This window comes from Mesorhizobium jarvisii (assembly GCF_003601985.1).
In the GTDB taxonomy this organism is placed as follows: domain Bacteria; phylum Pseudomonadota; class Alphaproteobacteria; order Rhizobiales; family Rhizobiaceae; genus Mesorhizobium; species Mesorhizobium jarvisii.
The window spans coordinates 56,728-111,333 of record NZ_QZXA01000003.1 but is presented as its reverse complement, the minus strand read 5'-3'; the positions used below and the strand labels follow the sequence as shown (position 1 = coordinate 111,333).

Here is a 54,606-nt window from a genome sequence, read left to right as displayed (position 1 = left end):
TAGACGGCAAAGACGAAGCCGCCGGAAGCGCCGAGGCTCTTGAAGGTGGCGATGACGCCGCGCTTGCCGTCGAGATAGGCACGCACCGCATTGGCGACGCCGACGCCGCCGACCACCAGCGCCGTCAGCCCGACCAGCGTCAGGAATTGCGAGAAGCGTTCGATGTTGGACGACAGCGCCGGCGCCGCATTGTCGCGCGTGCGGATCGACCAGCCGGCCTCGGGAAAGTCTTTCGCCGCCTTATCCTGAATGGCCTTGAGCCGCGCCGCGCCGGCGTTGGCGGGCAGCCGGATCTTGTAGGCGTTTTCGACCAGGCTGCCCGGCTGCACCAGCCCGGTGGCGGCCAGGCCTTCCATCGAGATCATCAGCCTCGGCGCGAAGCCGAAACCGTCGGACACGGCATCCGGCTCGGTGATCAGTCTGGCGCGCAGTTCGAAGGTGGCGGTGCCGAGCTTCAGCCGGTCGCCGGGCTTGAGGTGCAGCCGTTCGAACAGCAGATCAGGGGCGGCCGCGCCAAAGACGCCGAATTCTTCGCCGAACAGCTCCTGCCTCGACAGCTTCGGTTCGGTTTCCAGCGCGCCATAGAGCGGATAGGCGTCGTCGACCGCCTTGGCCTCGACCAGCGCCTGGTCCGAGCCGTCGGCCAGCCGCGCCATCGAGCGCATGCTGGCGGTGCGCGAAACGGTGCCAAGCCCGTCGAGGAAGCCGCGCTCGGCCTGGCTGGCGTCGCGTTGGTTGATCTGGAAGCGAAGGTCGCCGCCGAGCAGCGTCTGGCCCTGATCGGCGACGCCGGCGCTGATCGAGCGCGCAACCGAATTGACGCCGCCGATCGCCGCGACGCCGAGCGCGATGCAGGCAAGGAAGACCAGGAAGCCGGACAGGCCGCCGCGCATTTCGCGCAGCGAGAAGCGGACCGCGAGCTTCAGCGTCTGTGCCAGCGGCATCAGGCTGTGACCTTCAGGGGCGCCGGTGTTTCAATCCGGCCCGAACGCATCGAAACCTGGCGCGAGCAGCGCGCCGCAAGCGCCGGATCGTGGGTGACCAGCACCAGCGTCATGCCGCGCTCGGCCGCCTTGGCGAACAAAAGGTCGGCGACCTGCCGCCCCGTCGCCTGGTCGAGATTGCCGGTCGGCTCGTCGGCGATGAGGATGCGCGGCGACGGCGCCAGGGCGCGGGCGATCGCCACGCGCTGCTGCTCGCCGCCGGAGAGTTCGCCGGGATAATGGGTGACGCGGTCGCTCAGGCCCACCGCCGCCAGTTCGCGCGCCGCCACCGAAAACGGATCGGCATGGCCGGCCAGTTCCAGCGGCACCGCGACATTCTCGAGCGCCGTCATATTGGGGATGAGGTGGAAGGACTGGAAGACGATGCCAATGTTTCGGCCACGAAACGAAGCAATCTGGTCCTCGCTTTTGCCGTTGAGCAGCTCGCCGGCGATTCGTACCGTACCCGAATCGACCCTTTCCAGGCCTGCCAGCACCATCAGCAGTGTCGACTTGCCGGACCCCGAAGGGCCGACGATGCCGGTCGCCTCGCCGCGCGCCACCTCGAGGCTGACGCCCTTGAGCACATGGACCGACGAAGCGCCCTCGCCGAGCGTCAGGGATACGTCTTTCAGCGCGATGACGGCTTCTGTCAAAATGAAAGTGTCCTATATGGAGCGTGAAGGCTGTGTTTGCCGGAAGCCGTCGCCCGGAAGAATCCTTTGGTCATATGGGGCTTGCCTTATGTCTTTCAAACGCCAGATAGCCGCAGGCTTGATCCTTTTCCTCGCTCTTTGCGGCGCCATTTCGTCGGCGCGGGCGGAGCCCTTCAAGATCGTCGGCTTCGGTGACAGCCTGATGGCGGGTTACGGTCTCGGGCCCGGCGAGGGTTTTACCGACAAGCTCCAGGCCGCCCTGCGCGCCAAGGGCCGTGACGTGGCCGTCGCCAATGCCGGTGTTTCCGGCGACACCACCAGCGGTGGCCTGGCGCGGCTCGACTGGTCGGTGCCGGACGGAACCCAGCTGGTCATCCTCGAACTCGGCGCCAACGACATGCTGCGCGGCGTTTTGCCCGATATTCCCAGGAAGAACCTCGACGAGATGCTGGCCAAGCTCAAGCAGCGCAAGATCGCCGTGCTTCTGGCCGGCATGCGCGCCGCGCCCAATCTCGGCGCCGACTATCAGACCGCCTTCGACGCCATCTTTCCGGAGTTGGCGAAAAAATACGATGTCCCGCTCTACCCGTTCTTCCTCGACGGCGTCGCCGGGCAGCCCGGCATGCAGCTCGAGGATGGCCTGCATCCGAGCGCCAAGGGGGTCGACCTGATGGTCGAGCGCATCCTCCCGACGGTCGAGAAAGCCATTGCCGCGGTGCCCGGAGGCGCGTGAGGCCGGCCGGAACCGCTTTCCGTTAGGGAAATTTTTAGCAAAGACTGTGACCAATAAACCTCTTGCTCCGTTCGACTATCGATGATTCGCTATGGGTGACAGTTCGATTCGAGGAAGGGAGGCTCTTCATGCCGCGTCTTTTCACCGCCCTCGAAATTCCGCGTGATGCTGCCCTGTCGCTGTCCCTGCTCCGGGGCGGCCTGCCCGGGGCCCGCTGGATCGATGTCGAAAACTACCATTTGACGCTGCGCTTCATCGGCGATGTCGAAGGCCATGTCGCCGACGAGATCGCCAACGCGCTGGACCGCGTCCACCGCCCCTCCTTCTCGCTGACCCTGTCCGGTGTCGGCGCTTTCGGCCAGAAAAAGCCGCATGCGGTATGGGCCGGGGCGTCCGCCTCGCCCGATCTGGCCGCGCTTCAGGGCGAGATCGAGCGCATCTGCCAGCGGCTCGGCATCCCCGCCGATCCGCGCAAGTTCATGCCGCACGTCACACTGGCGCGGCTGCGCAATTCGAGCCCGCTGGATGTCGCGCAATACCTGTCGGCACGCGGCAATTTCTCGACGCTACCCTTCCGCATCGGCCGCTTCGTCCTGATGTCGTCGCGCGATTCGGTCGGCGGCGGCCCCTATATCGTCGAGGAAGCCTGGCCGCTGTCCGGCAACGATGCCCGCGCCGCCAGCCGCGTCGCCAGCGCCTCCGACGCTTCGCGGATCATGCGGTAGACTTCGGTAAAGGCCTCCGGCCCGTCATAATAGGATCGGGCACGTCACGCGCCTGTCCGTGCGCGAACTCCAAAAACAGGTGCACCCGGTCCCGCGCGGGCGCCAGCGCCTTGAGATCGGCGACATTCGAGCGGTCCATGCCGAGGATCAGGTCGAAACGGGAGAAATCCTCACGCCGGACCTTGCGTGCCCGCTGTCCGGAAATGTCGATGCCGTGACGCATCGCGACCGCGATCGAGCGTGGATCGGGGGCCGAGCCGACCTCCCAGCCGCTGGTGGCGGCCGAATCGAGCAGCATGTCGCGGCCCCGGCCACGCTCGGCCCAGACGGCGCGAAAGACGCCCTCGGCCAGTGGCGAACGGCAGATGTTGCCGAGGCAGACGAACAGAATGGAATTTATCGGCTTTAAGCTCATTCGATATGCGCCGTTTGTGCATTTGGAACCCCAAAACCGCGAAGCACTCCGGGGCAACTTGCACTATGGTGAGGGTCAAATTCGAAATAGCACGGGAAAACATCATGACGAGAGAAAAACTCAGCAAGGACGCTATCACCGCTGCCCTTGCCGAACTCGGCGACTGGTCGCTGGCCCCGGACGGCGGCTCGATCAAGCGCAGCTTCGTTTTCAGGAATTTTTCCGAAGCCTTCGCCTTCATGACCCGCGTCGCGCTGGCTGCCGAGAAGATGGACCATCACCCCGACTGGTCGAATGTCTACAAGACCGTCGACGTGACGCTGAACACCCATGACGCCGGCGGCGTCACGGCGCTCGACATCGCGCTGGCCAAGAAGATGAACCACTATTTCGGCGGCTGAATGCACGCTTGGCCGTGAGCGGCGAGCCCAAATCGGCGCCGGCATCTTGCAGCCGGGTCCGGCTTTCACCACATTTTCCCCCGCGAGGCATGCGCCAGGACGCGCATGAGCCCGCAAGGAGTGATTGATGGCGCGAGAATCCGGTTTTGATTTCTTCGGCTTTGGCGACAGGCTGGGCGGCGAGGGCGAAGTGCGCGAGAAATTCTGGCGCACGGCCAAGAAGGCCGCGCGGCAGATCCCGTTCATGGAAGAGGTCGTTGCCGCCTACTACTGCGCCATGGACAAGAACACACCGCTGCGCGCCAAGGGCATATTGGTGGCCGCGCTCGGTTACTTCGTCCTGCCGGTGGACCTCATCCCCGACTTCGTCGTCGGCCTCGGTTTCACCGACGACATCGCCGTGCTGACCGCCGCGATCACCGCCGTCAGCGCCCACATCACGCCGGCACATCGCCAGGCCGCCAAGGACGCCATCGCCGACAGGAGCTGAGCACCTTCACGTGGCGCGCGCCCTGTGGACAGAGGCGTTTGGAGCCCTGCTGAAAAGTCAAACTCTTGCCGCTTTCGTGGCCTCCAAGTCGCCGAAGGGACGTCGCGCCGGCCGCTGACAAGGCGGCGGCGCGGGAATGGCGGCGGTTTCCTGGGGTGAGCGTCCTTTTCTTGAGGGAAATTCACCGTTTGGTAACCCAGATTAAATCAAAATGAAGCGACGGCAGGACGCCATGCGGCCCGCCCCCGCACCATTTGGAATACGGGAAAGACGATGCGCGGATTGATAGCACTAGTTTCGAGTCTGGTCCTGGTGGCCTCGGCAGCGCCCGTTCTGGCGCAGCAGGCGACCAAGATCGGCCAGCACAATGCCTGGGGCACCTACAGCTACCAGGCATCGGGCGGCAAGGTCTGCTACGTGCTCACCGTGCCGACCGACAAGCAGCCGCCGACGCTAGACCATGGCGACATGTTCTTCTTCGTCAGCCAGCGTCCCGGCCAGCAGGTGTCCTACGAGCCGCAATTCATCGCCGGCTACAATTTCCAGGAAGGCTCCAAGGCCACCGTCACCATCGACAAGAAGTCCTTCTCGATGTTCACGCGCGGCAAGTCGGCCTGGGTCGAGAACGCCGCCGAGGAGCCGGTGCTGATCGCCGCCATGAAGACCGGCACCGACATGAAGGTGACGGCGAAGTCCGGGCGCGGCAACCCCACCTCCTATGTCTTCTCGCTGAAGGGCATTTCGGCGGCGCTGTCGTCGATCGCCAAGTGCAAATAGGCTGCTGCCAACCCCGATGACAAATCGCGACATCGACGCCACGATTATGCAAATGGTCGTGGAGCGGTGGCAGAAGACCGCCATGATCATAGCGAAGTCAGAAGAAGCACTTCGCAAAGCCGGCGTGGAAGCGTCCTGGGAAGAAATCGCCGAGCGAATAGCCGTTCTTGCCTCCCAGGGCGACATCGAAAATCAGGGCGATCTTTCCCTGTGGCGCAACAGTGAGGTTCGCCTCCCGCAGGCACCTGAGGGCCCGCCATAGGGGTTCTCGTTCAGCCCTGACCTGGTTCCGGCACGGTCTCCGCCCGCCGCCGCCGGATCGCCTCGGCGATGAAGACGCGCGACAGCGCATGATAGAGCGGCTCGTGCGAGATCATGCGCGCCGTGCCGTAGCCCAACATCGAGGCCAGCATCAGCGCGATGACATTGTCGTGATTGCCGGTCATCTCCAGGATGATGACGAAGGCCGTCATCGGCGCCTGCACGACGCCGGCGAAATAGCCGGCCATGCCGAGCAGCGCGGCAGCCCCCGCGCTGGCGCCGAACAGCAGCCCAAGCGAACTGCCGATGCCGGCGCCGACCGCCAGCGACGGCGCGAAGATGCCGCCGGGAATGCCCGAGACCATCGACAGCAGCCCGGCCAGGAATTTCTCGGCAAAGAAGAACCATGGCAGCGGCGCGCCTTCGACAGCGCCGCGCGCCTGCGCGTAGCCGGTGCCGAAGGTCAGCCCGCCCGAGGCGATGCCGATCACCGCCACGCCGAGCCCGCAGACAGCCGCCACCAGCAAGGCGCGCCGCAAAGGCTGCTGCGTGTGCCAGCGGCGGATCCGCCGCGTGATCTTCAGCGCCAGCAGCGAGAACAGCGCGCCGAAGCCGCCGCCGATGATGCCGCAACCAAGCACCAGCGGCCAGTCGGCGGCAAACGCGATCGTCTCCTTCGAGACGCCGAAATAGGTGTAATTGCCGAGCAGGCCGAGCGAGGCGAGGCCGGCCAGGATCACCGCCGTCAGCACCAGCCCGTTGGTGCGCGCCTCATAGGTGCGGCCCATCTCCTCGATGGCGAAGACGATGCCGGCCAGCGGCGTGTTGAAGGCGGCGGCAATGCCTGCGGCCGAGCCGGCCAGGATCAGGCCGCGCGCCTGCGCCATGCCGCCCCAGCGCGCCGCCTGCAGCATCAGCGACGCGCCGACCTGCACGGTCGGGCCCTCGCGGCCGATGGAAGCCCCGCAGAACAGGCCGACGACGGTGAGCGCGATCTTGCCCGCCGCCAGCCGCAGCGACAGAAGGTGGTTGCGATCGTCGTCTTCACGCAAATGGCGCGCGGCGATCGCCTGTGGAATGCCGCTGCCTTGCGAACCCGGGAAGAAGGCGTGGGCGAGCCAGGCGCACAGGACAAAGCCGAGCGGCGTGATCGCAAGCGGCAGATAGAAGCGCCGGCCGCCACCATCGCCGATCATCATATGGAACAGCGCCTGCGCCTTGTCGGCCAACACCGCGAACAGCACGCTGATGACGCCGATCGAGACCGCGCCGGCCCAGAACACCAGCCGCGGCTGCCACACACGCCGCGAGCCCCACATCGCCCGCGAGCGCCGCAGCATTGGATGCTTTCGCGATGTTCCGGCCATGTCTGTCCTCGCGGTGAATGCCCAGCCCTAGCACAGGCATGAGGTCGATCAAGCCTGCGAGGTCAGGCCGCCGTCACACGCGAGCTAAATGACGGGGAGCGGGAAACGAAGTCCGGCGAAGTTGGGACTCGTATCAAAATGACCCGCCGGCGTGTGCGCCGGCGAGTCTCGATCGTGACAGGTCCAGTCTTACATGGCCATTTTTTCACATTCGGCCTGAGCCTTCTTGGTCGACGTATCGATCATGAAGGCTTTGCCCTTGGCGTCGGTCATCATCATCATGCAGTGCTTGATCGGCTTTGCCATCTTCATCATCTCGGCACCCATCTTCGCATCCGGCATCATGGTGCCCATGTGTCCGTCCGGCATGATCGCCATCACTTCTCCGCCCTTCATCATGGTCATCGTGCCCATTGCGTCTTCAGCAAATGCCTGCGAGGCGGAAAGGCCGAAGAGGCCGGCAATGACGGCGAACTTGATAGAGTTCATTCTGCATACTCCCATTTTGTAGAGGCATGGTTGCCCCGTTCAGACTTCGAAGGCGCGATGGGAATCGTTACGCGAACACGACCATGTGATCTCTCCTTTGCAGCGGGAAGATAGGGCAAAGCTGTCAGATAGTCGGAGCGGGCTGTCAGCCGAAGTGCGTATGGTTGCGTTCGCTCCGCATGACTCTGCTCGCAACCTGTGCTATGCGCCGCGCTTCAGTTCCCGGCACGATGGATGAAATCGGCCGCAAACCGCTTATATCAGTGCGACCATGACCCTTTCCTTCGACCTCACCACTGAAGGTGCCCGTGACGCGTTGCGCGCCCGCGCCGCGCCCGAGAAGCCGTCGCTGATCGGCCTGACGCGCGCCGAGCTTGGCGAGGCGCTGGTCGCGTCCGGCATCGTGCCGGAGCGCCAGGCCAAGATGCGCGCCCAGCAGCTCTGGCACTGGATGTATGTGCGCGGCGTTTCCGACTTCGCCGGCATGTTCAACATCTCCAAGGACCTGCGCGCCGAGCTCGACAAGCATTTCACCGTCGCGCGTCCCGAGATTGTCGAGGAGCAGATTTCTTCCGACGGCACCCGCAAATGGCTGTTCCGTTTTCCGCCGCGCGGCGCCGGCCGGCCGGTCGAGATCGAGACCGTCTATATTCCCGAGGAAGGCCGTGGCACGCTCTGCATCTCCTCGCAGGTCGGCTGCACGCTGACCTGCTCCTTCTGCCACACCGGCACGCAGAAGCTGGTGCGCAATTTGACGGCGGAAGAGATTCTCGCCCAGTTGCTCACCGCGCGCGACCGGCTCGGCGACTTCCCCGACCGCGACACGCCGGACGGCGCCATCGTGCCGGCCGAGGGCCGCAAGGTGTCTAACATCGTCATGATGGGCATGGGCGAGCCGCTCTACAATTTCGAGGCGGTGAAGAAGGCGCTGCTGATCGCTTCCGACGGCGACGGGCTTTCCCTGTCGAAGCGCCGCATCACGCTGTCGACCTCCGGCGTCGTGCCCGAGATTTTCCGCACCGGCGAGGAGATCGGCGTCATGCTGGCGATCTCGCTGCATGCCACCAATGACGATCTGCGCGACCTCTTGGTGCCGATCAACAAGAAATATCCGCTGAAGGAACTGATCGCCGCCTGCCGCGCCTATCCCGGCCTGTCGAACGCCAAGCGCATCACCTTCGAATATGTGATGCTGAAGGACGTCAACGATTCCATCGAGGACGCCAAGGGCCTGATCAAGCTGCTCAAGGGCATTCCGGCCAAGATCAACCTGATCCCGTTCAACCCGTGGCCGGGCACCAACTACCAGTGCTCGGACTGGGAGACGATCGAGAAATTCGCCGACTACATCAACAATGCCGGCTATGCCTCGCCGATCCGCACGCCGCGCGGCCGCGACATCCTCGCCGCCTGCGGCCAGCTGAAATCGGAATCCGAGCGCATGCGAAAAGTGGACCGGCTGGCGCTGGAAGCCATGATGATCGCGGGGCATGGGGAGGCGTGAGCCGTCTCGTCGCCGGGCTCAAACGCATCGCCATCATAGCCGTCGGTTACATCGCCGGTGTGCTGACCTCGATCCTGGTGCCGGTGCTGCTGATCACGCTGCTGGAAGGCATCGAATATGGCAACTGGTCGCTGGTTTTCACCTTCGACTGGCTCGGGTCCTTCCCGCTCGCCGTGCTGACCGTGGCGGTCTGCGCTCTGCTGATCGTTGGCCCCGCGATCCTGGTCGCCGAATGGCTGTCGCTGCGGGGATGGTTCTATTTCGCGGTCACGGGCGCGATCACCTCCATCGCCTTTGGCGTTCTTGTCCCTGGCTCGGCCGGAGGCTTTGTCTTCAATCCGGGCTTTCTCGGCTTCCTAGCCACGGCCGGCACCGTCGCCGGTTCGGTCTACTGGCTCCTGGCCGGGCGCAGGTCCGGCCGTCTGATGCCGCGAGATCCCGGATGACCCGTCTCGTCGCCTATCTCGTTCGCTTTGCCATGATCCTGTTCGGCTATGCCGTCGCCTCGCTGGCGGCAAGCGCCTTCCTCAACGTTCTGTTCCTGGCCTCGCTCGGCTACACGCCTGACCACACGCACCCGACGGCGACGGCTTCGCTGTATTTCTCGATCCCCTTCGTCGCTCTGTTCGTCGCCTATTTCGCCTTCCTGCCGGCGGTGATCGTCATCCTGCTTGCCGAAATCCTCGGCCGGCGCGACTGGCTGTACTATGCGCTGGCGGGTGCGGTGGTGGCGGCCGTCTTCCTCGGCCTGGTCGACCACTCCCAAGAGTCCACCTTCGCGATCACCGACACCAGCGCCATCATGGCGGTGATCGGCGGCGGCATGGTCGGCGGCATCTTCTACTGGCTGAGCGCCGGGCGCTGGGCCGGAAGCTGGTGGAAGGACGACAACGTCTCTACTTCGCCTGGGCCGTCAGGATCTTGAGCGCGAAGGCCGAGAACACGCCAGCGAAAAGATAATCGACCACCCGCGTGACGCGCGGGCTGGCCTTCATCGCCGCGGAAAATTTCTCCGCCGCCAGCACCATCGGCGCTGTCACCGGGATCGACAGCACGATGAACATCGAGCCCAGGAAGAACAGCTTGCCCGGCGCGTTCGGATCATGCGCGGAGACGAACTGCGGCAGGAAGGTCATGAAGAACAGGATGATCTTCGGGTTGAGCAAATTGACGCCGAGCCCGGCCGCCCAGCTGCGCAACAGCGAGATTTGCGGGCCTGTCTTCTTCTCCGGCGAAAAGGCCGAGCCCTTGGCGATGGCCTGCCAGGCCAGGAAGACGAGATAGCCGGCGCCAAAGATCTTCAGCACGAAAAAGGCCATCGGCGAGGCGACGATCAGCGCCGACACGCCCACCACCACCAGCGTGGTGTGGATCAGCGTGCCGCACAGCGCGCCGGCCATCGAGGCAAAGCCGGTGGCGCGCCCCTGGCTCAGCGTGCGCGAGACGAACAGGGTCATGTCAGGCCCGGGCGTGATCGCCAGGATCACGGTGGCGATGGCGAACTGGATCAGTGTGGCGGTGTCGGGAATGAAGGACATGGCAGGCCCCAGGGAACGTGTAGGCCTATACAGGATGCGTCACGCCGGCGCCAGATAAAGCGTTGATCCAGCATGGCAATCGCTTCGGTAACTGCAGTTTCCAGCCTATGGCGGCGAGCGCCAGCCGGCGGCAGCCCGCATCCTGGCAGGCGCCTCGAAGGCGGGCGGGCCGTCCTGGCCATCAGGCCCGCCGATGAGCACGATCTGATCGATCGGCTTGGGGCGGCCGAGGAAATAGCCCTGCGCCTCGTTGCAGCCCTCGACCTGCAGGATGGTGAGCTGGACATGGGTCTCGACGCCTTCGGCAAGCACGGGAATGTCGAGGCTGCGCCCCAGCGTCAGCACGGCGCGGATGATCGCCTTGGCCTGCGGGCTGCGCTCGACATCGGCCATGAAGGAGCGGTCGAGCTTGATCTTGTCGAACGGGAACGAGCGCAGCGTGTCGAGCGAGGAATAGCCGGTGCCGAAATCGTCGATCGCGATCGTCACGCCCAGCGCCTTGATCTGGCGCAGCACGTGCAGCGTGCGCACCTTGTCGGCGACGATCGTCGATTCAGTCAGCTCGAGCTCGAGACGCTTCGGCGACAGGCCGGTCTCGACCAGGATCTGGTGGACGAGCGTGGCGAGATTGGCATGGGCGAACTGCACCGGCGACAGATTGACCGCGATCTTGTGGCCATTGTCCCAGGAGGCTGCCTGGCGGCAAGCGGTGCGCAGCACCCATTCGCCGATCGACAGAATGGAACCGTTCTCCTCGGCGATCGGAATGAATTCGGCGGGCGGGACCATGCCGTGCACGGGGTGCGTCCAGCGCAGCAACGCCTCGTAGCCGCACGTGGCGCCGGTTTGCACCGAAGTCTGCACCTGATAGTGCAGCGAGAGCTCGCCCCGGTCGATTGCCTGGCGAAGATCGGTGGCCAGCGCCCGGCGCGCCCGCGCCGTCTCGTCCATCGCCGATTCGTAGAAGCAGACGGCCCGCGTCACGTCGTTCTTGGCCCGGTACATGGCCAGATCCGCATTGCTGACCAGCCTCTCCCGGTCGGCCCCGTCGCGCGGATAGACGGCAACGCCGATGCTGGCGCCGGTGACGGTCTCGAAATCGTCGATCCGCAACGGCTCGAACAGTGACTTCTCCAGCCGCGACACCAGGCCGAGCAGGTCGTTCTGGTCCTTGAAGCGCTTGATGGCGGCAAATTCGTCGCCGCCCAGCCGGGCGACGAACTCGCCGTCGCCGGCCAGCTTTGCCAGCCTGCGGGCAATGATCTTGAGCGCCTGGTCGCCGGCGGCGTGTCCCCGGAGGTCGTTGATTTCCTTGAACCGGTCGAGGTCGATGACGATTACGGCGGTCATCGTGCCCTGATCCTCGCGCGCCCGCTCGATCTCATGGTCGAGGCGGTCGTTGAAGGAGACCCGGTTGGCAAGGCCGGTGAGCGCATCGTTGAGGGCAAGATGCTGCAGCCGCTCGAAGCTTTCGAGCCGACCGCGTTCGTCGATCAGATAGCTGGCGAAGCCGGTGGCGGCGACGATCAGACCGACCACGGCGACCGCGACGGCCATCGCTTCCAGGATATCGGGATTGGTGCCCGTGGTGATGAAGGAAAGCGGCGTCACCGCCACCGCCGCCATCGCCGTGAAATGCAGGCCGACGATCGCCAGCACCAGAAGGCCGATGCCGACATAGTGCGACCAGCGGTACGGCCGGCGCGTCGCATGGCCGACCGCCACGGAGGAGAATGCCATCGCGATCAGCACGGAAGCGATGACGTAGAAGGCGTCCCATTCGACGATGCCGGCCACGTGATAGGCCATCATGCCGGTATAGTGCATGGCCGAGATCGCCAGGCCGACGGCACACCCGCCCCATTCCGGCGCCAGGCCGCGGCCTTTGCCGAGCGCAAGGCCGAAGCCCGCCCCGGTTCCGACCATGGCGATGACCAGGGAGATCATGGTGAGCGCCGGATCGAAGGTGATCGGCGCGCCGGGCTGATAGGCCAGCATGGCGATGAAATGCGTGCACCAGACCGAGGAACCGGCCGCGACCGCGGTCAGGAAGAGCCATCCCCGCATCTGCACGCCGACGGTTTTCCTGGCGCGGTCCAGGAGGCCGATCGTCACCCAGCAGCCGGTAACGCACATCAGCGCCGCCAGCAGGACGAGCCACAGATTATGCTCCGTGACGATGCATGATATGACGCGCATCAGGAATGGTCCAAGCCCGAGACTCCCGCAATGAGCAGGCAAAAGCCGCTTCGCCACCCTTGCGTGGCCAGGGCAATTCTGTGTCGCTGGTTTAGCGGCAGGACGTGAAAACTTGCTTAAATCCCGGGCATAAATGCAGCCCATGATTGTAGCAGGTTGTTTTCCCAGGCGCTTTATCGCAACCGGGGACCGCGCCAGCGAAAAGCCTGATGCCGTTCTATGCCCTCGCCGCGCGCTGGATCAGCAGTCTGGCGCCGCGCCTGCTTGCTCGCTTTGCCGTTCCTGCTAAAAGGCGCTCCGACAATGCGTGACGCCCTTGCCCAGGCGTCCGCCACCGACGGAGCAGAAATGTCCAAGACCAAAGACGTCAAGAAAGTCGTGCTCGCCTATTCCGGCGGCCTCGACACATCCATCATCCTGAAATGGCTGCAGACCGAACTCGGCGCCGAGGTCGTCACCTTCACCGCCGATCTCGGCCAGGGCGGCGAGCTGGAGCCGGCACGCAAGAAGGCCGAGATGATGGGCATCAAGGACATTCGCATCGTCGATGTGCGCGAGGAATTCGTCGCCGACTTCGTCTTCCCGATGTTCCGCGCCAACACCGTCTATGAAGGCACCTATCTGCTCGGCACCTCGATCGCGCGGCCGCTGATCTCCAAGCACCTTGTCGAGATCGCCAGGGAGACCGGCGCCGATGCGATCGCGCATGGCGCCACCGGCAAGGGCAATGACCAGGTTCGCTTCGAGCTGTCGGCCTACGCGCTGAACCCCGACATCAAGGTCATCGCGCCGTGGCGCGACTGGTCGTTCAAGTCGCGCACCGACCTGATCAACTTCGCCGAGCAGCACCAGATCCCGGTGGCCAAGGACAAAAGGGGCGAGGCGCCTTTCTCGGTCGACGCCAACCTGCTGCACTCCTCTTCCGAGGGCAAGGTGCTGGAAGATCCCTGGAGCGAGCCGCCGGAATTCGTCCACCAGCGCACCGTCTCGCCGATGGACGCGCCGGACAAGGTCACCGAGATCGAGATCGAATTCCTGAAGGGCGATCCCGTAGCGCTCAACGGCAAGAAGCTGTCGCCGGCGACCATGCTGGCCGCCCTCAACGATCTTGGCCGCGACAATGGCATCGGCCGGCTCGACCTGGTCGAGAACCGCTTCGTCGGCATGAAGTCGCGCGGCGTTTACGAGACGCCCGGCGGCGCCATCCTGATCGTGGCCCACCGCGCCATCGAATCGATCACGCTCGACCGTGGCGCCGCGCACCTCAAGGACGAGTTCATGCCGCGCTACGCCGAGCTCATCTACAACGGCTTCTGGTTCTCGCCCGAGCGCCTGATGCTGCAGGCGATGATCGACAAGAGCCAGGAAGACGTCGAAGGCACGGTGCGGCTGAAGCTCTACAAGGGCAATGTCATGGTCACCGGCCGCAAGTCGAAGAAGACGCTCTATTCCGACGCGCTGGTCACCTTCGAGGACGATCGCGGCGCCTACGACCAGAAGGACGCCGCCGGCTTCATCCGCCTCAATGCGCTCAGGCTGCGCACGCTTGCCGCACGCAACCGCAAGGGCTGATACCCAAACAACGGCCTGGCGCTATCAATCATGTCCAAGAAACCCGGCGGAGACGCCGGGTTTTTATTTTGTACCGCTAATATAACGAAAATGAAGCCACCTGCAGTCGGTTCTTGTTTGACCTTTTGACAGCTTCATCTAAGTTCATTTACGGGTTTTGGGGGTTTTGACCGTGAAAAAAAGCATTCCTCTTCTGCTTGGCGCGGTCGTCATCTTGGCAGTATGCCAGCCCTCGCAGGTCAGCGCCAAGCGCGACCCGAAGGCGGGTGCGGCCGGGTGCATCGATGTCGTCCATTCATGGAACACCACCGCCAAACACGATATGGCTTCGTTCATGGGTGTGTCGCTCGAGCGCTTGCCGGCTTTGTTCTGCCAGCGTCTTTACGATGGTATCCACAGCGGCCGGATCAGCTATTCAGACATAAACCGCCTGCAGCTCGACCAGCCGACCGAAATCTGGATGGTCCTCAAGGGCAAGCCAAAGCCGGCTGCGCCCACGCGATCCCAAGCGCCGCGGTCATCCAACTTCCGCAACTGCAGCGGTGTCGACGGCGCCTTTCAGGTTCCCATTTCCCAGAAATGCCCGCTGAGCGGCTGGGCGCATTATTGAAAGTGATGCGCTCAGGCGCTGGGATCTTACTTTTTCTTACGGGGCTAGGGGAGGTTTTACAGTGAAAAACGGAATTTTTCTTCTGCTTGCAGTGGTCGCCGTCTTTGCCGGATGCCAATCAACGCAGGCGGCGCAGACATCCAAGTTCCGTACCTGCAAAAGTTTTGATGGTCCGTTTCAGATTCCCGCCTCCCAGCAATGCCCACTGAGCGGTTATGCGCAGGGTTCCGGAGTCCCGACGGTCATCGAGGGCAAGCCAAAGGCGGCGGCTCCGGCGCGGCGAAACCCCAATTTCCGTACCTGCAGAAGTTTCGACGGCCCCTTCCAGATTCCCGTTTCGCAGCCATGCCCGCTGAGCGGTTACGCGCAGGGTTCCGGCGTCCCGACGGTCATCGAGGGCAAGCGAAAGGCGGCTACCCCGGCCCGGCAGAACCGCTACTTCCGCAACTGCAACGGTATTGACGGCACTTTCCAGGTCCCCATCTCCCAGAAATGCCCGCTGAGCGGTTACGCGAACCATTGAGAGTGATGTGATCACGCGCCTTGCCACGCCTGGAACCGGTTTCCTGCTGGCCTTGGCTGTCCTGGCGAGTTTGGCTGTTGCCAAAGCCGACGACTATGACCCCGCCTCTCTCGACCTCGCCGCGCTGATCGAATGCCGCGCCGACGTGTCCGCTTATACTGGCTACGCCCTTTGGCTGGCCGGTGACCCCGGCGCGGCGAGCACGCTCGGCTGGAAAGAGGTGCCGTCAGGCAATGCCTTCCTGCGGCAGTATCGACTGCCCGCCCGACCCGTGTCTTCGGGCGCGAGACGGCGACAATCGTGTTTACCGCATCAGGGCCGATGGCTGTGCTTGACGGCATTGCAGCAGCGGATCTCGCTCGGCAGCTCGACGTCCCGGCAATGGTCTCGTCGCCGGACAAGTTCCTTGGCGAGAAGGTCGTTGCCGAAAGCACAGACAACACCGGCGGCGTCAGCCTTTCCACGCGCATCACGCTCAACGTCTCGACCGTCACTTCCCATCCCGGCAAGACACTGGCCGGCTGCTCCTACGTGCTTGATGTGGAATAGAAAATCCGGGTGAAATACGCCCCCGGCTCAGGGATTTGACCGCGCATCGGCGACGACCCCGCTGCCGGGAACGCCATCGCTTCGTTATCCACGGGCGGAGCAAGGAGCGCAGCGACGCAGCGCAGACCCGAGGATGACGAAGTTGGATGCTTCGGCCATTCCCGGATCTCCGTGATCGTCCACGCAACAAAAAAAGCCCGGCGCATGGCCGGGCTCTTGTCGGATAGGGACTTCAATCAGTCGCCGTCGATCGCCGTGGCGATGCGCACGATGGCCTGCTGGTAGACGTTGGCGTCATTCCAGCCGGCAATGGCGCCGATATTGTCCGCCGCGCTCGCGCCCCGCCGCCAGCCATGGGCTTTCAGGAAGTTGGCGGTGGAAGCCAGTGCGGTGGCCTTGTCGCGCAAATTGCCGCTGCCCACGCCATATTTCAGGACATTCCCGGGCAGGAACTGCGTATGGCCGATCTCGCCGTGCGCGGCGCCGACCGACGAGGCGCTCAGGGCGCCGCGATCGACCAGCTTGAGCGCCGCAATGGCATGCGGGTGAAAGAATTCCGGACGGCGGCAATCATAGGCAAGCGTCAAAATGGCCGAGACCGTGTTCTGGTTGCCCATGGATGAACCGAAGCCGGTCTCCATGCCCCAGATGGCCAGCAGCACGCCGGGCGACACGCCGTAATTGCTTTCGATCTGGCTGAACAGCGCCGCGTTCGCCTTTTTCAGCGAACGGCCCTTGGAAATAATCGCCGCGCCGCCACGGCGCTTCATGAAGGCATCCACCGAGCCGCTGAACGCCTTGTGAATGCCCCGGTCGACAGAAATTGTCTTTGTCGCGTAAGTGGCGCCGGCCAACGCGGCCAGACCCTTGGCGCCGACCCCTTCGGACTTGGCCTCTGCGGCGAACCCCGGCTTCCAGGCATCGAAACCCGCACCGTTGCTGCCACAGCTGGCCGCCGCCTGTGCGCCCGTCGCCAGCCCAAGTACGGCCACCACCGCGGCCGCTAAAATCCTACCCTTGGCAAGAAATGCCATATTGTTCTCCTGGTTGCCTGATTCACGTCCCATCTGCGAATTTGCCAGCGAAACGAGCATTTGTCACCGTCCGCCGCACGATGCTGGCGAATGCCGGGGAATTTGCTTACGATCAAGTGATTATTGTGGCGGGGTCGAAATAGCCATGGAAGACGTTGATATCACGTCGGCGGCCGCGCCTGGACCAGCGCCCGGCATGTCGGTGTGCCTTTCGACATAGGCGGCGTGATCATCGGCGGCGCGGCGGGGCTTGCCGCGGCTGGCACCCTGCAGGCGATGGGCCGCATGCGGCGAAATAGCGTCGACACATGCGGAACGGCGGCCGGCGCTCGGCGTTGGGCACCTGCCGCCCGCTGGGCTCTGAGGTTTTGAGGCCGACATGAAACTGTTCGACTGCCCGCATTGCGGCCATCGTCTCTACTTCGAGAACGCGCAGTGCCTGAACTGTTCGAGCCTCGTGCTCTACGATCCCGAGCACGCCCGCTTCGCCTTGTCGGGCGCCGACGGCATCTTCCAGTGCACCAATGCCGATGAATGCGCCTGCAACTGGATGGCCGAACCGGGACAGGGGTTTTGCCGCGCCTGCGCGCTGAACCAGCTGATCCCCGATCTCTCCGTCGACGGCAACCGCCGCCGCTGGATCCGGGTCGAGGCGGCGAAGAAGCGCGCCATCTATTCGCTGCTCGCTTTCGGCCTGCCGGTGGCGCCAAAACAGGCGCCCGCCGACGAGGTGGGCCTCGCCTTCGACTTTCTCGCCGATCCGATCGGCGGCGGACCCGGCGGCGAACGCATCCTGACCGGCCATGACAATGGCCTGATCACGCTCAACGTCGCCGAGGCCGATTCAGCCGAGCGCGAGAAGCGCCGCGTCGAGATGGGCGAGAATTACCGGACGCTGCTCGGCCATTTCCGCCATGAACTCGGCCATTATTACTGGGACCGCCTGATCCGCGACGATGCGCAAAGGCTGGACGCTTTCCGCGCTTTGTTCGGCGACGATCGCGCCGATTACGAACAGGCGCTGAAAGCCTACTACGCCAATGGTGCCGCGCCCGACTGGCAGCAAAACCACATCTCGGCTTACGCCACCTCGCATCCCTGGGAGGACTGGGCCGAGACCTGGGCCCACCATCTGCACATCACCGACACGCTGGAGATGGTCCACGCGCTGAACTTCCCGCTCGGCCGGCTGGAGACGGTGGAGGCCAATGATCTGCCTCGCGGCGACACCGGCGGCGAACTGCAGGCGGCCCCTTCGGAACCTGCCAACGCGCCCGAGCCCTTCAAAAAGATCCTTGCCCGCTGGCTGGTGCTGTCGGAAGCCTCCAATTCGATCAACCGCTGCATGGGTCTGCCCGACCTCTATCCCTTCGTCATTTCGGACGTGACGGCGCGAAAACTGGCCTTTGTTCACGAGCTTTTGACCGGCCTGCCGAAAGACGCGGGAACAAATCGTGAGTTGGCGCGGGCGTTTTAGCCGGAACGCATGCGCCGCTGCCCCGTTTTCACCGCCGAGGGACCATGAAAACGGAGTGAGACCATGAAATCCGTCTTGTTGCCCGCAATCGCCGGGATGATGACCGTGATGTCGGGCGCCGCCTTTGCCGACACCGCCGTCTCGGCCGTCACCGATCTCAACGTGCGCGCCGGCCCCGGTCCGCAATATCCGGTCATCGGCGTTCTCGCGTCCGGCCAGTCGGCGACGCTCAATGGCTGCATCGAAAACAGCAAATGGTGCACCATCGCCGAAGCCGGCGGCCAGGGCTGGGTCTATTCCGACTATGTGACGGCCGATTTCAGCGGCAGCCGGGTGATCCTGACGCAGCGTCCGCACGGCTCCAGTGTGGCAATCGTCTCGCCGCCGGAAGACATCGGCAATTATTCGACCGACTATACCGGTGCCATCGTCGCCGGCCAGCCGGCCGAGGACGCCTTTCCGCCGCCTCCGGCCGAGGTCCGCACCTATGTCGATACGCATCGTCTCGACCCCGTCTATCTCGACGGTGAGGTTGTGACCGGCGCGACCCTGCCCGACACGGTCGAGCTGCGCGAAATTCCCGACTACAACTACCGCTATGTCTATGTGAACGGTCAGCCAGCGCTGATCGACCCGCAGACACGGCGCATCATGTACGTGGTGCGTTGACAGAAATCGGCGGTCGCCAAGGCGGCAACAGGTTGCCTGTATTGGGAAGCGCCACCCTTTGCGAAGGCGTCCTTCTCCCCGTCACTATACGGGGAGAAGATGCCGGCAGGCAGATGAGGGGCGGTGTCGAGCTTCCTGATGCCACGATCATGGCCCGGTCAGGACTTGGAGACTGTCGCCGCCCGGCCCTTGTCTTGACTCTTCGGCCGATTTCCTGTCTACACGCCTCGAATTCCGCGACGAGTATCCCTCCGAGCAAGCCGACCAGGACGCCGAAGCCTCTATGAGGCCGTGCTGTAAATAGATCCTGGAGGCCAACACCCGGCAGCGCAATGCGCCCCCGGGTGCTTTTTGGTTTTGGGCTTTGCTTTTGCTTGGACAGTTGGCGCGAACGCATTACCTCTCGGGTCGAATGAACCGAGATCGAAGGACGCAAGATGTTTGAATCGCTGCAGGAGCGTCTTGGCTCCATCCTGAACGGCCTCACCGGCCGCGGCGCGCTTTCCGAGGCTGATGTCTCGGCGGCGCTGCGCGAGGTGCGCCGTGCGCTGCTCGAGGCCGACGTGGCGCTCGAAGTGGTGCGGTCCTTCACCGACAAGGTGCGCGAGAAGGCCGTCGGCGCCGCGGTGCTGAAGTCGATCAAGCCCGGACAGATGGTCGTCAAGATCGTCCATGACGAGCTGGTCGATATGCTGGGCGCCGAGGGCGTCGCCATCGACCTCAATGCGCCGGCCCCGGTCGTTATCATGATGGTCGGCCTGCAGGGCTCCGGCAAGACGACCACGTCGGCCAAGATCGCCAAGCGGCTGACCGAGCGCCAGAACAAGAAGGTTCTGATGGCCTCGCTCGACACGCGGCGGCCCGCCGCGCAGGAGCAGTTGCGCCAGCTCGGCGAGCAGACCAAGGTCGCGACGCTGCCGATCATTGCTGGCCAGAACCCGGTCGACATCGCCAAGCGCGCCGTGCAGGCGGCCAAGCTCGGCGGCCATGACGTCGTCATCCTCGACACCGCCGGCCGCACCCATATCGACGAGCCGCTGATGGTCGAGATGGCCGACATCAAGAAGGTGTCGAGCCCGCACGAGATCCTGCTGGTCGCGGATTCGCTGACCGGCCAGGACGCCGTCAACCTGGCCAAAAGCTTCGACGAGCGCGTCGGCATCACTGGCCTTGTGCTGACCCGCATGGACGGCGACGGCCGCGGCGGTGCCGCCCTTTCCATGCGCGCCGTCACCGGCAAGCCGATCAAGCTGATCGGCACCGGCGAAAAGATGGATGGTCTGGAGGAATTCCACCCCAAGCGCATCGCCGACCGCATCCTCGGCATGGGCGATATCGTCTCGCTGGTCGAGAAGGCCGCCGAGAACATCGACGCCGAGCAGGCGGCGGCGATGGCCAAGAAGATGCAGTCGGGCAAGTTCGACCTGAACGATCTCGCCCAGCAGCTTCAGCAGATGTCGAAAATGGGCGGCATGGGCGGCATCATGGGCATGATGCCCGGCATGGGCAAGATGAAGGACCAGATGGCCGCCGCCGGCCTCGACGACAAGATGTTCGGCCGCCAGCTCGCCATCATCTCCTCGATGACCAAGGCAGAGCGCGCCAATCCCGATATTCTGAAACACTCGCGCAAGAAGCGCATCGCCGCCGGTTCCGGCACCGATGCCGCCGAGATCAACAAGCTGTTGAAGATGCATCGCGGCATGGCCGACATGATGAAGGCGATGGGCGGCAAGGGCAAAGGCGGCGGCCTGATGCGCGGCATGATGGGCGGCCTTGCCTCCAAGATGGGTCTCGGCGGCATGATGCCCGGCGGCATGGGCGGCATGGGCGGCATGCCCGATTTGTCGAAGATGGACCCAAAGCAGCTCGAAGCCTTGCAGAAGCAGGCGCAGGCCGCCGGTCTCGGCGGCATGAAGGGCCTGCCCGCCCCCGGCGGCGGGCTGCCTGGCCTGCCCGGCGGCATGAAACTTCCGGGGCTTCCCGGCCTCGGCGGAGGCGGACTGCCGGGCCTTGGCAAGAAGAAGTGAGAATACGGATGAACGAAGAAAAGGACATGGCCGACGCCCGCACCATCCTGGCAGGCTACCGCGCTTCGATCGACAACATCGACGCCGCCCTCATCCACATGCTGGCCGAGCGCTTCCGCTGCACCAAGGCGGTCGGCGTGCTGAAGGCCGAGCATGGCCTGCCGCCGGCCGACCCGGCGCGCGAGCAGCAGCAGATCGCCCGTCTGCGCCAGCTGGCCAAGGACGCGCATCTCGACCCCGATTTCGCGGAGAAATTCCTCAACTTCGTCGTCCGCGAAGTGATCCGCCACCACGAACAGATCGCCGCTGCCAACGGCGTGACGAAAACCGGCTGAAACCAAAGATTTAGCCGAAACCATATCAACGAAATCAGAGCTTTTAGGAGATAAGAAATGGCACTGAAGATCAGACTGGCCCGTGCGGGCTCGAAGAAGCGTCCTTACTACCACGTCGTCGTCGCCGACGCCCGTTCGCCGCGCGACGGCCGGTTCATCGAGTCGCTCGGCTCGTGGAACCCGCTGCTGCCGAAGGACGGCGAGCGCGTCAAGGTCGACGCCGACCGCGTCAAGCACTGGCTGTCGCACGGCGCCCAGCCGACCGACCGCGTGCTGCGCTTCCTCGACGAGGCCGGCCTTGCCAAGCGCGACGCCCGCTCCAACCCGAAGAAGGCCGAGCCGGGCAAGAAGGCGCAGGAACGCGCTTCCCTTTTGAAGAAGGCGCAGGAAGACGCTGCCGCTGCTGTCGCGGCCGCGTCCGCGGCACCGGCCGAGGCGGAAGCCGCCACCGCCGAATAAATATCGCTTCATCGCATCGAGAAAACGGCGGGCCTGTGCCCGCCGTTTTGCTGTTTGGTCCTATCTCGCCCCGGCACCGCTGCGTCCCACTTGACGAAGCACCGCGACGTTGATTTTCTTCCGGCTTCAGAGAGGTGTGAGTCTTGAAATCAGTTCTGGTTCTGGCCATCGCGGCCCTGGCGGCGCTAACCCTTGACATGCCAGCCCAAGCGGCCGGTTTCGACAACATCGTCGTTTCAGCGACGAAGGGAGGCGAGGCCCAGAGCGAGTTCCCCGCGGACACACCGGTCGTCTATTTATCGGCTGACCTGGTGGACATCCCGGCCACGTCGACGATCACATTCTCCTGGATTTCGATCGATTCTCATGGCGTTGCGCCGGCCAACTACACGATCGACAAGGTTGACCTCAATGTCGGAGAGAACACCGAGGCGGATTCGCAACTCAGCAAGCCGACGGCGGGGTGGCCAGTTGGCACCTATCGCGTTGATCTGTCTATCGACGGTACGGTTGCGGACTCGGCGCCCTTCAGCATTCGATGATTTGGCTGGCCGTAGCACGGTTCTGTGCGAATAGGTCCCGGCCGACCACGCCTCGCTGAGGCGCCGACGGATCGGATGGACGAACGGCCAGTCACGGAAGAAATCATGTCCGGCGGCGTTGCCGGAACGCTGCTGCGATGCGCTGACGCCACGACGGGTGTCGTGGTGCTGGGCGGATCCAGCGGCCGTGTCGACGTCGCCCGCGCACGGCTGTTTGCCGGCGAGGGCGCGTCCGCCCTGGCGCTCCGGTGGTTCGGCGGCGAAGGCCAGATTCCCGGCATCTGCGAAATCCCGCTCGAGACTTTTTTCGCCGCGACCGACCATCTTGTCGGACAGGGCTGCCGGCGCATCGTCTATGTCGGCACGTCCAAGGGCGCCGAGGCGGCCTTGCTCGCGGCGGTTCACGACCCACGCATCGATGCCGTGGCCGCGATCAGCCCGACATCGGTGGTCTGGGGCAATATCGGGCCCGGCGACGACGGCATCAGTTGGCCCGAGCGATCGTCATGGACGCTGAAGGGGATCCCGCTCCCGTTCGTTCCGACCGAGCCGAACTGGCGCACGAGCCACGTCGATGGCCTTGTGTCCTACAGGGGGCTGTTCGAGCATTGCCTGGCAAGCTTCGAGCAGGAGGCCGACAAGGCCGCCATTCGCGTCGAGACTATCTCGGCGAAGCTTGTGCTGGTCGCGGGCGGCGACGACGCGCTGTGGCCATCCCTCGATTTCGCCCGGTCGATCGTTCGGCGTCGGGAAGATGCCGGAAAGGCCACCCGCCTCGTTTCGAGCCTTGGAGCCGGTCACCGCATTCTCTTGCCGGGTGAAACCACCCCACGGTCCGCATTGCAAGCCCATGGCGGCAATGACCAAGCCGATGCGCGTCTCGGCCGCGACGCCTGGGAATTCATCCGGGACCTACTGTAGGGCGTTTTCAGACGAAAACGGCGAGCCAGTGCCCGCCGTTTTGCTGTCTTCAGTGCTGGTCTCTGCTCAATAGCCGCTGGGGCAGCGGTCGACATAGACACGACCATGACGGTCGCGGTAGCGGCACTGGCCACTTTCGCTGGCGTGGCCAATCAAGGCACCCGCCACGGCGCCAACCGCGCCTCCGACGACGGCGCCCTGGACCGGATCACCGGCCACGGCCGCGCCGACCGCGGCACCACCAAGGCCGCCTATTGCAGCGCCTTTTTCCGTCTGCGAGCACGCGCCCAACGCCATCGTCAGTACCAGAATGGTCATGATTTTCTTCATTTTAGTTCCTCTCACAGGGGGATCGCCATCGCTCCGCCAAGTGCTTAACTCGCAGACGGCTAATTTGATCCAAGAGAGAATGAAGATCGTGGTGCCGCTCGCCCGGGCGACTTCCCGCGAACGGCCGTGCCCGTTCGCATCATGCCTCGGCGTTGCGCTTCAGATTGGCGAGGCCGACCTCGAAATCCCGGCCGATCAGCGTGTCGAAATTCATGAACAGGCCCATCAACTTGGCGATGAAGGGCCGGCTGCCCCGCATCGCCCAGGAGACGGCGGTGGTTTCGCCCGATGGCGTCAAGGTGAAGTCGACGCTGTTGTTGGCGCGGAACGGCTTCTCGAAATCGAGCTTGAGCGCGACCTGCGACGACGGCACCGAATTGACGATCTCCATGCGTCCCTTGCCGGCCTTGCCATTGCCTTCCCAGGCATAGACGGCGCCCTTGCCGCTTGGCGCGCCGGAGAGCGTGCGCTTCATGTTCGGGTCGAGCTTCTCGTAGGGCGACCATGTCGGCCAGCGGCCGAAATCGTTGATCAGAGGGAAGATCGCCTCTGGCGGCGCCTTGATGCTGGCCGTGCGGGTGACGACGAAATCGTTCGGCCGTGTCGCGGCATAGATGAGGACCGCGGCGATGATGACGACCAGGATGATGAGGATGGTGCTGAACATTTTTCTCTCCCTGAAAAATACCGGAAAAACTATCGGCTGAACGGGATCAGTGCGCGCACCTTGGGGTCGCGCAGATAGAGGCCGCCCCACAGGATGACACCGAGGTAGACGCCGAACAGCGTGTGCGAGAACAGCGGATTGCCGATCCGGGCATTGGTGGCGATAGCGCCGCCCATATAGGCGGTGAGCAGGATGGCGCCGAGCACCGATGTGCGCGGCAGCGCGTAGAGCGCGGTCGCGATGAGGCCGATGACGCCGAGCAGGCGCGCGACATTGGCGTCGGCCGGCCAGCCGAGCGGCACCATCGTCTGGGTGACGACATCGAGCGGCGGCAGCTTGATGGCGCCGTCGAAGATCATGAACAGGATGATGATGCCGCTGAGCACACGGCCGGTCCACAAGGCGCCGGACGAGACAGGCGCGGTTTCGGAAATGCTCATCGGTGTTCCCTCCTGATGGTTCGAACCCCTTTCGCCGGGGTCGAACCAAGGACGCGGCACGAGGCGGCAATCCTACAGGGGGCTGGGTTTTTTCGATCCGTCCTTTGGCCGTCAGGCAGGCCGGTCCAGATTCTACGAAAAATAAAACTTCTCGGCTGGCAGCATCTTCGGCGGTGCCTCCCCCAGCGCCTCGAAGACCGAGATCTCGCAAACGCGGCACAGGCCGTCGAGCGCGAGGTCGTTGGCTTCGGTGCCGAACGGGTCTTCGAGCTCCTCCGAAAGCGCATCGAGGCCGAAGAAGGTGTAGGCGATCAGCGCCGTAAACAGCGGCGTCGCCCAGCCGGTGGTCGAGATCAGCCCGATGGGCAGAAGCAGGCAGACAATATAGGCCGTGCGGTGCACAAGCAGCGTATAGGCGAAAGGCAAGGGCGTGCCAGCGATCCGCTCGCAGCCGGCCTGGATGGCTGATATCGACGCCAGCCTTTCGTCAAGGATGCGGAAGCCGATCGGATCGACGTCGCCCGACCGGCGCTGCGCATTGGCGCGCCGCCCCATGCGCCGGACCATCTCGTCGGCCGGATTGGCAAAGGCTGCGACCCTCTCCGCCTCGGCGTCGATGAAGGCGCGGGCGTCCTTGATGCTGTCGATCTTGCGCAACTGGCCGCGCAGGAAATGGCAGAAGGCCAGCGCCTCCATCAGCAAGGCGCGCTGTTCGGCCGGATCGGGAATGAGGCTGGTCGTGGCGCGCGCCAGATTGCGGATCTCGAAGACCAGCGTGCCCCACAGCTTGCGCGCTTCCCACCAGCGGTCATAGGCGGCGTTGTTGCGGAACGACAGATAGATGGACAGCGTCACGCCCACCAGCCCGAACGGCGTGATGTTGAAGACGCCGAGATCGAGCTCGAACCATCGCGCCAGGGCCAGGATGACCGCCGAATAGACGGCGAACCCAAAGATCTGCGGCAGGATGCGCGGCACCACGGAGCCGCGCATGATGAAGAACAGCTGCAGGAAGTTGGGGCGCGGGCGAACGATCATGGACGGCCTTTCACGGACCGGCATCGGCCCTCAGCTGCTCTATTGTGCGATGCGACAGATCCGCAAGCCCGGCCGCCAGCGACATCGCCATGTCGTGCGCGCGGACTATCGGCGTGTGCGGGATGCCGATATTGAGAAGCCTGTGCCCGTTCCTTTTCAGGCGAGAGAAATGACCGGCGAGACCGACCTGAAGACATTGTTGGCATCGATGACACCGGAACTGCTCGACGGCATCCATGTCTTCGCCATGCTGGCGCCTGGGGTTCCCCAGCCGGAGGACCTCGACCCGGTGATGGTGTTTCGCGAGCGCGAGGGCACGACGCTGATCGTGACCGAGGACGCGGCGAAGGCCGCCGGACTGAGCGCCTCGTTCCGCTGCCGGATGATCACGCTGAACATCCACTCATCGCTGGAAGCCGTCGGCTTCCTCGCCGCCATCACCACGCGGCTGGCTAGCGCCGGCATGGGCGTCAATCCGGTCTCGGCTTTCTATCACGACCATCTGTTCGTGCCGGCGGAACGGGCCGAGGAGGCGATGATCTTGCTGCGTGGACTGGCGATAGAGAACGGACGGGTGGAGTAAGGCGTCAGCGCCTGCGGACATACAGAATATCCGGCAGGCCTTCCTCATTGGTCATGCCGTCGCCAAACGACTCGGCGCGGAACCCGTGGCGCTCGTAAAAACGCCGGGCGCCGGTGTTGGCCTGGAAGCAATGGAGTTTGGTGACCGGCAGGGCAGCGGTGGCGTCCGTCAGCAACCGGCTGCCGATGCCTTGCCCCGTCCAGGCCGGGTCGAGGTAGAGCTGCTCCACCCAATCGCCGCTGACGGCAATGAAACCGGCAATCACCTTGCCGGCCTCAGCGACCGTCACCTGCTGCCGTGGCAGCACGATATCGCGGATGAAGAAAAGGTCTTCCTCCGGCGTATGCAGCACCGGCATCCAGTCGAAGGAGCTGAGCGCCGCCCGCATCATGGTCGCGATGGCGGCTGCGTCCGAGCCGATGGCCGGACGCAGGATGGTATCTACGGGCTGAGCGCTAGTCATGAAGGGAACCCCAACGTCTCACTCCGCTGGAACCCCCCATCCGTCTCGGCGCTTCGCGCCGATCCACCTTCTCCCACAGGGGGAGAAGGAAGAAGCGCCCCGGCCGAAGGCCGAGCCCGCGACCGCGGGCCGCCGGTCGTCCGGCGCCCTCGCGGAGGGCCCGCCGCGGCAGCGGCGATACGGCCCGTGAGCGGTAAACTACGCCGCCTTCTTCTTCGGCTGGATCAGGCCGCGCTCGACCAGAAGCTCGGCGATCTGCACCGCGTTGAGCGCGGCGCCCTTGCGCAGATTGTCGGAGACGACCCACATCGACAGGCCGTTGTCGACGGTCGAATCCTCGCGGATGCGCGAGATGAAGGTGGCGTCCTCGCCGGCCGATTCCAGCGGCGTGATGTAGCCGCCGTCCTCGCGCTTGTCCAAGACCTGGCAGCCGGGAGCATCACGCAGGATGTCGCGCGCCTCGTCGGCGGTGATCGGCTTCTCGAACTCGATGTTGACCGCTTCCGAATGGCCGATGAACACCGGCACGCGCACGCAGGTCGCCGTCAGCTTGATCTTGGGATCGAGCATCTTCTTGGTCTCGGCGACCATCTTCCACTCTTCCTTGGTGAAGCCGTCGTCGAGGAAGACATCAATATGCGGAATGACGTTGAAGGCGATGCGCTTGGTGAACTTCTTGACGTCGACCTGGTCGGCGACGAACACCGCGCGGGTCTGCGTGAACAGCTCGTCCATGCCTTCCTTGCCGGCGCCCGACACCGACTGGTAGGTGGCAACCACGACGCGCTTGATGGTGGCGAAATCGTGCAGCGGCTTCAGCGCCACGACCAGCTGCGCGGTCGAGCAATTCGGGTTGGCAATGATGTTCTTGCGCGTGAACAGCGAGATCGCGTCCGGGTTCACCTCCGGCACGATCAGCGGCACGTCCTGGTCGTAGCGGAAGGCCGACGAATTATCGATGACGACGCAACCCTGCTTGCCGATCTTCGGCGACCATTCCTTGGAGACATTGCCGCCGGCCGACATGACGCAGATGTCGGTGTCGGAAAAATCATACTGGTCGAGCGCCTTGACCTTCAGCGTGCGGTCGCCGAACGACACTTCCGTGCCCTGGCTGCGCCGCGACGCCAGCGCCACCACTTCGCTTACCGGAAAGCCGCGCTCTTCCAGTATGTTGAGCATTTCCCGGCCCACATTGCCCGTGGCGCCGACGACTGCAACCTTGAAACTCATAAAGATCTCCTGTCCCTCTCCGCTTGGTTTTTGGAGAAAACCCGCCGGCCAATGCGGGTTCCGTCCCCCGGGCCGAACCCGGGAGAGGGTGGTTAGGCCAAGGGAATCACACCGTTTTGGTGGTGGTTTTTTTGGCCGTGGTTTTGCTGGAACGAGGAGACGCGCCGAGGCGCCCGGCCCAATGGTTCGCATTGAGGCTGGGGGCATCGAATGCCAGAAGAGCCATCGAAAGGCCGCGCATCGAAAAACGATCCCGTTCGAAGCGGGCTTTTACGCGGTTTGCGGCAGGAGTCAATGCGCGGCGCGTCGCATGGCCTTCATGGCGCGCCCTGTACAAGAGCGGCGGCAGGAAGTACGAACGGCCAAGATTGTTTGGCTGGCGCGGCGCCGGCCCCGGCTCGTGCTCCATGATGAGCGCAGACCCCTGAATTCCGAAAGAGCGAGATGTCCAACTTTGAAGGTATCGTCCCGGCGCTGGCACAGGCGCTGGAAAAACGCGGCTATTCCGCACTGACACCGGTGCAGAAGGCGGTGCTGGAACTTGGGTCCGCCGATGCTCTGGTATCGGCGCAGACCGGCTCCGGCAAGACCGTGGCCTTCGGCCTTGCCATGGCGCCGACGCTTCTCGACGGCGCCGAGCGCTTTGGCCATGCGACAGCGCCGCTGGCGCTGGCGGTGGCGCCGACGCGCGAACTGGCGCTGCAGGTGACGCGTGAACTCGAATGGCTTTACGAGCCGACCGGCGCCACGGTGGCGTCCTGCGTCGGCGGCATGGACATGCGCACCGAGCGGCGCGCGCTGGAGCGCGGCGCCCATATCGTCGTCGGCACGCCCGGGCGGCTGCGCGACCACATCACACGGCAATCGCTCGACATGTCGGCGCTGAAAGCGGTGGTGCTCGACGAGGCCGACGAGATGCTCGATCTCGGTTTTCGCGAGGATCTCGAGTTCATACTCGACGCCGCGCCGGCCGAACGCCGCACGCTGATGTTCTCTGCCACCGTGCCGCGCTCGATCGCCACGCTGGCGCAAGGCTACCAGCGCGATGCCGTGCGCATCTCCGCCGCCGGCGAGGAAAAGCAGCATCTCGACATCGAATACCGCGCGCTCAACGTCGCCCAGGCCGACCGCGAGAACGCCATCATCAACGTGCTGCGTTTCTATGAGGCGAAGAACGCGCTGGTGTTCTGCAACACACGCGCCGCCGTCAATCATTTGACCGCGCGCTTCAACAACCGCAATTTTTCCGTCGTGGCACTTTCGGGCGAACTCAGCCAGAACGAGCGCAGCCATGCGCTGCAGGCGATGCGCGACGGCCGTGCGAAAGTCTGCATCGCCACCGATGTCGCGGCGCGCGGCATCGACCTGCCTAACCTCGAACTGGTCATCCACGCCGATCTGCCGACCAATCCCGAGACGCTGCTGCATCGCAGCGGCCGCACCGGCCGCGCCGGGCGCAAGGGCGTCAGCGCACTGATCGTGCCGGGCAGCGCCCGCAGGCGCACCGAGCGCCTGTTGCAGAACGCCGGCCTCAAGGCGACATGGGCGAGTCCGCCCTCCGCCGACGACGTGATCCGCCGCGACGACGAGCGCATCCTCGCCGATCCGGCCTTCGACGAGCCGGTGAAGGACGATGAGCGCGCTTTCATCGACGCGCTTCTCAGCCGGCATGGCGCCGAACAGGTGGCGGCCGCCTTCGTGCGCCAGTGCCGCGCCAGCCGCTCGGCGCCCGAGGATCTCTTGGACGTAGCACCCTTCACGCCTTCACGCGAAAGACCGGCCGGCGAAAAATTCGCGCAGCGCGACGAGGCGCCGAGCCGCCGCGACGATTTCGGCGCCAGCGTGTGGTTCTCGCTGTCGGTCGGCCGCCGGCAGAATGCCGAGCCGCGTTGGCTGATCCCGATGCTGTGCCGCACCGGCAGCATCTCCAAGCGCGAGATCGGCGCCATCAAGATGCAGCCGGAAGAAACCTTCGTGCAGATCGCCGCGGACTGGGCCGACCGTTTTCTCGCCGCCATCGGTCCCGACCGCAAATTGCAGGGCAACATCGTGGTCAAGCGGCTGGACGGCACGCCGGACCTGTCGCGGGCCGGCTATCAGCCACCCAGCCCCGACAAGAAGCCGCATCGCGGCAAGGCGCCATTCGACCCGAACGCGCCGAAGCGCAAATTCGAGAAACGCGCGCCGGCTTCAGTCGATCAGCGCCCGGCAGCCGCGCATGAGGCAAAGCCGTGGGCGAAAAAGCCAGGCAAGCCGAAATTCGACAATGCCGGCCCGCCGAAGCACAAGAAGCCGAAGAAGCGGCCTTCATAACCCCTATAAACGCCGGGACGCGCTCTCCTGCAGCCAGGCCTTGATGGCGGCCCAGCTTGCGGCCGCCGGCGTCGGCCGATGGTTTTGGGCGATGCGCTCGGCCAATGAGGAGCGCCAGGCGTGATCCTCAGCCATCCTGCGGATGGCGGCGTACCAGCCGGCCTGGTCTTCGGAATCGATCGCCGGCATCAGCCCGCCGCTCGCCTCGATCAGCGACGGCGCCGTCGACACGATGACCGGAACGCCGAAATCGAGGCATTCCGAGGCGCCAAAGCCCCAGCCCTCTATATGCGAGGGAAAAACGCCGAACGTGGCGCTGCGATAATAGCCGATGAGCTGCTCGTCGCTGACCAACCCGGTGAAAGTGACCGACTGGAGCAGTTCGGGATGCGCCTTGAGAAAAGCGCGCAGCGGTTCGATCATCCAGCCCCAGCGCCCGGCGCAGACAAGCCTTGGCAGCTTGACGCCCTCGTCGCGCGCCTGTTGCCAGATCCGCGCCAGCAATATGTGGTTTTTGCGCACTTCGATGGTCGAGCAGTAGAACACGAACGGCTCGCCGGTCTCGATGCGCGAGGTGCTGCCCATGCGCGATGCCGTCTCGTGCAGGATGGAGGGCATCGGAAACCGGCACACCACCGGCGCGCCGATGCCGGCCTTGCGCATATATTCGGTCAGCGTCGCGCCGACCTCGTCGGAGGCGCAGAATGCCGGCGCACCGGCGCGCACGAGCTGCTCGAGATCGGAGCCGAAACGGCGCTCGCCGGCGCTCGAGCCGATCAGGTCGGGGCGCAATGCCGGGATGATATCGTGGCACAGGAAGGCAGGCTTGCCGGCGCCGCCCGAAACGGCGGACCGGTCTTCCTGGGTCAGGATGTGATGGCTGATCAGCACAAGGCCGGGCTCCGTCTCGGCCGGCCGGGCTGGGGCATCTTCTCGCAAGCCAAAGCGAATCCGCGCCCGCTGGTACAGGCGATAAGCGCGGATCAACAGCCGCGTCGCCTGCCAGGCGATCCCCATGCCGCCATTGGTCACCGTCCTGGCCAGATGGCGGTCCGCGTCACGCTTGTCCCAGGGCTGTTGCCGCACCGCCTCGAAAGCCTGCGACAGCGCCATGCGTCTCCCCGGCCACCGCTTGACACGATGCGGTGAAATCTCGCCCGCCGCGACATGGTCCTGTTCGAAAGGCGCGAGCGGCCGGAACCGGCCTTCGCCTGGCCTGAACGCCACCACCTCCACGTCTGGGTCGGGATCCGCCAATGCAGCGTTGACGAGAAAGCTCTCCACCCGTGGAATGCCCGCCAGGCCCTTGCCCGGCGGCCAGAACATCAGGCCGGTGGCATCGATGGCCAGTGCAGGGGCATACCTCGGCGGCCTTGCGACCTGCCTACCCTCGGTCCCGGCGCTGGCATCGGAATGCTCGACTGTCATGATCTGCTTTGTCGAAGACGGCTACACGTGAAGCCTTATGCTTGATTTGCCGCTAATATGGTAGCCATGCCGCACGGTGTTGCCCATGGGATCGGCCCTGTGCCACACCTTGGCGGGGACGCGGCGACAAGGGGGTGGGCGATGCGTGGCGAAGTGCTTCACTATGACGAAGACCAGGGTTTCGGCTTCATCACCGGAGCCGACGGCAACCGCTACACATTCACCCGCGAGAACCTTCGCCGGCAAACCGCGATGGCCAAGGGCACAACGGTGGAATTCCAGCCGGGCGGCGGCCAGGCGCGTGACGTTTTCTCGATCGCCGCCCAGGCGGCAAGCCCGGCCGCCGGCACCATTCCCGCACCGGCTCAAGCCGGTCCAGCACCTACTGCCGTCGCATCGCCGGCGCAGCATTTCGGCCGGACGTCCGAGCCCTCAGAGCCCACCGACCTCTGGTCCTATTTCTGGGGCGGCGTGACCCGGAACTACTTCAATTTCGCCGGCCGCGCCCGCCGCAAGGAATATTGGGGCTATTGCCTGTTCTGGACGATCGCGTTGCTGGTGATCGTCGGCATCGGCGTTTTCACCGATGCCGAGATCGGCAATTTCGACAACGCCGAGGTGCCGGCGATGACGGTGGGGCTTTTCGGCCTTTTCCTGCTGGCCACCTTCCTGCCCAGCCTCGGCATGATCGTGCGCCGCCTGCACGACCTCGGCCTGACCGGCTGGCTCTGCCTGCTCCTCCTGATCCCGACCTTCGGCAGCCTGATCATCCTGGTCTTCGCGCTCATCCCGACACAAGGGCGCGAAAACCAGTGGGGGCCTGTGCCGGCGGGGGTCAGGATCTAACCTAAACGTGCATCTTGCAACTACTTGCAACTTTAGATAGAGTCCCCGCTCGGCATGACGGGGGCAAAGTATGCGTGGCACGGTCTATCACTTACATCAATGGGGTTGACGGCAAACGCTACATGTTTGCCCGTAGTGATCTAAGCCATGAGGTGGCTCTCGCCAGGGGTACGCTCGTCGAATTCCAGCCAGACGACGGTACGGCTCACAATATAGCCGCTGTGGCCTCAACCTCGCCGTCGTCAAGCACCGGCCGGCCATCGCAACCTAGCCAGCTTGCCGAAAAGCGGCTTGCCGCTTCCACAGGACTGTGGGCGTACTTCCTGTGCACGGTGAGCGTGAACTATTTCAATTTCCACGGACGCGGCCGCCGCAAGGAATTCTGGGCCTTTTGGCTATGCTTTATCCTTGTGCAGTTAGCACTTGTTGGCCTCGGGATACTCGTCAATCTGGCCATCAACGGTTTCGGCATCAACGCGGGCAAAAGCTCGATAGGGTTCCTACCCGCTGGTATCTTTACACTGGCATTCGGCTGGTCGTGGATCGCGCTTGTCGTGCGGCGTCTTCACGACATCGGCCTGAGTGGCTGGCTTGTGTTGATCTGCTTCATCCCGGCTATCGGCGGGGTGGCCGTGCTGGTCTTGGGGCTTGTGCCGTCTCAGGGGCGCGAAAACCAGTGGGGACCGGTGCCGGCGGGGGTCAGGGTTTAGCGACTTCGGCTGCATGCCGCTCGAAACTGCATAAAAGCAAGGAGTTGGCACCATCCAGGCGGAGCAGCAAGATTCCTCTTGCTATTTAATCTGTGCACAGATAGTCCGTGCACAGATCGAATGATTGATCAGCCAGGATGAATGGAGCCGAGACAATGTGGAGCAATGAATACACCGCCATTTCCTCCCTTCCCGCAGCAGCCATCTGGAACGCGCTGAAGGCGTTGCACGAGGGCCGCCTGACCTATGAAGGGTCCGACACTTTCGTGCTGCACGGCCCGTTCGCCAAGGGCACCCGTGTCTCGGTGACGCCGGTCGGGCAGGACACGTTTGAATCGACCATCGTCGATCTCGTCGATAATGCCACCTATGCCGACGAGACGTCGTTCGGTGACACCAAGCTGCTGTTCCGGCATACGCTGGTGCCAGTCGAAGGCGGCACGCAGGTGACGCACCGGCTGGAAATTTCCGGCCCCTCGGCAGCCGAGGTCGGACCCGAACTCGGCCCGCAGATCAGCGGCGATTTCGACGTGTCGATGGCTAAATTGTTCGAGCAGGCAAAGGAGTTTGCGACGGGTGGCTGATGGACAGGATTTGAAAACGCGCTTCAGCGGACCTTCGGAGAGCCCGGGCTTGTTGTTGTGGCGAACCACCATGCGCTGGCAGCGCGTCATGACGGCGGCGCTGGCGCCGCTCGACCTGACTCATGTCCAGTTCGTGCTCTTGGCCTCGGCCATGTGGCTCGGCCGCAATGGCGAGCCGCCCAACCAGGTGCAGCTCGCCGCCCAGGCCGGCACCGAGGTGAAGATGACGTCGGACGTCGTTGCCCGGCTCGAGGCCAAGGGTTTGATCGCGCGGGAAGCCGACCCCAGGGATTCGCGTGCCAAGGTGATCCGCGTCACCCCGGCCGGGGCGGCCGCCGCACAGCGCGCCATCGTTGCCGTGGAGACCGCCGACGCGGCCTTTTTCGAACCGGTGGACGAAGCACAGTTCGTCGGCCTGCTGCAGCAGCTGGCCGGCGAGATCCGCTAAACCGGGAGGTCCTGCGCCAAGGTGTGTTGAGATTCAGGTCAGGCCGAGCCGAGAATGGCGACTGCCGAGAACCGGAGCGGAGCGTACTTGAAGTACGCGAGCACCGGAAGCGCAGGCAGCCGTCATTCGCAGGCCGGCCTCACCTGAATATCGGCACGCCTTAGCCCAGGAACTTGGCGATGATCGCATCGCCCATCTCGACCGTGCCGACTTCGGTCATGCCCGGCGAGAAAATGTCCTTCGTCCGCAGGCCCTGATCGAGCACGGCGGCGATCGCGCCCTCCAGCCTGTCGGCTTCATCGACCATGCCGAAGGAATAGCGCAGGCACATGGCGAAGGAAGCGATCATGGCGATCGGGTTGGCGATGCCCTTGCCGGCGATGTCGGGTGCCGAGCCGTGCACGGGCTCGTAGAGCGCCTTCCGCTTCTTGGTCTTGACGTCGGGCGCGCCGAGCGAAGCCGACGGCAGCATGCCGATCGAGCCGGTCAGCATGGCGGCAATGTCGGACAGCATGTCGCCGAACAGATTGTCGGTGACGATGACGTCGAACTGTTTCGGCCAGCGCACCAGCTGCATGCCGCCGGCATCGGCCAGCATGTGGTCGAGCTTGACGTCGGAATAGCGCGCCTTGTGCGTCTGGGTGACGACCTCGTTCCACAGCACGCCCGACTTCATGACGTTGCGCTTTTCCATCGAGGTGACGTGGTTCTTGCGGGTCCGAGCCAGTTCGAAGGCGACGCCCGAAATGCGCTCGATCTCGAACGTGTCGTAGACCTGCGTGTCGATGCCGCGCTTCTGGCCGTTGCCGAGATCGATGATCTGCTTGGGCTCGCCGAAATAGACGCCGCCGGTCAGCTCGCGCACGATGAGGATGTCGAGGCCTTCGACCACCTCCTGCTTGAGCGAGGAGGACGCCGCGAGCGCCGGATAGCAAATGGCGGGACGCAGATTGGCGAACAGCTCCATGTCCTTGCGCAGCCGCAGCAGGCCGGCCTCGGGGCGCACCTCGTAAGGCACGGCATCCCATTTCGGTCCGCCGACGGCGCCGAACAGCACCGCGTCCGCCGCCATCGCCTTGGCCATGTCGGCATCGGAGATCGCCGCGCCATGCGCGTCGTAGGCGCAGCCGCCGACCAGGCCCTCATCGGTGGCGAAGCCGCTGCCGAGCTTTTCGTTCATGGCCGATATCAGCTTCTTGACCTCGGCCATGGCCTCGGGGCCGATGCCGTCGCCGGGGAGCAGGAAAAGATGCTTCGTTGCCATGGAGAAACCGTCCCAGAAAGAATTTGAACCGCGGCCTTGCTAAACGCCAAGCGCTTGCGGCGCAAGCCTGCGGTTCAGAACCACGATCACCGATGTGAGAGAATGTTGACCAGCCGGCCCAGGGGATCGCGCACATAGAAGCGCCGCACACCCCACGGTTCGTCGGCCGGACCGTATTCGATGGCGAAGCCGGCGGCCTTCATGCCTTGAAGTGCAGCCTCGAGATCGTCGACCTCGATCGACAGGTCCGGCACCGGCGTGCCGGAGCCGCCTTGCACCATGAAGGAGACCTGCACCTGCATCTTTTCCGCGGAGCCGTAGGTGACGATCCAGCCCTGATCCATCAGCATGTCGAGGCCAAGCACATTCTGGTAGAAGCGTTTCGCCGCCGCTGCATCCTGCGTCTCGATATTGGCCACGATGCGCCGGACCTTCATGGTTCAGCGCCTCGGAGCCGAGCGCCGCAGCGCCGTGACTTCGATCTCGATCTTCATTTCCGGCTTGTTGAGCTGGCACACGATCATTGTCGCCGCCGGCCTGATGTCGCCGAATGTCTCGCCCAGGATCGGGAAGACCACATCCACGAAGGCCTGGTCGGTGATGTAGTAATGCGCCCGCACCACGTCTGATATCTCGAAGCCGCCGTCGGCCAGCGCCTTGCCGATCGTCGCCAGGCAGTTGCGCGTCTGCGCCTCGACCGTTTCCGGCATCGTCATCGTCGCGTAATCATAGCCGGTCGTGCCGGAGACGAAGCACCAGTCGCCCTGCACCACCGCGCGCGAATAGCCGGCGGTCTTCTCGAAGGGCGAACCGGTGGAGATCAGTTTGCGCATGGGAGGCCTCCTTGAATTGTGGGCCTGCGTCTAGCAGGCGGCGCGGCGCGGGTCGTGGGCCAAGCAGGGCGGACCATTGTCACGACGCGGCGAAGTGCTGCCTCGGAGATTAGTCGGGGTATCCCTCCCGTCGTCATCCTGGGGCGTAGCAAAGAGCGAAGCGACGCGGCGCAGACCCGTGGATGACGAAGCTCTGTTGGCCGTCGCGCAACGCTAGTGCCCTAGTTCCCCGACGCCTGCGCGTCGTCGAGCGCCTTCTTGATATCGTCCGGCCAGTCCTTGAGCGGCGGCCAGGCCGCTGGCGCGCCATCGTCACCACGCCGCGAGAAATAGACCGTGTGCTTGGCCGGATCGACCGCCATGAAGCCGTCATTGCCGCCGCAATCATGCGGCACGCAGCCGGTGGCGTAAAAGGCGCCGGAGGCCGTCTTTTCCGTGCCGCCGCCGACCAGCAGGCTGGTCGCCATGTCGGGCATGGTGTCGCCGAGCAGCGCCTTGGCCGCCTTGTAGACAGCCTCATTGTGGAAGGCATCGATGATGTTGTCGTATTTCGACGGATCGATATCCTTCCAGTCGGTGCCGGGTTCGGGCGTGTAAGCGAGGTTGCCGGAAGTCGTCAGGCCTTCGGTCGGCGACCATTGCAGGGCCGGCTTCTGATCGCCCGGCAGCAGATAGGGCACGAAATAGATGGCGCTGTCGGAGATCGCCGCCGGCGGCGCGCCGCATTCGTCCTGCTCGACCGTCGTGGTCTTGATCTCGCCGTCCTTCGGCTTCCAGACGATGACCTTGGCCGGGCCGCATTGATTGCCGCCGTCGCCGACATCGACCAGCGCCACGTTGACGTCGCCGATCTTCACGATCTTGTCGAAGAAGACATCGTAGTTGCTGGCCAGCTGCTTGCCGTCATAGGCGAGCACCTTCTCGCCGTCCTGCTCCGGCTGCGTGATGGTCAGCTGGCCGCCCTCGAACGCTATCGGCGCCTGCTTGTCGTCGTCGGCGGGCGCCGCGTCGCTGGTGTTGGACGATCCCTGGTCGGTCGCCGGCTGCTCGGCCGGTTTCTGGGCTGCCGCTGGCGTCTGTTGCGCCGCGGGCGTCTGTGTCTGCGCAAAGGCGCTCGCGGCGGGCACCACCACCAGCGCCAGCCCGCAAACGCCGGCAAGAAGCGAACGTGCCATGACTGTCCCTCCCTTCAGTCGCCACCAAACCCGGCCGGAACGCGGCCGGGCCTATCGTCGGACGGTGCCGCTCAGGCCCAGGGACGCTGTTCGGCGTTCTTCTTCTCGAACGAGGCGATGGCGCCGGCCTTCTCCATGGTCAGGCCGATATCGTCGAGGCCGTTGAGCATGCAGTGCCGCTTGAAGTCGTCGAGGTCGAACTTGACGACGCCGCCATCGGGGCCGCGGATTTCCTTGGCTTCGAGATCGATCGACAAAGTGGCGTTGGAGCCGCGCGAGGCGTCGTCCATCAGCTTCTCCAGATCTTCGGGGCTGACGGTGATCGGCAGCACGCCGTTCTTGAAGCAGTTGTTGTAGAAAATGTCGGCGAACGAGGTCGAGATGACGCAGCGAATGCCGAAGTCGAGCAGCGCCCACGGCGCGTGCTCGCGGCTCGAGCCGCAGCCGAAATTGTCGCCGGCGACCAGGATCTGCGCCTTGCGGTAGGCCGGTTTGTTGAGCACGAAATCCGGATTTTCCGAACCATCGTCATTGTAGCGCATTTCGGCGAACAGGCCGGTGCCGAGGCCGGTGCGCTTGATCGTCTTGAGATAATCCTTCGGGATGATCATGTCGGTGTCGACATTGACGATCGGCATCGGAGCGGCGACGCCGGTGAGCTTGGTGAACTTTTCCATGGCTTTGGCCCGTGTTTTCGTTGCGGGGGATTTGCTGACGCCCCGTTTACACAAAGCCGAGGGCAAATAAAAGGCAACTGTTCGTGCGCGCTGGCACAAGGGGCGTACCACAAAGCGACTTCGAATTCGCGAGGCGATGATGCAGTCTGACCGGCATGGCTGAAAACTCCCATGTCCTCTACGCAAGCGAGTCCGCGCTCGACATCGCCGAATTCCGCCGCGTGCTGGTGGAATCCGGCCTCGGCGAGACGCGGCCTGTCGATGATCCCGCCAGGCTGCGGGCGATGCTGTCCGGTGCCAATCTTGTGCTGACCGCGCGTCTCGATATCGAAGGCAAGCCGCTGATCGGCGTGGCCCGTGCGGTCACCGACTTCTCCTGGGTTTGCTACATCTCGGAACTCGCCGTGTCCCGATCGGCGCAAGGGCTCGGCATCGGCAAGGGCCTGATGGACGAGGCGCGACGGCAGCTTGGGCCGTCGGTCGCCATCAGCCTGATTTCCATGCCCGACGCCGTCGGCTTCTACGAACGCATCGGCATGAAGCGCATGGCCGACGCCTTCTGGTTCTCCCGCAAGGGCTGACTTTTTTCTCCCGTGGCCGCGCCCAGCCGCCGACGGTGTGCGATCTTGTCGCTTGACATGCAACCAAATGGTTGCATATTAAAGCGATGAGCATGGATGCAGTCTTTCGCGCCCTGGCCGACCCGACACGCCGGCAATTGCTGGACAACCTCCATGCCCGGAACGGGCAGACGCTGAACGCGCTGTGCGCGGAGATGGACATGACACGCCAGGCGGTGACCAAGCATTTGGCGATCCTGGAGGAAGCCAACCTCGTCACCACGCTCCGCAAGGGACGCGAGAAGCAGCACTACCTCAATCCGGTCCCCATCAACGAGATCGCCGAGCGCTGGATCGGCAAGTTCGAGCGCCATCGGCTGGATGCATTGAGTGATCTGAAGAAACGCCTCGAAAGGGAAGACTGATGAGCAACAGCTTCGTTTACGTGACCTACATCCGCACCACGGCCGAAAAACTCTGGGAGGCGCTGACCGACCCGGAGTTCAACCGGCAGTTCTTCCTCTGCTCCTATCAGGAGAGCGAGTGGAAGGTCGGCTCCAGCTGGAAACTGATCTTCCCCGACGGCCGCGTCGCCGACTCGGGCGAGATCCTCGAGATCGACCCGCCGCGACGCCTGGTCATCAAATGGCGCAATGAATGGATGCCGGAGGTCAAGGAAGACGGCTACACGCGCTGCACCTTCACAATCGAACAGGACGGCGAGCTGATGAAGCTGGCCGTCACCCACGAGGCCGACGGCCCGCACCGGCTGATCCCGAATGTCAGCAAGGGCTGGCCGCTGGTGCTGGCGAGCCTCAAGAGCCTGCTCGAGACCGGCAAGGGTTTCGAGCGCCCGCCAACGAAAGGGTGAAAGGCTCGTTTCGATACCGAAACAAACTGGATGTGGAGGCAGAAATGATGCACGTCCTCGGGGTACAGAGCATGACCAATGGCGAGACGATCATGGCGTCAGCCGAGATCGAAGCGCCTGTGGAACGCATCTTTCGCGCGCTGGTCACGAGAGAAATCGAGCAATGGTGGGGGACCGCCGACACCTACCGGATGGCCGATTGGTCGGCCGACCTTCGCGTCGGCGGTCGCTGGACGGTCGTCGTCCGCACTGCCGGCGGCGGGGAGCTGCCGGCCGGCGGCGAATTCCTCGAGATCGAAGCGCCGCGCCGTATCGTGCAGACGCGGGCCTATGCCTGGGACCATCCGACGCTTGGCCGGCGGCAAACCACGGTCGCCTGGCTGCTCGAGCCGACCGCCAAGGGCACGCGCCTCACCATCTGCCATGGCGGTTTTGCCGGCCTGAGCGATGCGGCGGCCGAGCATGCCGAGGGCTGGGGCCGGGTGCTGGCCTGGCTGCAGGCCTATGTCGGGGATGGAAGACTAGCGGCGGCCTGAGCAGCGGGACGGTGGCAACGGCTCGTCGTTCATCTCGTCTTGACCCACACTTCATCTGGTCCACATCCCATGCATGGAAAAGCAGGGATGTTTCATCGGCACGGCCGGCTGGGGAATTCCAACCCGATATAAGGAGGACTTGCCGCAACCCGGTTCGCATCTCGAACGCTACGCCCGCCGATTTCCGATCGTCGAAATCGACACGTCCTTCCACAAGCCACACCGTCGCGAGACCTACGAGCGCTGGGCACGCTCCGTGCCGGAGCACTTCCGCTTTGCCGTCAAGACGCCCAAGACAATGACCCATGAGCATCGTCTCGCGGATGGCGATGCGCTTGCGGAAATGTTCCTCCAGCAGGTCGAAGGTCTCGGCGAAAAACTGAGCGTGCTTTTGGTGCAGCTGCCGCCGAGCTTGCCGTTCGAGCCGGACATCGCCTGCGGTTTCTTTGACATGCTGGGCAGGCGGACAAAGGCAAGGCTGGCATGCGAACCACGCCACCCGAGCTGGTTCGAAGCAGAGGCGGGAACGCTCCTTGCCGACCGGCGGATCGCGCGCGTTGCCGCCGATCCCGCTCCTGTACCGGCTGCTGCGATGCCGGGCGGTTGGGCCGGCCTTGCCTATTTCCGCTGGCACGGCGTGCCGCGTGTCTACTACTCGGACTATGACGCCGAAAGCCTCGACCGGATCGGCCGGCAGCTGCAGGCAGCGGCCGCCTCGGGCGCGGAGGTCTGGGGCATCTTCGACAACACGGCCGCCGGCCACGCGCTCGGCAATGCTCTCGCTATCGATGCGACGGTTGACTAGGCGCTTCTCAAATCACATTCAATTCCCGGAACGCCCGCCCCTCGGCCACCCGCTCATAGCCGAACGCCGAGCAATCGATCGTCCGGTACCCGCCATGCACGATCAACTCGGCCAGCGCCTTGCCGACCGCCGGCGCCTGCTGCAGGCCGTGGCCGGAAAAGCCGTTGGCGAAGAGGAAATTGCCGATCTCTGGATGCGGGCCGATCACCGCGTTCTGGTCGAGCGTGTTGTAGTCGTAGTGCCCGGCCCAGGCGCGGGTCGCCTTGATGGCCTCGAAGGCGGGAATGCGGGTCGCCAGCACAGGCCAGATCACCTCTTCGAACAGCGGCCAGTCGACCTCGAAATCGGCGGGATCGGCCGGGCCGTCGCCTTCTTCCGGCTCGGCGCCGCCTGTGAGGTAGACCGAGCCTTCCGGCCGCACATAAATGCCGGAGGGATCGACCAGCAGCGGCATGTCGGCATATTTCTCGCGCGCCTCGAACACGAAGACGTTGCGCTTGCGCGGCTCGACCGGCAGCGCCAGCCCGGCGAGGGCCGCGACCTTGCCGGCATTCGGCCCGGCGGCGTTGACGACGATGCCGGCTTCCAAGGTCTGGCCATTTTCGAGGGAGACGCCGGTGACGCGGTTGCCGTTGCGCGTAATGCCGGTGGCCGAAGCGGCGATGAAATCGATCTTCTTGTCGCGCAGCGCCTTGCGGAACAGCGTCAGCATCGCATGCGCGTCGAACCAGCCTTCGCCGGTCCGGCCATAGGCGCCGGCGGAAATGCCTTCAGCCGACAGCCAGGCGAAGCGCCGCGTCAGCTGCTCGGCGTCCTCGAGCACGATGTCGGCGCCTTCGGCGACCTGTGCATCATGGTTTGCCTTGAGCACCGGCAGGCCGTTCTCGCCGGCCAGGATGAGATAGCCACCCTCGCGGAACCCGATATCGGCATCGGCGCCGAACGTCTCCTTCAGCCGCCGGAACAGCTTCAGCGTGAATTGCGATAGCCGGATGTTTTCGGGAATCGAGAATTGCTGGCGGATCGAGGCCATGGACAGCGTCGTTGCCGCATGGGCGAATTGCGGATCGCGCTCGATGAGCGCGATGGAGCCGGAAAACCCCTCCTCGCGCAGATAGTAGGCAATGGAGGACCCGACGATGGCCCCGCCGATGATGACGATGTCGTAGCGCACGCTTAATGCCTCTCCAAGCCTAGAGCATGATCCCGAAAAGTGGCCGCCGGTTTTCGGAAGAGATCATGCTCCCTCTCATACTACCGGCAGTGTGATCTCGAAGCGCGTGCCGCGCTCGGAGTCAACCAGCCGGATCATACCATCATGCGCTTTCAGGAGGGCCAGCACGATGCCGAGGCCCATGCCGGTGCCGCCGGTGGAGCGCCGCGTGGTGAAGAACGGCTCGAAGATGCGCGCCCGGTTGCTCGGCGAAATGCCGGCGCCGTCGTCGCCGACCAGCACCGTCGCCTTGCCGCCGGCGCTTGCCGCCGTGATCGAAACGAGCGTCGCGGCGTGCCTGGCGGAATTGTCGATGAGATTGGCCAGCACGATTGCCGCGTTCTCGGCCGAGATGCGCAAGGCGAGATCGCCGCCCGCCTCGATGCGGACCGCCAGCCTGGTGTCGGCGGGCAGCAGGGCCAGCGCGGCACCGATCGAGGTGCTTTCGCCGCTCGGTGCAAGATTTTCGGCCTTGGCCAGATCGAGCAGCCGCCGCACCAGCAGATTGAGCCGCCCGGCATCAGTGACGATGTTGTTAGAGAAGCGCCGCCGCTCCTCATCATCCATCGTGCTGCCGGAATCGCGCAGCAATTCGGCCGCGCCCTGGATCGCCGTCAGCGGCGATTTGAGCTCGTGCGAGACATGGGTGGCGAAGGTCTGGATGCTATCCGAGCGCGCCTGCAGCTTTTCGGCCATGTCGAGGAAGGCGGCGGACAGCTCGGCCATTTCGTAGGTGCCATGATGGTCGAGCGGCCGAATTGCGTCACGCTCACCGGCGGCGATGCGCTGCGTGCGGTCGATCAGCGCATAGATCGGCCGGCTGACCGTGCGCAGGAACACCAGGCCGATGAGCAGCGTGCCGCCGAGGATGGCGATCGCCGCCAGGGTCACCTTGCCGCGTTCGCCATAGAGATGCTTGATGATGTTGTTGGGTGTCCGCGAGACATAGACCACGCCGGCGACCCGGCCATCAACGGCCACCGGCAGGGCGACGAAGACCCGCACCTTGGTACCGCGGCTGACCGAATAGAGCGGTGGCGTCGGCTGGTCGGGGATGCGCAGCCTGAGCGCGCTGGCATAGTGGCCGCCAAGTGCCGTGCGCACCTCGTCGACCTCGCCAAGCGACTGCCCGACCTCGCCACGTCCGGCAATGACGACACCTGTGGGATCAAGCAGCCGGAAACCGGCCAGCGTGGTTTTCTGTGTGGCGTCGAGAATGCCGGACAGGCGCGTGCCGATCGCGGCGAAGGCCGGATCGGTGGTGGCGGGCATGGCGGCGGGCCGGGTCGGCAGCACGGCGTCTGAGGCGAGATCGAGCTGCGGCTCGATCGGCCGGTACGGGCCGTCGGGATTGGCTGCTCGGCTGGCACCGCCATTGGCCTGCGGCATCGGCGCGCCGAGTTTGTCCGGGGGAATGCCGGCGTCGCGCACTTCCTGCGCATAGATGGCGGCGATGGCCGCCCCTTGCGCGATCAGTTCCGCCTCGGTCTGGCGGATCAGCTGGTTTTCGTAGAGGCGAAAGAAGAACAGGCCGACCAGCGGCAAGGCCATCACCATGATCAGGATGGCGACGACGACCGTGGCAAGCCTTGGTCGCCATTTGCGGCCGATCCATTTGCTGGAAGTCGTCAGCCGCATCGGCCGAGCCGGAAGCCGACGCCATGCACGGTCTCGATGGCGTCCAGGCAGCCCACCGCCGCCAGCTTGGCGCGGATGTTGCGGATATGGCTGTCGACGGTGCGGTCGGCGACATGGATCTTGCCGGCATAGGCGTTCGCCATCACCGCGTCACGGTCGAGCACATGCGCCGGCCGCGCCAGGAACCCTTTCAGGATCGAGAATTCGATCCCCGTCAGGGCAAGGGGCTTGCCGTCGAAGCTTGCGGCGTGGCTGGCCGGCGCCAGAGTGAGCTTGCCATGCGAAAACTGCCGGTCGTCGGCCGCCTCGGCCGCCGCCGGGCGGGCGCGGCGCAGGATGACGTTGACGCGGGCGACCAGCTCGCGCGGGCTGAACGGTTTCGTCACATAGTCGTCGCCGCCCATTTCGAGCCCGAGGATGCGGTCGATCTCCTCGTCGCGCGCGGACAGGAACAGCACCGGCACGTCCGATGTGTGGCGCAGCCGCCGGCAGACCTCCAGCCCGTCCATCTCCGGCATGCCGATGTCGAGCACGACGAGGTCCGGCGCACGGCGTCCGATTTCCTGCAAGGCGGCGGCCCCATCGGCCACGCCAAGCGTCTTCATGCCGGCCTTTTCCAGCGCGAAGCAGATCACCTCGCGGATGTGCGGGTCATCGTCGGCGACGAGGATGTGATGCGGCATCGGTCAGCGGCCCGGCAGGGAAGGTTGCGAAGGCTGAGGAAGCACGAGCGACCCCTTGCTGTCGAGATAGGCAAGCAGGCGCCAGTCGCGAAAGCTCCAGGCCCGCCAGTTTTCCTGGACGGTTCGGTACCAACCCTCGTCGATGCCACGCAGTCTCGCAAGTTCGCGTGTGGCGCCGGCGTCGGGGGTCTTGCCCTGGTGATCGAAGAAACGATCGAGTGCCGGAAACGCGCCCGGGCCGAGCGAGCGCAGGTACCAGGCGTCGAGGGGGATGCCCTGGCCGGTCATTTCGAGGGAGTGGTCGACATTGTAATTGGCGATCGTCGCGGCGAAATTGATGAAACAGCAGGCATAAAGCGTCAGGGATAACGTCAGAAGATTGGCGGAGGAGAGCCATTCATTGGATTTTCCAAGCGCGATGCGGGCGATGATCAGCGCAAGCCCTGCCGCCACCAGCCCCATCCAGACGAAAGCCGCGATGCGCCAATAGGTCAGCGCATAGATGCCGACATAGAGGTCGAGCCGCAGGATCGACGAGATGACCAGCATGATGTTCTGCGCCACCCAGGCATAGACCAGCCGGCGGATGACGGGATCTCCTGAGGTCTCGCTGCCCGGCCTGAGCGCCGCCAGCACGAAGCCGGCGGCAAGCAGTGCGGTAATGATCAGGGGATATGCGCCGCGATGCGCATAGGCGGCATAGCTCAAGCCGTCGGGAAGGGCGACACCGCCCCACAGATAGGTGGCGTCGAGCCCGGTCTGCAGCGCAAACAGCACGTTGAAGACGATCAGCGCGCGCAGGATAGCGGGTTTGCCGAAGACGGTCTCCTCGATGACGTGTCGTTGCGGATTGGTCGCCGGTTGAGCAACGGCAAGTGGTGGCCGGGAGATGCGCCGCGAAAAACGCGGCAGGCGTGGCCGCAGAAAGGCCCAGACGCCGGCGAGCACGAACAGCCAGAAGGCGATCCGCGCCAGCTGGATGAGATCGAGCAGCTTCATCAGGTCGATCAGCGACAGCCAGTAGTCGATGACCGGATTGGCGGCGCCGAACAGCGCCAGGAAGACGGCGCCCAGCGTCAGCGGCATCACCCAGACGGCGACCGCCGCAAGCCTGACGCGGCGCCCGCCAAGCCGGCGCGCCGTCTTGCGCCAACGGATGAAATCACGGACGAAGCGGAACGGCGCCGCGAGCCCGAACAACGCAATCTGGCCGACAATACGGGCCATGCCGTGCCGCAGGCGACCGCTCAGCGAAAGCGCGAAGACGACCAGCGCCGCAAGCGCGATCGAGACGGACAGGGGGCTGACATTTTCGGCGAGCGGCAGCAGCGCGACAAGCAAGGCGGCGGGCTTGAGCCAGACCCTGATGTCGCTGAAGGCCGTGGGATGCACGGCCACGACCGCGGCGGCAATCAGGATGGCGAACAGGAAAACCGTGATGCCGGGGGGTTGGCCGTAGAACAGGAAATCCGCCAGCACGACCAGCAGCACGGCAACACCGAAGCGGCTGCAATAACTTGGCGGGGCAGAGAAAAACGCTGTCACGACCTGATCCTCCCGATGGTGTCCAGCCGGAAGGTCGGCGGACACTTGCGGGCGAAAGGGATGAGAATCGCCATGGGATTCGCGCGTGGCGGATCGACCAGCCACCAGCCTTCGGTGCGCAGGCGCTGTGGCACGGACCAATGGGGTTTTGCTCGCTTGTGCATGCCGCCTGTTTCGCAGGCCGGCAGGGAAACGGCAGGGCGGATCCGAGGAGCTTTTCCGCAGGCCTGTGCAGTTTTCATGCAGGGCCGCGCATCACGGCTGGTGCGCTGCCCCACCATCCTACGGACGTTGGCGCTGCCCCAGGCAGGCTCCTTTCCTCTCCCTCCGGAGGGGGGAGAGGTGGCTCGGCGAAGCCGAGACGGAGTGGGGGAACCAGCTGGCAACCCCCGCGAACGCACATAGGAAGGCACAGGCGCAAGCATCGCCCCGCCTTGCACGCAAGGGTCGACCCTCCACTCCGTCGAGCTTCGCTCGACACCTCTCCCCCGATCGACGGGGGAGAGGAAGGCTCTCTTCCGCAACGGCTGAGGAAGGGCGCCGAGCTTCTACCTCCCCTTGTGGGGAGGTCGGACCGAAGGTCCGGGTGGGGTGCTGGCGCCGACCCCGCAGCTTCGCAGCGACCCTGCGCACAGCACCAACGCTTGCCTCGACCACCCACAGACGGCATAGATCGGATATGACCGAACCCTACCGCCCGCGCCGCTCCGTCCTCTATGTCCCGGCCTCCAACGACAAGGCGCTTGCCAAGATCGCGCTTCTGTCCTGCGACGCAATCATCATCGACCTCGAGGATGCCGTCGCCCCGGCCGACAAGATCGCCGCCCGCGAAAAACTGCCCGCGATCTTCGCCAACCGCCCGGTCGCCAACAATCTCGGCCGCCGCTGCGAGATGGTGGTGCGCGTCAATGCGCTGGCCAGCGAATGGGGCGCCGACGACCTCTTGGCCGTGGCGAAAGTCGAGCCTGACGGCATCCTTTTGTCCAAGGTCGCCACGCCGCGCGACATCCTCGAAGTCGGCGACGTGCTCGACGACAATTTTGCCCCCGACAGCGTGAAACTCTGGGCGATGATCGAGACGCCCAAGGCGCTGCTCAACATCGGCGCCATTGCCGAACTGGGCCGCGATCCGGCCTCACGGCTCAATTGTTTCGTGGCCGGAACGAATGATCTCGCCAAGGAAACCGGTGTGCTGGTGACGGCGGACCGGCGCTACCTCGTGCCATGGCTGATGCAGATGGTGCTGGCCGCGCGCGCCGGCGGTCTCGACATGCTCGACGGCGTTGCCAATGATTTTCGCGACCTCGACGCCTTTGCCCGTGAGTGTGCGGAGGCGGCGGCCATGGGCTTCGACGGCAAGACGCTGATCCATCCGGCCCAGATCGACGCCGCGAACCGCGCCTTCGCGCCCTCGCCGCAGGCGGTCGCCGAGGCACGCGCGGTGAAGGATGCCTTTTCACGTGCCGAGAATACTGGCAAAGGCGTGATCGCGCTGAACGGCAAGATGGTCGAGCGGCTGCATCTGGCACAGGCCGAAAAACTGCTGGCGAAGGCGGCCGCCATCGGCGCATGATATAGCCCCATGCTCGCGGGCTATGGGCACTTACGACAGGACTTGAGACATGAAACTCTACCGCTTTCTCACCGGCCCGGACGACGCCAGCTTCTGCCACAAGGTGACGGCGGCGCTGAACAAGGGCTGGCACCTGTTCGGCTCGCCGACCTACGCCTACGACAAGAAGGCCAAGACCATGCGCTGCGGCCAGGCCGTGGTGAAGGACGTCGACGGCCAGGAATATGGGCCGGACACCAAGCTCAGCGACTGGTAGATTTTGCAAAGCGCCGACGCAGGCTGTGTCGAGATTCAGGTCAGGCCGAGTCGAAAATGGTGGTGCCCGAGAACCGGAGCGGAGCGTACTTTTGGTACGTGAGCACCGGAAGCGCAGGGGACCGCAATTTGCAGGCCGGCATCACCTGAATATCGACACAGCCTACTCGGCTGCCTCTTCGATCTTCTCCATATCATCGTCCGACAGGCCGAAATGGTGGCCGATCTCGTGGATCAGCACATGGGTGACGATGTCGCCGAGCGTCTCCTCGTTCTCGGCCCAATAGTCGAGCATGGCGCGGCGGTAGAGCGTGATGCGGTTCGGGCCTTCGCCGGTCTGCGGGTTCCAGCGCTCGGCGATGCCGCGGCCCTCGAACAGGCCGAGCAGGTCGAACGGCGTCTCCAGCGACAGGTCGTCCATGATCTCGTCGGTCGGGAACTCGGCGATCTGGATGACGATCTCGCCGGTCAGCTTGCGAAAATCCTCCGGCAGATGGGCGTACGCCTCCAGCGCCAGGAACTCTATCTCCTCCATCGAGGGCGCGAGTTCGCCATGCCAGGTGCGGGTCTTATAGATGCGGGCCATGCTTTGTCCTTTGATCCGGCATATAGGCTTTCGCGCCGGGCGAGGCAAATGAAGTGGCCGCTACGCCCTGTCGTGCAGGGTCTGCAGGAATAAATTCCTTGTGACTCTGCTTGACTCTTCGGGTCGGCTCTGGAATCCTAGAGAACATAACAGGAACAATTGTGAGTGGACACTGACCGTCATGGCGATATCAGCCGTGGCGCGGGAGACTGTTTTTGCCCTGCGCCGCCAGATCGCGAAGATCGAGGGAACGCTGCCCGAGCGCCTGCAGGCGCCGGCTGGCGCGCCGCTTGATGCCGACGCCAGCCCCGATCTCACGATCGTCCGGCGCGGTCTTGCCGCTGCCTTGCCGGATGCCTTCCTGCCTGTCGGCGTCGACCCCCTCGATGCCGCCCTGAGCGGCGGGCTGCCGAAAGCGGCGCTCAGCGAAATCCATGGCCTGGAAACCCGCGATGCTGGAGCCGTCGCCGGCTTTGCCCTGTCGCTCGCCAGCCTGATCCTCAAGCAGGCGCAAGGCCTGCCGGTGTTGTGGATCGGCACCGCAGAAATCTTCCGCGAGGCGGGCTTTCCCTATGCCAGGGGACTGCAGGCCTCCTTCGGCATCGAACCGGAACAATTGCTGTTTTCCGAGGCGCCGAAACTCGTCGATGCGCTGTGGGTCGCCGAGGAAGCAGCGCGGATGACGGCGCTCGCCGCGGTCATCCTCGAAATCCGCGGCAATCCGCAACGGCTCGACCTGACCGCGACGCGGCGGCTGCATGCGAGGGCGCAAAGTGCCGGCCGCCCCGTATTCCTGCTGCGGCAGGCGGCCGAGCCCGAACCGACGGCGGCGCCCGTCCGCCTCATCGTCTCGCCGGCGCCGGCCGTGCCGCGCGAAACCGTCGCCGGGCCGCTCGCCGGATCGATCGGCCGCCCGGCCTTCACCATCAGCATCGGCAAGAGCCGCACGGCCCTGCCTGGACAATTCACACTGGAGTGGAACCCCGATGAACGCGTATTCGACGAAAGAAGGGGCGAAGAAGGCCGGGCAAAGAATCCTGTCCCTGTGGTTTCCCTATCTGGCGGCCGAAAGGATCCTGCGGCAGCGTCTGGGGCGGTCCTGGCGTTCCCGGCCCCAAGATCATCCGACGCCATCTCATCCGCCACTGGTGATCAGCCACCGCCAGGGCAACGCGCAGCGCATCTCAGCCCTCGACGAGCGGGCTGAGGCGCTGCACCTGAAGCGCGACATGGGCATTGCCGACGCGCGTGCCATGCATCCCTCGATCGACATCGTCGAGGCCGATCCGGAGGCAGACCGGCGCCTGCTCGAAGGCCTTGCCGACTGGTGCGACCGCTACACCCCGCTGGTGGCGCTGGACGGAGCGGACGGCCTGTTTCTCGACGTCACCGGCTGCACCCATCTGTTCGGCGGCGAACGCGCCATGCTGGACGACATCCTGTCGCGCTTCCTGCATCAGGGGTTCGATGTCCGCGCCGGCCTTGCCCCGACGCCGGGCGCGGCCTGGGCGGCGGCCCGCTTTTGCGGCGACCGCATCGTCGATGGCGGCGAGGAGGAAGCGCTGCTGGCGCCCTTGCCGCTCGCCGCACTGCGCATCGCGCCGGAAACCCGCGCCAGCCTGGAAAGTGTCGGCCTGCGCACGGCGGGCGCGGTCATGGCCGCCCCGCGCGCGCCGCTTGCCCGCCGCTTCGGCGCCACCTTGCTGCTGCGCCTCGACCAGGCGCTTGGCCGGCTCGACGAAGCGGTGTCGCCGCGCCTTCCCGTGGCGCCGCTTTCGGTCGAGCGGCATCTCGCCGAACCCGTCACCCTCACCGAGGACATCGAACGCCTGGTCGGCCTGCTGGCGACGACCTTGAAGACCGATCTCGAACGCCGCGGCGAGGGCGCCCGGACGCTGGCGCTGCTGCTCTTCCGCGTCGACGGCGCCGTCAGCCGCATCGCCTTGGGCACCTCGCGGCCGATGCGCGATCCCCGGCTGATCCAGAAGCTGTTCCATGAAAGGCTGGCCGCCCTCGAGCAGGACATCGACGCCGGCTACGGCTTCGATCTGGTGCGGCTTTCGGTGCTGGCGGCCGCCGCCTTCGACATGGCGCAGGCCGATCTGACCGGCGAGGTGACCGACGACGGCGCCGACATCGCGCTGTTCGCCGACCGCATCCGCGCCAGGCTCGGCGAGGGCGCCGTGCTGCAGCCGGTCGCGGTTGAAAGCCATCTACCGGAGCGTGCCGTCGCCATCGTCCCCTTCAGCGAAGCGCCGCGCCGGACCACGCCGCCGAAGAGACAGGACAGGGTGCAGGCGCCCAAAACCATCTTTCCGCCGGAACGGCCGATCCGGCTGTTCCGCGCGCCCGAGCCCATCGAGGTGCCGGCCACCGAAATGCCGGAGGGTCCGCCGCTGCATTTCCGCTGGCGGCGCGCGCTCTATCGCGTCACCCGCGCCGAGGGTCCCGAACGCATCGCCGCCGAATGGTGGCGCCAGGCGCCAGGCGACGCGGCGGCATCGACACGCGACTATTTCCGCATCGAGGATGCCGAAGGCCGCCGCTACTGGCTCTACCGGCAAGGGCTTTACGGCGGCTCGCAATCCGCGCCGCGCTGGTTCATGCACGGGGTCTTCGCATGAACGCGCTGACCGTCATTCCCTATGCCGAGTTCGGCATCCAGTCGAATTTCTCCTTCCTGCGCGGCGCCTCCAAGCCGGAGGAGCTGGTGGTCGCGGCCAAGCTCATGGGTTTTTCGGCGATCGGCCTTGCCGACCGCAACACGGTGGCCGGCGTGGTGCGCGCCTGGCAGCAGGCCAAGGTCGAAAAGCTTGCCTATCACCCCGGCTGCCGGCTGGTTTTTGGCGACGGCACGCCGGACATTCTCGCCTATCCCAGGAGCCGGGCAGGCTGGGGGCATCTGTGCCGCATGCTCACCCAGGCCAATCTGCGCGACGAGACCGAAAAGGGCGCCACCCTTCTCCAGCGCGAAGATCTGCTCGAATGGGGAGATCTGATGTCGCTGGCGGTCCTGCCCGATCTGGCGGCGGGCGCTGAAGACGGTCTTGCCTTGCTTGGCCAGCTCAAGGACCGCTTCGACAGGGCCCTGCGGCTTGGCGTCTCGCCCTGTTATGCGGGCAATGACCGTTTCCGGATCGAGCAGGCAGCGGCGTTTGCCCAGAGCACCGGCATCCCGCTGATGGCGACCAACGATGTCCTCTACCACACCGCCGAACGACGCCCGCTGCAGGACGTGCTGACCGCGATCCGCCTCAACACGCCCGTCGCCGAGGTCGGGCTGGAACTCAGCGCCAATGCCGAACGCCATCTGAAGCCGCCGCTGGAAATGGCCCGCCTGTTCCGCAGGCATCCGCAGGCGCTGGCCGAGACGCTGCTGTTCGCGGAAGAATTGACCTTCTCGCTCAGTGATCTCCAGTACAATTACCCCGACGAGCCGACGGAATCCGGCCTCGGGCCGCAGGCCGAGCTGGAAAGGCTGGCGCGGGAGGGGGCAGCCAGGCGCTATCCCTCAGGCGTGCCTCACTCGGTGATCAAGCGCATCGAGGAAGAGCTCGCTTTGATCGAGCGCCTCAACTACGCCCGCTATTTCCTGACGGTTTACGACATCGTCAAATACGCCCGCAGCCAGGACATTCTCTGCCAGGGGCGCGGCTCGGCCGCCAATTCGATCGTCTGCTTCTGCATCGGCATCACCGAAGTCGGGCCGGACCGGATCGACACGCTGTTCGAGCGCTTCATTTCCGAAGAGAGGAACGAGCCGCCCGACATCGATGTCGACTTCGAGCATGAGAAGCGCGAGACCGTCATCCAGTACATCTACGAGAAATACAGCTCCAAGCGCACCGCGCTCGCCGCCGCCGTCATCAGCTATCGCGGCCGTTCGGCGCTGCGCGAAGTGTCGAAGGCTATGGGCCTGTCGGAGGATGTCCGGGCGTCCCTGTCCGGCTCGATCTGGGGCTGGTCGACCTCCGAGGTCGGCGAGAAGGAAGCCCGCGCCGGCGGCCTCGACCAGAGCGACCCGACATCGCGTCATGTGATGGAACGGGCCAACGAGATCATGGGGTTCCCCCGCCACCTCTCCCAGCATGTCGGCGGCTTCGTCATCACCAGGGACCGGCTCGACGAGATCGTGCCCATCGTCAAGACAGCGATGGACGAGCGCAAGATGGTCGAATGGGACAAGGACGATCTCGACGCGGTGAAGATCCTGAAAGTGGATGTGCTGGCGCTCGGCATGCTGACCTGCCTGCAGCGCGCCTTCACCCTGCTTACGGATCACTATCCAAAAGCCCGGGATCCCTATGGCCAACCCTATGTGCTCGCCACCTTGCCGCCGGAAGACAGGCGCGTCTACGACATGATCGGCCGCGCCGACACGCTCGGCGTCTTCCAGATCGAATCGCGCGCCCAGATGTCGATGCTGCCGAGGCTCAAGCCAAAGGATTTCTATGATCTTGTCATCGAGGTGGCGATCGTGCGGCCCGGCCCGATCCAGGGCGACATGGTGCACCCCTATCTGCGCCGCCGGCAAGGCAAGGAAAAACCCGAATATCAGAAGCCGGAGCTCGAGGCGATTCTCAGCAAGACGCTCGGCGTGCCGCTGTTCCAGGAACAGGCGATGAAGATCGCCATCGTCGCCGGCGGCTTCAGGCCGGGCGAGGCCGACGAACTGCGCCGCGCCATGGCCACCTTCAAGCGCACCGGCACCATCGGCAATTACCGCCAGCGCATGATCGACGGCATGGTCGGCAAGGGCTACACCAAGGACTTCGCCGAGCGCTGCTTCAAGCAGATCGAGGGTTTTGGCGAATATGGCTTTCCCGAAAGCCACGCCGCCTCCTTCGCCTTGCTCGTCTATGCCTCCTGCTGGTTCAAGACCTTCTATCCCGACGTGTTCTGCGCCGCGATCCTGAATTCGCAGCCGATGGGGTTCTACCAGCCGGCGCAGCTGGTGCGCGACGCGCGCGACCATGGCGTCGACATCCGCGAGGTCGACGTCAATTGTTCCGTCTGGGACTGCACCCTGGAAAAAGCGCCGTTCGATCCGGCCCGCATCCTGCCGCGCCATGCCGATATGCGTGGTGTCATCGAGACGAACCATGCGGTGCGGCTCGGCTTCCGGCAGATCAAGGGTCTTTCCAAGGAACGCATGGAGGATTTCGTAAAGCGGCGGGGTTCAGCTTATGAAACCGTCCGTGACGTCTGGCTGCGCTCCGGCCTCGATGTCGACGAGATCGAGAGGCTGGCGCAGGCCGATGCCTTCCGCTCGATCGGCCTCGACCGCCGTGCCGCACTGTGGGAAGTGCGCGCGCTGGGCGCCAAGAGTGCGGCCGAAAAGCTGCCGCTGTTCGACCAGCCGGCGCTGCGTCTGCGCGAACTGGAGCCGGAGACGAAGCTGCCGAAAATGCCGCTCGGCGAGCATGTCATCCACGACTACCGCTCGCTCGGCCTGTCGCTGAAGGCGCATCCCGTCGCCTTCCTGCGCGAGCGGCTCGACCGCGCCGGCGTCACGCCCAATGCCAACCTGCCTTCGGTACGTGACGGCAGACGGGTTTCCGTCGCCGGCCTCGTGCTGGTGCGCCAGCGCCCCGGCAAGGGCAATGCCATCTTCCTGACGCTGGAGGACGACAAGGCGGTCGCCAACGTCATCTTCTGGGAGCGGACCTTTACCCGCTTCCGGCCCATCGTCATGGGCGCGCGCTTCGTCAAGGTGACCGGGAAATTGCAGTCGGAATCCGGTGTCATCCATATCGTCGCCGAAAAGATCGAGGATCTCACGCCCTGGCTGACCGTGCTGCTGGAGAAGGTCAGCGGAGCCGGAGCGCCGGGGGCCCAACCGAGGGGGTATGCCAAAGAGGTAGGCTCGGATCGCCGCAGCCGGCCCGAGATTGGGAACGCGCCGGCAAGGCAGGACCTCGCAACGCTGTCGGAAGAGGCGGAACAGGTCATGCCCAAGGGGCGCAATTTTCAGTAGGCGCGGCCCTTGTCTTCGTCATCTGAAGAGACGCCGTGATCCTTGGCGCCCCCCTCTGTCCTGCCGGACATCT

General features: G+C 64.7%; 61 protein-coding genes and 1 pseudogene (1 of these 62 only partly in view). 36 read left to right on the top strand and 26 right to left on the bottom strand.

Features of this window, described 5'->3' with window-relative positions:
- Positions 1-944, bottom strand: the beginning of a protein-coding gene (locus D3242_RS08025; protein ID WP_064981505.1) for an ABC transporter permease. It extends 1,606 nt beyond the left edge of the window; the window shows 944 of its 2,550 coding nt (coding positions 1-944); it begins with the start codon at positions 942-944; the stop codon falls past the left edge of the window.
- Complete coding sequence (locus tag D3242_RS08020; protein WP_019862072.1) at positions 944-1,639, bottom strand: ABC transporter ATP-binding protein; 696 nt, start codon at positions 1,637-1,639, stop codon at positions 944-946. The genes D3242_RS08025 and D3242_RS08020 overlap by 1 nt, the downstream gene beginning before the upstream one ends.
- An 88-nt stretch (positions 1,640-1,727) precedes the next feature.
- Here D3242_RS08020 and D3242_RS08015 point away from each other — a divergent pair, with 88 nt between their 5' ends.
- On the top strand, positions 1,728-2,372 hold the full coding sequence (locus D3242_RS08015; RefSeq protein WP_027047545.1) for an arylesterase: 645 nt from the start codon (positions 1,728-1,730) through the stop codon (positions 2,370-2,372).
- A gap of 128 nt (positions 2,373-2,500) precedes the next feature.
- Positions 2,501-3,097 (top strand): RNA 2',3'-cyclic phosphodiesterase, encoded by a 597-nt coding sequence (gene thpR, locus D3242_RS08010; RefSeq protein ID WP_019862074.1) that lies wholly within the window; start codon positions 2,501-2,503, stop codon positions 3,095-3,097.
- Here the strand turns inward: thpR and D3242_RS08005 are convergent.
- Positions 3,001-3,512, bottom strand: a pseudogene (locus D3242_RS08005) (low molecular weight protein-tyrosine-phosphatase). The gene thpR and the pseudogene D3242_RS08005 sit on opposite strands and share 97 nt — an antisense overlap.
- Before the next feature lie 104 nt (positions 3,513-3,616).
- On the opposite strand from D3242_RS08005, the gene D3242_RS08000 reads away from it, so the two are divergent.
- From D3242_RS08000 to D3242_RS07985, 4 genes are all read left to right on the top strand, one after another.
- Positions 3,617-3,913 carry a 4a-hydroxytetrahydrobiopterin dehydratase gene (locus D3242_RS08000; protein ID WP_027047546.1) on the top strand — a complete coding sequence of 99 codons (297 nt, stop codon included), beginning with the start codon at positions 3,617-3,619 and terminating at the stop codon, positions 3,911-3,913.
- 127 nt (positions 3,914-4,040) lie between these two features.
- Positions 4,041-4,403, top strand: a complete 363-nt coding sequence (locus D3242_RS07995; RefSeq protein WP_038650638.1) for a YkvA family protein — start codon at positions 4,041-4,043, stop codon at positions 4,401-4,403.
- Positions 4,404-4,676: 273 nt separating this feature from the next.
- A complete protein-coding gene (locus tag D3242_RS07990) occupies positions 4,677-5,180 on the top strand; it encodes an invasion associated locus B family protein (protein ID WP_010912373.1) in 504 nt (167 codons plus the stop codon).
- Positions 5,181-5,196: 16 nt separating this feature from the next.
- A complete protein-coding gene (locus D3242_RS07985) occupies positions 5,197-5,442 on the top strand; it encodes a DUF3658 domain-containing protein (RefSeq protein ID WP_019862078.1) in 246 nt (81 codons plus the stop codon).
- A gap of 10 nt (positions 5,443-5,452) precedes the next feature.
- On the opposite strand, the gene D3242_RS07980 is transcribed toward D3242_RS07985, so the two are convergent.
- A complete protein-coding gene (locus D3242_RS07980) occupies positions 5,453-6,808 on the bottom strand; it encodes a chloride channel protein (RefSeq protein WP_019862079.1) in 1,356 nt (451 codons plus the stop codon).
- 189 nt (positions 6,809-6,997) lie between these two features.
- Positions 6,998-7,297 (bottom strand): hypothetical protein, encoded by a 300-nt coding sequence (locus D3242_RS07975; protein WP_064981507.1) that lies wholly within the window; start codon positions 7,295-7,297, stop codon positions 6,998-7,000.
- A 271-nt stretch (positions 7,298-7,568) separates the two neighbouring features.
- Between D3242_RS07975 and rlmN the strand changes: the two genes are divergently transcribed.
- From rlmN to D3242_RS07960, 3 genes are read left to right on the top strand one after another with little or no spacing between them, the layout of a single operon-like run.
- On the top strand, positions 7,569-8,801 hold the full coding sequence (rlmN, locus tag D3242_RS07970; protein WP_019862081.1) for a dual-specificity RNA methyltransferase RlmN: 1,233 nt from the start codon (positions 7,569-7,571) through the stop codon (positions 8,799-8,801).
- Positions 8,798-9,247, top strand: a complete 450-nt coding sequence (locus D3242_RS07965) for a hypothetical protein (RefSeq protein WP_019862082.1) — start codon at positions 8,798-8,800, stop codon at positions 9,245-9,247. The genes rlmN and D3242_RS07965 overlap by 4 nt, the downstream gene beginning before the upstream one ends.
- Complete coding sequence (locus tag D3242_RS07960) at positions 9,244-9,726, top strand: hypothetical protein (protein ID WP_019862083.1); 483 nt, start codon at positions 9,244-9,246, stop codon at positions 9,724-9,726. The genes D3242_RS07965 and D3242_RS07960 overlap by 4 nt, the downstream gene beginning before the upstream one ends.
- Here the strand turns inward: D3242_RS07960 and D3242_RS07955 are convergent.
- Both D3242_RS07955 and D3242_RS07950 read right to left on the bottom strand, forming a co-directional pair.
- Positions 9,698-10,339 (bottom strand): LysE family translocator, encoded by a 642-nt coding sequence (locus tag D3242_RS07955; RefSeq protein WP_019862084.1) that lies wholly within the window; start codon positions 10,337-10,339, stop codon positions 9,698-9,700. The two genes, D3242_RS07960 and D3242_RS07955, sit on opposite strands and share 29 nt — an antisense overlap.
- A 105-nt stretch (positions 10,340-10,444) precedes the next feature.
- Positions 10,445-12,538 carry a putative bifunctional diguanylate cyclase/phosphodiesterase gene (locus tag D3242_RS07950; RefSeq protein ID WP_064981508.1) on the bottom strand — a complete coding sequence of 698 codons (2,094 nt, stop codon included), beginning with the start codon at positions 12,536-12,538 and terminating at the stop codon, positions 10,445-10,447.
- Positions 12,539-12,886: 348 nt separating this feature from the next.
- Here D3242_RS07950 and D3242_RS07945 point away from each other — a divergent pair, with 348 nt between their 5' ends.
- The 4 genes from D3242_RS07945 to D3242_RS33895 all read left to right on the top strand — a co-directional run bounded on the left by D3242_RS07945 (position 12,887) and on the right by D3242_RS33895 (position 15,792).
- Positions 12,887-14,110, top strand: a complete 1,224-nt coding sequence (locus tag D3242_RS07945; RefSeq protein WP_027047548.1) for an argininosuccinate synthase — start codon at positions 12,887-12,889, stop codon at positions 14,108-14,110.
- 172 nt (positions 14,111-14,282) lie between these two features.
- Positions 14,283-14,720 (top strand): hypothetical protein, encoded by a 438-nt coding sequence (locus D3242_RS07940; RefSeq protein WP_223217837.1) that lies wholly within the window; start codon positions 14,283-14,285, stop codon positions 14,718-14,720.
- 61 nt (positions 14,721-14,781) lie between these two features.
- Positions 14,782-15,243: a hypothetical protein gene (locus D3242_RS07935; RefSeq protein WP_064981512.1), complete on the top strand. Its 462-nt coding sequence runs from the start codon at positions 14,782-14,784 to the stop codon at positions 15,241-15,243.
- Between the two features lie 300 nt (positions 15,244-15,543).
- The gene (locus D3242_RS33895) at positions 15,544-15,792 is read left to right on the top strand and encodes a hypothetical protein (protein WP_223217836.1); all 249 of its coding nucleotides are present in this window, start codon (positions 15,544-15,546) and stop codon (positions 15,790-15,792) included.
- Between the two features lie 236 nt (positions 15,793-16,028).
- Here D3242_RS33895 and D3242_RS07925 read toward each other — a convergent pair whose 3' ends face one another.
- Positions 16,029-16,826: a lytic murein transglycosylase gene (locus tag D3242_RS07925; RefSeq protein WP_027047549.1), complete on the bottom strand. Its 798-nt coding sequence runs from the start codon at positions 16,824-16,826 to the stop codon at positions 16,029-16,031.
- 379 nt (positions 16,827-17,205) lie between these two features.
- Here D3242_RS07925 and D3242_RS07920 point away from each other — a divergent pair, with 379 nt between their 5' ends.
- From D3242_RS07920 to D3242_RS07890, 7 genes are all read left to right on the top strand, one after another.
- Entirely contained in the window at positions 17,206-18,303 is a 1,098-nt protein-coding gene (locus tag D3242_RS07920; protein WP_019862093.1) for a zinc-binding metallopeptidase family protein, read from the top strand.
- Between the two features lie 63 nt (positions 18,304-18,366).
- Positions 18,367-18,972: a DUF1236 domain-containing protein gene (locus tag D3242_RS07915; protein WP_020629086.1), complete on the top strand. Its 606-nt coding sequence runs from the start codon at positions 18,367-18,369 to the stop codon at positions 18,970-18,972.
- A gap of 437 nt (positions 18,973-19,409) precedes the next feature.
- The gene (gene ffh / locus D3242_RS07910; RefSeq protein ID WP_064981513.1) at positions 19,410-21,002 is read left to right on the top strand and encodes a signal recognition particle protein; all 1,593 of its coding nucleotides are present in this window, start codon (positions 19,410-19,412) and stop codon (positions 21,000-21,002) included.
- An 8-nt stretch (positions 21,003-21,010) separates the two neighbouring features.
- A complete protein-coding gene (locus tag D3242_RS07905) occupies positions 21,011-21,337 on the top strand; it encodes a chorismate mutase (RefSeq protein ID WP_019862096.1) in 327 nt (108 codons plus the stop codon).
- Between the two features lie 57 nt (positions 21,338-21,394).
- Positions 21,395-21,796 carry a 30S ribosomal protein S16 gene (gene rpsP / locus D3242_RS07900; RefSeq protein ID WP_064981515.1) on the top strand — a complete coding sequence of 134 codons (402 nt, stop codon included), beginning with the start codon at positions 21,395-21,397 and terminating at the stop codon, positions 21,794-21,796.
- A gap of 143 nt (positions 21,797-21,939) precedes the next feature.
- Positions 21,940-22,338, top strand: a complete 399-nt coding sequence (locus tag D3242_RS07895; protein ID WP_038650664.1) for a hypothetical protein — start codon at positions 21,940-21,942, stop codon at positions 22,336-22,338.
- Between the two features lie 105 nt (positions 22,339-22,443).
- On the top strand, positions 22,444-23,259 hold the full coding sequence (locus D3242_RS07890) for an acyl-CoA thioester hydrolase/BAAT C-terminal domain-containing protein (protein WP_064981750.1): 816 nt from the start codon (positions 22,444-22,446) through the stop codon (positions 23,257-23,259).
- A gap of 66 nt (positions 23,260-23,325) precedes the next feature.
- On the opposite strand, the gene D3242_RS07885 is transcribed toward D3242_RS07890, so the two are convergent.
- The 4 genes from D3242_RS07885 to D3242_RS07870 form a co-directional block, all read right to left on the bottom strand.
- Positions 23,326-23,589, bottom strand: a complete 264-nt coding sequence (locus D3242_RS07885) for a glycine zipper domain-containing protein (RefSeq protein WP_019862099.1) — start codon at positions 23,587-23,589, stop codon at positions 23,326-23,328.
- 139 nt (positions 23,590-23,728) lie between these two features.
- Entirely contained in the window at positions 23,729-24,256 is a 528-nt protein-coding gene (locus D3242_RS07880; RefSeq protein WP_038650670.1) for an SRPBCC family protein, read from the bottom strand.
- Positions 24,257-24,285: 29 nt separating this feature from the next.
- Entirely contained in the window at positions 24,286-24,696 is a 411-nt protein-coding gene (locus D3242_RS07875) for a DoxX family protein (protein ID WP_027047550.1), read from the bottom strand.
- A gap of 132 nt (positions 24,697-24,828) precedes the next feature.
- Positions 24,829-25,734, bottom strand: coding sequence for a bestrophin family protein (locus D3242_RS07870; protein WP_064981516.1), 906 nt, complete (start codon positions 25,732-25,734; stop codon positions 24,829-24,831).
- 169 nt (positions 25,735-25,903) lie between these two features.
- Here D3242_RS07870 and D3242_RS07865 point away from each other — a divergent pair, with 169 nt between their 5' ends.
- The gene (locus tag D3242_RS07865) at positions 25,904-26,317 is read left to right on the top strand and encodes an ACT domain-containing protein (protein ID WP_027047552.1); all 414 of its coding nucleotides are present in this window, start codon (positions 25,904-25,906) and stop codon (positions 26,315-26,317) included.
- A 4-nt stretch (positions 26,318-26,321) separates the two neighbouring features.
- On the opposite strand, the gene D3242_RS07860 is transcribed toward D3242_RS07865, so the two are convergent.
- From D3242_RS07860 to D3242_RS07850, 3 genes are all read right to left on the bottom strand, one after another.
- Entirely contained in the window at positions 26,322-26,780 is a 459-nt protein-coding gene (locus D3242_RS07860) for a GNAT family N-acetyltransferase (protein ID WP_064981518.1), read from the bottom strand.
- Positions 26,781-26,978: 198 nt separating this feature from the next.
- Entirely contained in the window at positions 26,979-28,013 is a 1,035-nt protein-coding gene (locus D3242_RS07855; RefSeq protein WP_010912399.1) for an aspartate-semialdehyde dehydrogenase, read from the bottom strand.
- 106 nt (positions 28,014-28,119) lie between these two features.
- A complete protein-coding gene (locus D3242_RS07850; RefSeq protein ID WP_064981520.1) occupies positions 28,120-28,422 on the bottom strand; it encodes a hypothetical protein in 303 nt (100 codons plus the stop codon).
- A 35-nt stretch (positions 28,423-28,457) separates the two neighbouring features.
- On the opposite strand from D3242_RS07850, the gene D3242_RS07845 reads away from it, so the two are divergent.
- Positions 28,458-30,326 carry a DEAD/DEAH box helicase gene (locus D3242_RS07845; RefSeq protein WP_064981522.1) on the top strand — a complete coding sequence of 623 codons (1,869 nt, stop codon included), beginning with the start codon at positions 28,458-28,460 and terminating at the stop codon, positions 30,324-30,326.
- 3 nt (positions 30,327-30,329) lie between these two features.
- Here the strand turns inward: D3242_RS07845 and D3242_RS07840 are convergent, their stop codons facing one another.
- Positions 30,330-31,754 carry a glycosyltransferase gene (locus D3242_RS07840; RefSeq protein ID WP_064981524.1) on the bottom strand — a complete coding sequence of 475 codons (1,425 nt, stop codon included), beginning with the start codon at positions 31,752-31,754 and terminating at the stop codon, positions 30,330-30,332.
- A 141-nt stretch (positions 31,755-31,895) separates the two neighbouring features.
- On the opposite strand from D3242_RS07840, the gene D3242_RS07835 reads away from it, so the two are divergent.
- From D3242_RS07835 to D3242_RS07820, 4 genes are all read left to right on the top strand, one after another.
- Complete coding sequence (locus D3242_RS07835) at positions 31,896-32,600, top strand: DUF805 domain-containing protein (RefSeq protein ID WP_064981526.1); 705 nt, start codon at positions 31,896-31,898, stop codon at positions 32,598-32,600.
- Between the two features lie 338 nt (positions 32,601-32,938).
- Entirely contained in the window at positions 32,939-33,310 is a 372-nt protein-coding gene (locus D3242_RS33890) for a DUF805 domain-containing protein (RefSeq protein ID WP_223217835.1), read from the top strand.
- A gap of 155 nt (positions 33,311-33,465) precedes the next feature.
- Positions 33,466-33,894, top strand: a complete 429-nt coding sequence (locus tag D3242_RS07825) for an SRPBCC family protein (protein ID WP_064981529.1) — start codon at positions 33,466-33,468, stop codon at positions 33,892-33,894.
- A gap of 70 nt (positions 33,895-33,964) precedes the next feature.
- On the top strand, positions 33,965-34,342 hold the full coding sequence (locus D3242_RS07820; protein ID WP_223217834.1) for a MarR family winged helix-turn-helix transcriptional regulator: 378 nt from the start codon (positions 33,965-33,967) through the stop codon (positions 34,340-34,342).
- Positions 34,343-34,502: 160 nt separating this feature from the next.
- Here D3242_RS07820 and leuB read toward each other — a convergent pair whose 3' ends face one another.
- The 5 genes from leuB to leuD form a co-directional block, all read right to left on the bottom strand.
- Positions 34,503-35,606 (bottom strand): 3-isopropylmalate dehydrogenase, encoded by a 1,104-nt coding sequence (gene leuB, locus D3242_RS07815; protein WP_032932300.1) that lies wholly within the window; start codon positions 35,604-35,606, stop codon positions 34,503-34,505.
- Between the two features lie 86 nt (positions 35,607-35,692).
- Positions 35,693-36,043 (bottom strand): VOC family protein, encoded by a 351-nt coding sequence (locus tag D3242_RS07810; RefSeq protein WP_064981533.1) that lies wholly within the window; start codon positions 36,041-36,043, stop codon positions 35,693-35,695.
- Between the two features lie 3 nt (positions 36,044-36,046).
- Complete coding sequence (locus D3242_RS07805; RefSeq protein WP_019862118.1) at positions 36,047-36,439, bottom strand: RidA family protein; 393 nt, start codon at positions 36,437-36,439, stop codon at positions 36,047-36,049.
- Between the two features lie 221 nt (positions 36,440-36,660).
- Positions 36,661-37,614, bottom strand: coding sequence for a hypothetical protein (locus tag D3242_RS07800; protein ID WP_038650692.1), 954 nt, complete (start codon positions 37,612-37,614; stop codon positions 36,661-36,663).
- 71 nt (positions 37,615-37,685) lie between these two features.
- The gene (leuD, locus tag D3242_RS07795; RefSeq protein ID WP_019862120.1) at positions 37,686-38,291 is read right to left on the bottom strand and encodes a 3-isopropylmalate dehydratase small subunit; all 606 of its coding nucleotides are present in this window, start codon (positions 38,289-38,291) and stop codon (positions 37,686-37,688) included.
- A gap of 155 nt (positions 38,292-38,446) precedes the next feature.
- Between leuD and D3242_RS07790 the strand changes: the two genes are divergently transcribed.
- From D3242_RS07790 to D3242_RS07770, 5 genes are all read left to right on the top strand, one after another.
- Positions 38,447-38,872, top strand: coding sequence for a GNAT family N-acetyltransferase (locus D3242_RS07790; protein ID WP_027047554.1), 426 nt, complete (start codon positions 38,447-38,449; stop codon positions 38,870-38,872).
- A gap of 92 nt (positions 38,873-38,964) precedes the next feature.
- Entirely contained in the window at positions 38,965-39,276 is a 312-nt protein-coding gene (locus tag D3242_RS07785) for an ArsR/SmtB family transcription factor (protein ID WP_064987727.1), read from the top strand.
- Positions 39,276-39,722, top strand: a complete 447-nt coding sequence (locus tag D3242_RS07780; RefSeq protein WP_019862121.1) for an SRPBCC family protein — start codon at positions 39,276-39,278, stop codon at positions 39,720-39,722. Before D3242_RS07785 ends, D3242_RS07780 begins: the two co-directional genes overlap by 1 nt.
- A 44-nt stretch (positions 39,723-39,766) precedes the next feature.
- On the top strand, positions 39,767-40,258 hold the full coding sequence (locus D3242_RS07775; protein ID WP_064981535.1) for an SRPBCC family protein: 492 nt from the start codon (positions 39,767-39,769) through the stop codon (positions 40,256-40,258).
- Between the two features lie 73 nt (positions 40,259-40,331).
- Positions 40,332-41,063, top strand: coding sequence for a DUF72 domain-containing protein (locus D3242_RS07770; RefSeq protein ID WP_064981536.1), 732 nt, complete (start codon positions 40,332-40,334; stop codon positions 41,061-41,063).
- A 7-nt stretch (positions 41,064-41,070) separates the two neighbouring features.
- On the opposite strand, the gene D3242_RS07765 is transcribed toward D3242_RS07770, so the two are convergent.
- The 4 genes from D3242_RS07765 to D3242_RS07750 all read right to left on the bottom strand — a co-directional run bounded on the left by D3242_RS07765 (position 41,071) and on the right by D3242_RS07750 (position 46,142).
- On the bottom strand, positions 41,071-42,237 hold the full coding sequence (locus D3242_RS07765; protein WP_064981538.1) for an NAD(P)/FAD-dependent oxidoreductase: 1,167 nt from the start codon (positions 42,235-42,237) through the stop codon (positions 41,071-41,073).
- 75 nt (positions 42,238-42,312) lie between these two features.
- Positions 42,313-43,914, bottom strand: coding sequence for an ATP-binding protein (locus tag D3242_RS07760; RefSeq protein ID WP_064981540.1), 1,602 nt, complete (start codon positions 43,912-43,914; stop codon positions 42,313-42,315).
- Entirely contained in the window at positions 43,905-44,597 is a 693-nt protein-coding gene (locus D3242_RS07755; RefSeq protein WP_019862126.1) for a response regulator transcription factor, read from the bottom strand. Before D3242_RS07755 ends, D3242_RS07760 begins: the two co-directional genes overlap by 10 nt.
- A 3-nt stretch (positions 44,598-44,600) precedes the next feature.
- The gene (locus D3242_RS07750) at positions 44,601-46,142 is read right to left on the bottom strand and encodes a DUF4153 domain-containing protein (RefSeq protein WP_064981542.1); all 1,542 of its coding nucleotides are present in this window, start codon (positions 46,140-46,142) and stop codon (positions 44,601-44,603) included.
- A gap of 679 nt (positions 46,143-46,821) precedes the next feature.
- Here D3242_RS07750 and D3242_RS07740 point away from each other — a divergent pair.
- Positions 46,822-47,715, top strand: a complete 894-nt coding sequence (locus tag D3242_RS07740) for an HpcH/HpaI aldolase/citrate lyase family protein (protein ID WP_064981544.1) — start codon at positions 46,822-46,824, stop codon at positions 47,713-47,715.
- A gap of 49 nt (positions 47,716-47,764) precedes the next feature.
- Positions 47,765-47,971 (top strand): DUF1737 domain-containing protein, encoded by a 207-nt coding sequence (locus D3242_RS07735; protein WP_027047555.1) that lies wholly within the window; start codon positions 47,765-47,767, stop codon positions 47,969-47,971.
- Between the two features lie 162 nt (positions 47,972-48,133).
- On the opposite strand, the gene D3242_RS07730 is transcribed toward D3242_RS07735, so the two are convergent.
- Positions 48,134-48,556 carry a metallopeptidase family protein gene (locus D3242_RS07730; protein ID WP_019862133.1) on the bottom strand — a complete coding sequence of 141 codons (423 nt, stop codon included), beginning with the start codon at positions 48,554-48,556 and terminating at the stop codon, positions 48,134-48,136.
- Between the two features lie 181 nt (positions 48,557-48,737).
- Between D3242_RS07730 and D3242_RS33885 the strand changes: the two genes are divergently transcribed.
- Genes D3242_RS33885 through D3242_RS07715 form a run of 3 tightly spaced genes read left to right on the top strand, consistent with a single transcriptional unit; the run spans position 48,738 to position 54,533 of the window.
- Positions 48,738-49,763 carry an ImuA family protein gene (locus tag D3242_RS33885; RefSeq protein ID WP_032920813.1) on the top strand — a complete coding sequence of 342 codons (1,026 nt, stop codon included), beginning with the start codon at positions 48,738-48,740 and terminating at the stop codon, positions 49,761-49,763.
- Entirely contained in the window at positions 49,705-51,180 is a 1,476-nt protein-coding gene (locus D3242_RS07720) for a DUF6504 family protein (protein WP_032920816.1), read from the top strand. Before D3242_RS33885 ends, D3242_RS07720 begins: the two co-directional genes overlap by 59 nt.
- Positions 51,177-54,533, top strand: coding sequence for an error-prone DNA polymerase (locus D3242_RS07715; protein ID WP_064981546.1), 3,357 nt, complete (start codon positions 51,177-51,179; stop codon positions 54,531-54,533). The genes D3242_RS07720 and D3242_RS07715 overlap by 4 nt, the downstream gene beginning before the upstream one ends.
- Positions 54,534-54,606: the final 73 nt, after the last annotated feature.

Bases quoted from the DNA above. Each gene is read 5' to 3' on its own strand.
- D3242_RS07810 (WP_064981533.1), bottom strand. From the start codon at position 36,043: ATGAAGGTCCGGCGCATCGTGGCCAATATCGAGACGCAGGATGCAGCG.
- D3242_RS07995 (WP_038650638.1), top strand. From the start codon at position 4,041: ATGGCGCGAGAATCCGGTTTTGATTTCTTCGGCTTTGGCGACAGGCTG.
- rlmN (WP_019862081.1), top strand. From the start codon at position 7,569: ATGACCCTTTCCTTCGACCTCACCACTGAAGGTGCCCGTGACGCGTTG.
- D3242_RS07985 (WP_019862078.1), top strand. From the start codon at position 5,197: ATGACAAATCGCGACATCGACGCCACGATTATGCAAATGGTCGTGGAG.
- D3242_RS07905 (WP_019862096.1), top strand. From the start codon at position 21,011: ATGAACGAAGAAAAGGACATGGCCGACGCCCGCACCATCCTGGCAGGC.
- D3242_RS07785 (WP_064987727.1), top strand. From the start codon at position 38,965: ATGGATGCAGTCTTTCGCGCCCTGGCCGACCCGACACGCCGGCAATTG.
- D3242_RS07960 (WP_019862083.1), top strand. From the start codon at position 9,244: ATGACCCGTCTCGTCGCCTATCTCGTTCGCTTTGCCATGATCCTGTTC.
- D3242_RS07875 (WP_027047550.1), bottom strand. From the start codon at position 24,696: ATGAGCATTTCCGAAACCGCGCCTGTCTCGTCCGGCGCCTTGTGGACC.
- D3242_RS07825 (WP_064981529.1), top strand. From the start codon at position 33,466: ATGTGGAGCAATGAATACACCGCCATTTCCTCCCTTCCCGCAGCAGCC.
- D3242_RS07885 (WP_019862099.1), bottom strand. From the start codon at position 23,589: ATGAAGAAAATCATGACCATTCTGGTACTGACGATGGCGTTGGGCGCG.
- D3242_RS07780 (WP_019862121.1), top strand. From the start codon at position 39,276: ATGAGCAACAGCTTCGTTTACGTGACCTACATCCGCACCACGGCCGAA.
- D3242_RS07920 (WP_019862093.1), top strand. From the start codon at position 17,206: ATGAAACTGTTCGACTGCCCGCATTGCGGCCATCGTCTCTACTTCGAG.
- D3242_RS07790 (WP_027047554.1), top strand. From the start codon at position 38,447: ATGGCTGAAAACTCCCATGTCCTCTACGCAAGCGAGTCCGCGCTCGAC.
- D3242_RS07735 (WP_027047555.1), top strand. From the start codon at position 47,765: ATGAAACTCTACCGCTTTCTCACCGGCCCGGACGACGCCAGCTTCTGC.
- D3242_RS07715 (WP_064981546.1), top strand. From the start codon at position 51,177: ATGAACGCGCTGACCGTCATTCCCTATGCCGAGTTCGGCATCCAGTCG.
- D3242_RS07990 (WP_010912373.1), top strand. From the start codon at position 4,677: ATGCGCGGATTGATAGCACTAGTTTCGAGTCTGGTCCTGGTGGCCTCG.
- D3242_RS07975 (WP_064981507.1), bottom strand. From the start codon at position 7,297: ATGAACTCTATCAAGTTCGCCGTCATTGCCGGCCTCTTCGGCCTTTCC.
- D3242_RS07915 (WP_020629086.1), top strand. From the start codon at position 18,367: ATGAAATCCGTCTTGTTGCCCGCAATCGCCGGGATGATGACCGTGATG.
- D3242_RS07870 (WP_064981516.1), bottom strand. From the start codon at position 25,734: ATGATCGTTCGCCCGCGCCCCAACTTCCTGCAGCTGTTCTTCATCATG.
- D3242_RS07820 (WP_223217834.1), top strand. From the start codon at position 33,965: ATGCGCTGGCAGCGCGTCATGACGGCGGCGCTGGCGCCGCTCGACCTG.
- D3242_RS07800 (WP_038650692.1), bottom strand. From the start codon at position 37,614: ATGGCACGTTCGCTTCTTGCCGGCGTTTGCGGGCTGGCGCTGGTGGTG.
- D3242_RS07850 (WP_064981520.1), bottom strand. From the start codon at position 28,422: ATGGAGCACGAGCCGGGGCCGGCGCCGCGCCAGCCAAACAATCTTGGC.
- D3242_RS07770 (WP_064981536.1), top strand. From the start codon at position 40,332: ATGGAAAAGCAGGGATGTTTCATCGGCACGGCCGGCTGGGGAATTCCA.
- D3242_RS07865 (WP_027047552.1), top strand. From the start codon at position 25,904: ATGACCGGCGAGACCGACCTGAAGACATTGTTGGCATCGATGACACCG.
- D3242_RS07845 (WP_064981522.1), top strand. From the start codon at position 28,458: ATGTCCAACTTTGAAGGTATCGTCCCGGCGCTGGCACAGGCGCTGGAA.
- D3242_RS07925 (WP_027047549.1), bottom strand. From the start codon at position 16,826: ATGGCATTTCTTGCCAAGGGTAGGATTTTAGCGGCCGCGGTGGTGGCC.
- D3242_RS07755 (WP_019862126.1), bottom strand. From the start codon at position 44,597: ATGCCGCATCACATCCTCGTCGCCGACGATGACCCGCACATCCGCGAG.
- leuD (WP_019862120.1), bottom strand. From the start codon at position 38,291: ATGGAAAAGTTCACCAAGCTCACCGGCGTCGCCGCTCCGATGCCGATC.
- D3242_RS07890 (WP_064981750.1), top strand. From the start codon at position 22,444: ATGTCCGGCGGCGTTGCCGGAACGCTGCTGCGATGCGCTGACGCCACG.
- D3242_RS07855 (WP_010912399.1), bottom strand. From the start codon at position 28,013: ATGAGTTTCAAGGTTGCAGTCGTCGGCGCCACGGGCAATGTGGGCCGG.
- D3242_RS07805 (WP_019862118.1), bottom strand. From the start codon at position 36,439: ATGCGCAAACTGATCTCCACCGGTTCGCCCTTCGAGAAGACCGCCGGC.
- D3242_RS33885 (WP_032920813.1), top strand. From the start codon at position 48,738: ATGGCGATATCAGCCGTGGCGCGGGAGACTGTTTTTGCCCTGCGCCGC.
- D3242_RS07775 (WP_064981535.1), top strand. From the start codon at position 39,767: ATGATGCACGTCCTCGGGGTACAGAGCATGACCAATGGCGAGACGATC.
- D3242_RS07835 (WP_064981526.1), top strand. From the start codon at position 31,896: ATGCGTGGCGAAGTGCTTCACTATGACGAAGACCAGGGTTTCGGCTTC.
- D3242_RS07840 (WP_064981524.1), bottom strand. From the start codon at position 31,754: ATGACAGTCGAGCATTCCGATGCCAGCGCCGGGACCGAGGGTAGGCAG.
- D3242_RS07980 (WP_019862079.1), bottom strand. From the start codon at position 6,808: ATGGCCGGAACATCGCGAAAGCATCCAATGCTGCGGCGCTCGCGGGCG.
- D3242_RS08015 (WP_027047545.1), top strand. From the start codon at position 1,728: ATGTCTTTCAAACGCCAGATAGCCGCAGGCTTGATCCTTTTCCTCGCT.
- leuB (WP_032932300.1), bottom strand. From the start codon at position 35,606: ATGGCAACGAAGCATCTTTTCCTGCTCCCCGGCGACGGCATCGGCCCC.
- D3242_RS07945 (WP_027047548.1), top strand. From the start codon at position 12,887: ATGTCCAAGACCAAAGACGTCAAGAAAGTCGTGCTCGCCTATTCCGGC.
- D3242_RS07950 (WP_064981508.1), bottom strand. From the start codon at position 12,538: ATGCGCGTCATATCATGCATCGTCACGGAGCATAATCTGTGGCTCGTC.
- D3242_RS07730 (WP_019862133.1), bottom strand. From the start codon at position 48,556: ATGGCCCGCATCTATAAGACCCGCACCTGGCATGGCGAACTCGCGCCC.
- ffh (WP_064981513.1), top strand. From the start codon at position 19,410: ATGTTTGAATCGCTGCAGGAGCGTCTTGGCTCCATCCTGAACGGCCTC.
- D3242_RS07740 (WP_064981544.1), top strand. From the start codon at position 46,822: ATGACCGAACCCTACCGCCCGCGCCGCTCCGTCCTCTATGTCCCGGCC.
- D3242_RS07860 (WP_064981518.1), bottom strand. From the start codon at position 26,780: ATGACTAGCGCTCAGCCCGTAGATACCATCCTGCGTCCGGCCATCGGC.
- D3242_RS07955 (WP_019862084.1), bottom strand. From the start codon at position 10,339: ATGTCCTTCATTCCCGACACCGCCACACTGATCCAGTTCGCCATCGCC.
- D3242_RS08000 (WP_027047546.1), top strand. From the start codon at position 3,617: ATGACGAGAGAAAAACTCAGCAAGGACGCTATCACCGCTGCCCTTGCC.
- rpsP (WP_064981515.1), top strand. From the start codon at position 21,395: ATGGCACTGAAGATCAGACTGGCCCGTGCGGGCTCGAAGAAGCGTCCT.
- thpR (WP_019862074.1), top strand. From the start codon at position 2,501: ATGCCGCGTCTTTTCACCGCCCTCGAAATTCCGCGTGATGCTGCCCTG.
- D3242_RS07880 (WP_038650670.1), bottom strand. From the start codon at position 24,256: ATGTTCAGCACCATCCTCATCATCCTGGTCGTCATCATCGCCGCGGTC.
- D3242_RS07760 (WP_064981540.1), bottom strand. From the start codon at position 43,914: ATGCGGCTGACGACTTCCAGCAAATGGATCGGCCGCAAATGGCGACCA.